We start from the raw sequence: 57,671 nt of genomic DNA, 5'->3' as shown, positions 1-57,671 counted from the left end.
AAGATGTAAATACATTATTCCATCTTTACAATTTTATATTATTTTATGATTCCATCTCATCCAGATACTCACTAATAACTTTAAATGGTGAACCGATACACTTGAAAGTGCCCTTGTGCCACGCAGGCGCAAGGGTAACAGTAGAATAAAGCTTCAGACCTTATGTTTTTCTCATTTGTTTAGGAGGAATTTTTTGGTCAATTATTTATGTCGATTTAATCTCCCCATAAATCTGTTAGCGGGTTTTCTGCAAGTTCAACAATATTATTTCTTTCGTCTACATAAGCTACCTTAGTTTTTAATTCGTCCATTTCATCTTCTTCAAAGATTCCTATACATAGGATGACTACCTGATCTCCTTTTGTAAAAAGATGCGCAGGAGGGCCGTTCAGACAAATGACACCTGAGTTTGCTTCACCGGGAATAGCATAGGTCTTCCATCTGGTTGCATTTCGAAAGCTTGTAATCTGTACCATTTCATATGGTAATATCCCGACAGCCTTCATTAATTCCTTGTCTATCGTTATGCTGCCTGGATAATCTAAATTCGCTTCTGTTACAGTTGCTCTATGAATTTTTCCTTTGCAAATATACCGTTTCAATTTGAACCCTCCAAATTATGCCGTTAATCTCTTCATATTCAAGTCGCTGCAGAAGTGTACGTGATAGATACCTTTATTAAAGAGATTCTTTTGTATGATCTTTAAAAGCTTTTAAAGAAGAGGATATAGAAAAGTCAAAAAGGATAGCGGAAATGGACGATGATTTGTATGAAGAATGGATGAGAAGCTAACCTTCGATGAATCAAACCAATCCAGAGTCGCTTCCGCAAGTCACCCAACTTACCTTGATCTGCCGCTTTTAGAAAGAGGGAACGATTACTGTACCAATGTGGCTGAAAGCATGTATTCTCTTGTGGAAGACAGAAAGTGTAATCTAAACACCTGACAATAAGTTAATGAGGATATGGAGAATCGGACTTAAACATTGTTTTATTTAATTTGGTGAGAAGCGAATGCCCGCATATTTGGATCTTGCTGATTCAAATATGCGGGCAGGTTATTCGTAACGCTTATAAAATCTATATTGTAGATTGATGAAAAAGCTTTTTAAAAAAGGGACTTAAAGCGTTTGACACGTTCTAGTCTGGACTAATCAGTTCATGGCCATATCCAAAACAAACAATGCTCTTTTGAGCTTCTTTCATCTATACACAAATCAGGAAGGAGGTAGGATAAATCCTATATGATATAGCAAAAAAACAAACAGAGATCTCCTAATCAACCAAGATACATTCCACGATTATGAACTTCTATGCATAGCTAAGTTATCGAATTTAGTTAACTCGAAAAATCTTAGAAAAACGAATAAAAGAGTAGGCGATAAGGAAAGGCAACAAAATATCTATTACTCTTCTTGGGTTGCTAAAAGGAGTTCTAGTCACTAATTTGTTGCTAGGGAAAGCTATATGAATCCCACTTGTTGATAATTAAGAGCTTATTGCTAAGACCTCAGAAAGGGGCTGAAAGAAATATACTTAAGCTAAACGGACAATATTTAATAAGCCCGAGTATTGCAATACGAGAAACGAAGAAACAATACTGAACTGTTCCGCTGATAAAAGAAGAGCACCAGGTAAACCTAGTACTCTCTTAAAATCAGTCGTTTTTAATTTAATTTTGTCACGCGTCCTTCGATTTGAGAGTTCACCACGTCGTTGGCCTTAATATAATTAACTAATGCATCAAGATCGACTACGTCGATTGTACGGTTGGTGATACCAGCCAATACTGTGTAACCATCGCCGCCGCCAGCCATATAGTTGTTCACTGTTATCGTGTAATTCTGATCCATTTGAACTGGTGTCCCGTCGTCCTTCACGATGGAAACAATGCGGTCTCCAGCAGCACGGGAATCATCATAGGAAACTTTAAGACCTGAAACTGGCATGATACGAACTTTGCTGCCCCATTGCTGTTCTAATAATGTTTTAATGTCCGCTCCGGTTACCGTCATTTTTACAAGGTCATTTCCAAACGGCTGGACTGTGAAAGCTTCTTTCCAAGTAATTTCACCAGCATCAATGTCTGCGCGAACTCCGCCCGGATTCATAAAAGCAAAATCTGTACCTGTTTGAGCTCTCATCGAATCGGCAATGAGATTTCCCATAGCTGATTCACCAGCTGCATTTGTTGTTCTTGTAATCGCAGTTGGAGTAGTGCCAATCACTTCATTTAACTGGCCCGCAACATCAGTCATATATCTATCCAAAATGGCTCTTATTTCTGCATCAGGAGTGATGCGATCACGGTAAGTTGTGACGATTTCTGATTCTGCTGAAATCACATCCTTAGTGTCAGGATCGATCAATAGGTCCACATCAGAAAAAGCTGTTCCAGAAGCATATGACTGGACAACTACCTTTCCATCTACTGTAGTGTTCGTGTACGAATGATTATGGCCGCCAAATAAAACATCGACCTCATCATCTGCATTACGGGCAATATCAATTAGTTCTTCCGATGCATTTGAGCCGTCTGCTTTTGAATAGGAAGGGTTATGGGCTAAAACAATAATCGTTTCAACGCCTTTTGCTTTTAACTCTGCCGTATATTTATTAATGGCCTTTGTTTCATCTGTAAATTCAATCCCCTCAGTCGCACTTGGGATGACAATGTCCGGTGTATCTGACAAAGCCACACCAATAAAACCAATTGGTACTCCATTTACTTCTTCAATATGATAAGGCTCAAGAATGGTTTTCTTTGTTTTCGCATCAATGACATTGGCTGCGATATAAGGAAAGTTTGCCCCTTCAAATTTACCATATTTCTCGACCGTCTTCGGATGGCTTCCTCCATTGATAAGACGCATCATTTCTTCAATGCCTTCGTCAAATTCATGATTGCCAACGGTACCGACATCAAAGCCAAGTTCATTCAGAATATAGATGGTCGGTTCATCCTGTAATAGGGCAGATACTGGTGAACTGGCACCAACAACATCTCCGGCATGAACGAGTAATGTATTAGAGTTTTCCGCTTCACGCTGTTTTAAATAGGCGGCTAAATATTCGACTCCTCCTGCATTAATGCTGGAGTTATACGTGTCCAGCTGTCCGTGGAAATCATTAATGCCCAAAAGCTGAAGCTCGAAAGGCTCCTGAGATTCTGCAACTGGCAGTTTCATAGAATACTTGCCAAATCCGTCTGCACCGTCACCTGTAAATTCAATCCCGCTTCCAGGTAAAAGGGCCTTTTCCGCGTCTGGCGAAGATTCAAAAGCAACATTTACATCGCCACCCACAGGGGAGAAGGTCCAGTTTCCATCTGCAGACGGATCAATGGTTTTCTGTTCCTCAATATAATCAATAATCGCCTGACGGTTTTCATCTGGATACATTTCTACAGCTGTCTGATTTTTGACGCCAGGGAAATTGCCACCTGCACGATAGTTGTTTGTCACAACAAGGAATTCCTGTTCAAGATCGATGGGCTGGCCGTTGTACTGTAAATTTTTAATTCGGTTTGCGTCAGCATTCACAAGATTGCCATCTTTATCATACTTAGCTGGCTCTGTTACATCAATTTCGTAGGTTACACCGTCAATTACATCGTAGTTATAGGTTGAAAAATTGGTATTAATCAATGGCTGTTCTTCACTTACAGACGGGTCAATTTGATTAAATTGGCCTGCAGACATTTCAAGCCATTCTTTTACATCGCTGCCTGTAATTTTAACAGTGGCTACAGTGTTTGGATAAAGATAAAGGTCTGCCACGTTTTTAATCGCAATGGTTCCTTCTGGAATATATGTATAGTAATTAGCTCCGCTTCTTCCGCCTGCTTTAAATGGCGCTCCTGCTGAAAGAATTGGCAGGTTTTCATCAGGGGTACCCTGTACTTTTTTCTCCACATACCATTTTTGGGCATTGGTCACAATCTGGATGGAAGGGTCGTCCTGAACAAGAGCAAAATAGCTATGAATATCAGCCGTTGTTGTCCCCACCGGCTGGCGGATATAATTAACAGTTTCTTCGTGTGCTTCTTTAACCGCTTTTAATACTTTATCATCAGGTTCAGCCAAGCTTGTTTTGGTTGCTTTGTCATAAATCGTTCTGATTTCTGCTTCAGAACTTTTGATAACCCATTTGCCTTTTTCTTTCGCTATGTTTAAATCGATGACACCAAGGTGACTTCCCCAGCTTCCTGGCATTACGACAGGAACACCGTTAATCGTTCCGTTTTCAGTGTCTACCCCAGGCAGATTTGCATAGTTTCCTGGAAAGGTAGAATGACTATGACCGGAAATGATGGCGTCTATACCTTCCACACTTGTCAGGTCATAAGCGGCATTTTCCTCCATTTTAACTACTTCTTCGTCTCCGATTCCGGAGTGGGCAAGGGCGACGATAAGATCCGCGCCTTCTTTTTTCATTTGAGGAATTTGTGCTTTGACCGATTCAACAATATCTTTTGTGATCACCTTACCATCAAGGTGGGCTTTATCCCACTGGAGAATTTGCGGGGCCACGGCACCGACTACACCGACTTTAATTACCTGCGTTTTTCCGCGTCCATCTACTACTTTTTTCTTTAAAATGGTATAAGGTTTGAAGGCGTTTTTATCATTAGATGGGTCGTTGTCTTGATCATCTATATATACATTCGCGTTAACATAAGGCATCGGTGCATCGTCCAGTACTTCATCAAGGAACTCGAGTCCATAGTTAAACTCGTGATTTCCAACGGTTGCTGCATCATAATCTAATTGCTCCATTGCTTGAAAGACTGGATGAAGTTCGCCATCTTCCAGCTTGTCCACTTTTGCTTTATAATCGCCAAGCGGGTTTCCTTGAATCAGGTCACCATTGTCAAAAAGGAGAGTGTTTTGGGCTTCCTCTCTCGCTTCATTGATAAGAGTAGCTGTTTTAGCAAGACCAAATTCCAACGTTTCGGCATCCTTATAATAATCATAATTATAAAGGTTGGTATGAATATCTGATGTTCCAAGGATTCGCAAGGATACCTCGTGTTTGCCAGTCTGATCTGGCTTGGCAGCCATCACTGAATTATAGGAAATTGGAGCAGCTAAGACAGATAATGCCATCGTCGTTACTGCTAATGTCTTCCCGGCCTTCATTAAAGGTTTTCTCAACGGAAACAGCTCCTTAATAGTTGTGTTTTTTAAACTCTTTTTAATTATAAAAAGAACTGCTTATATATAAATGAGGCTTAAGGTAGTACTATTCTTAAAATTTAGTAAACTTAATGTAAATTAGCAGTTCTAAAGTTTGGTGTTGCGAAGTGGGGAACAGGAAAATGTTTTAAGTATCTTCTGGCTCTATGTTCAGTGTGAATATGTACTAAATATGGAGGACGCCGTGGACTATCAGGATTATAAGACCAACTGTGCAGCCTGTAAACTTTACGATAATATCATTTAGATATAAGAATTAAAAAACTTATTGGTGTGTACTCTGACCCTCATTCACAGGTGTTTGCTTATCCAAATAGTAAAGTAGTCCATTTTATAACAACCTGTTTTCTTGCTGAAATTACTAGTGGAGGACTACGATATGATTCTTCTGAGTCACTAAAAAGTAAGGTTTTTGAACAACAGAACCTACTGCAATACCTATTGAAAATGCATTCTCTAGGGTTAAACGATGCACTTGCTAATAGAGAATTGGCGTTTATTCATTAGTGTAATTCTTATTGAAGTAACGGGGAGCCACCGATGAGGCAATCTTCACCAACAAGGATAAAAATAATCTTTTTTTATGGGAATTACTTGAATAAGGAACCTAAAAAGTCGGTTCCTTAATTTACAGGAAATTGACTTTTTTAGGTTTTGAAATCCGCTAAAAAATAATATAGTTGTTTAAAAACCCTTCTTAAACTAACTGGTGCTTTAGCTGAATAAGAATTAAACAACTTTAAAGAGCATTACTACACAATTAAATGTAGTAATGCTCTTATATCTTTATAACAAAATTAAATAACTTTATTATCTCTCTACAGCTATGCGTATCATTAAAAAGGACAACTTTTTCTATAAGACAAGTCTGTCAAAAGACAAGTGGAGTTCATTCATCAAATATTTGAAATGTATATATAAGATCAGACTTCATTAGGAATCTATATACCTCTTTCAAATAAATGCAGTCTTTGCGCTTGAACCTTAATTTTGATGCTTATTCTGAAAAAGTATAATTTTCTAATTAGACACTAAAGATAGCGCTATCATTTTAAGAGATAGTTTTCTTTTTTTGGTTATCTGATGAATCTTTGTGCTCTTTTGAATATTCTTCCCAGAATTCAGCACCCTCTATCCCTGCTTTTACGGGGTTAAATACAGGATCTATGCCTTGCTTTTTTTGAAGTTCATAATCTTTCAATACTTTTAACGCTGGTTTTGTGAGGAATAATAAGGCAATTAAGTGTACCCAAGCTAACGATCCTATACCTAAGTCTCCCATTGCCCATCCAAGTGACGATGTTTTTACACTGCCAAAATACGTTATAACCAGAAATGTTAAAATTAAAGCATATCTTGGCCATGCCATTTTTCGTTTGCTATTGAGATAGATAAGGCTTGTTTCTGCCTTATAATAAAAAGCTACGATACAGGTGAAGCAAAAGAATAAAATAGCAATGGCGAGAAATGGTGCACCAAAGTTTGAAATTTGTGATTCCACTGCGTATTGCGTGTATAACGACGGTTCGATAGCACTCATATTATTTGCCGTGTCTGGTCCATCAGTGACCTTCACATCATACATTCCCGTTAAAAGAATCATAAAAGCGGTTGCAGAACAAACTACCAACGTATCGATATAAACAGATAGAGATTGCACCAATCCCTGTTTAGCTGGATGGGATACCTCTGCTGCCCCAGATTCAAAAGTCTCAGTACCTGTTCCTGCGCCGTTAGAATAAGCTCCCCTTTGAACGCCCATAGCGATGGCTGTGCCGATCGCTCCACCAAAAGTAGCGTGGATGCCTAAAGCACTGGAAACAATGAGGGAAATAACAGCAGGCAGTTGAGAAGTGTTTAAGACTAGAATAATCGCACACACTATTAGGTAACCGATAGCCATAAAGGGCACGATTATTTCAGCCGTTTTTGCAATTCGTTTAACACCGCCCAAGACAATAGCACCGAGACAAAGTGTTACAAACAAGCCTGAAATAGCCGGTGTTATTCCAAATGCATTCTCCATTGAAATAGCGATTGTATTGGATTGGATGCCAGGATACAAAAGCCCTAAAATAACGATTAGCATTATAGCAAATATGTTCGCAAACTTTTTGGATTTAAGTCCTTTTTCAAAGTAGTAAGGCGGGCCTCCGCGATAATCGGTTCCTACTTTTCTTTTGTATACTTGGGTAAGAGTAGTTTCAATAAAGGCAGTAGCACTGCTAAACAAAGCCATCAACCACATCCAGAAGACTGCACCAGGTCCTCCCAAGGCGATCGCAACCGCAACCCCGGCAATATTGCCTGTCCCAACCCTGCTGCCAATTGACATAGATAGAGCTTGGAATGAGCTTACTCCAACCTCAGAACGTTGACGTTGAAATGTTAGTTTGAACATATCTTTTAGGTACCTCAACTGAACAAATCGAGTAGCAATTGAGAAAAAGATTCCTACCCCTAGGAAAAGGAAAACCAATGCCTTACTCCAGACTATCGCATTCATCCAACTAATTGCAGATTCCATTGAAAAATTCCCCCTTTATTTTTAGCGTCAAACAAAAGAGTAGTAGCACTTTCCGTAAAGATGATGAACAGATCGAATTGTTGTTTAACAATGGGTGTGGTTTTTAATAATTCTCATGAATTATTAAAATATACTGATTTTTCAGAAAAAATTTTGCATAAAGTACACTATATTGCATATTTACTTGCGTATTTCTTGGAAGAACAGCGGGAAGAAGTTGATCACTTCAAAACTCTTCTTTATAAATTTTTCTGGTTCTTCATGAAAATAGTGGCATCGCTCCTTTTTAGGTTAAATGGTAAAAAATACAGATAGTTCAATTTGCCTGAAAATATATTTAGATTATTGACTAATCTTGGATACATGTAAAATGAATATAAATGATAGTAAGAATTAGAATTACTAATGTAAGTAGATTAGTTATATAAAAGTCTACGAAAATTGCTCCACCCATGTTTTTACATGTGCTATAAATTTTTCGGTTGCTGGCGATATAGTAGGGAGTGTTGCAAGGCCTATTAACCGATAACTATTAACTTCTAATTCAAGAATAGAAAAATCTTTAGAGGATTCTTCCCGTGCTACCATTTCTGACAAAATATTAATACCAAGATTATTTTCAACCATTGAGACAATAGCTTTATCTTCGTATAACTCATACTTAATATTCGGTTTAATGTTATGTTTTTTAAAAATCCTCGTTACGTCAGTATCTCCTCCTTCTCTAGGAATAATAAATGGTTCCTGTTCAATCTGACTGAACAAAATTTTCTTTTGTTTATGTAGTGGATTTTGATTCGAAACAATACAAACCATTGGATCTTTTTTTAATGGAATGACATTGAGTGATTTAGAAGAAGCAGGCAAAGCCAAAAACCCACAATCCACTTCATTATTTAACAACCACTGCTCAATCTTTTTATAGTCTCCTTCAAATAACTCAATCTCAATATTAGGATTGCTTTTTTGAAAATAAGTGATTATTTTAGGCAGCCACTGGGATGCTACACTTGCAAAAGTCCCTACTCTAACTGTTCCTATCTCCAACCCCTTTATCGCAGCCACTTCTTGATTGATTTCATCGTTAATTCGTAATAGTTCTCGAATGTGTTTGATAATACGTTCTCCATCACTTGTTAATTGAACGCCCGAACGAGACCTTCTGATTAACGGTATTCCCCATTCTGATTCAAGACTATTAATGGCATGGCTTACGCCAGGCTGTGTTAAATTAAGCGCGATCCCGGCTTTTGTAAGGCTCTTTAATTCTACAACTTTATTGATTACTTCATATCGTGAAATAGTCATTAGCTCACCTCATACATTCGTTTTATTTATACTGAATATTATAAATATTCATTTTACTTATGTAAATAGCATGAGTATAGTTTAAATTAACAACAAATTTTAAAAGAAAGGAACTGATGTAAACCTTTACACTTTTCTGATCAACAGGATTGTTTTAGTGAAAGCGAAGACCTTTTATTTAAAATAATACATTTAAAATCAGGAGGAATGTGCAATGAAACTAGGCTTATTCTTATATGCTTCTCATCCCCCAGAAAGATCTTATTATGAAGCGACACAATGGGATTTGGAAATGATTAAGTATGCAGATGAATTGGGTTATGAGGAAGTGTGGATGGGAGAACACTTTACAGCAGAATGGGAACCAATTCCTGCTCCCGATCTTGTAGTAGCCCAGGCGCTGCTTCAGACAAAACAGATTAAATTAGGAGTGGGTGCGTACTTGTTGCCGTATCATCATCCAGCTGAATTAGCCCACCGTGCAGCTTACTTAGATCATTTATCTCAAGGAAGGTTTTTATTCGGTGCTGGATCTAGTGGTTTAGGGAGTGATTTGGCTCTGTTTAACGTAGATGGGAGCACAGGTGAAAATGTGAAAATGACTGCTGAAGCACTCGAAATTATTCTTAAACTATGGACAGAGACAGAACCATTTGAATATAGAGGCAAGTACTGGAACGTAAATAAAACGGATCGGATGTTTGATGTATTGGGCCCTCATATGACGCCTTATCAAAAGCCGCATCCACCAATTGGGGTGGCCGGTTTGAGCCCTCATTCAGCGACATTGAAAATTGCAGGCCAACGAGGTTTTATTCCTATGAGTTTAGCTTATAGACATAGCGCAGCGTCTAAAAACTGGGAATCAATTGTTGAGGGGGCAAAACAGAGTGGCAGAACACCTAACCGCGAAGAGTGGAGAGTCGGCAAAAATATTTTCGTGGCCGAGACGGATGAAGAAGCCTATGAGCATTCAGTAAATTCGATGATGGGAAGACACTTTAGAGAATACACAATTCCTTTATTTAAGAACTTAGGCAGGCTGGCTATTTTTAAAGAGAATGAGGATATTCCAGATGAAGAGGTGACGGTAGATTATATAGCAGAGAATTGCTGGTTTATTGGCTCACCTGATACTGTAGCAAAGAAACTGGATCATTTCTATGAAATTTCAGGTGGTTTCGGTACTTTACTAACGCCTGGTTATGATTACCTTGACAATCCCGAAGTATGGAAAAAATCGATGAGATTACTAAAAGAAGAGGTTCTGCCAAGATTAAAAAAGAATCGGAAAGTTTACTATTAATAGAGTGATTAACGTTTTTCTAATAAAACTGAATTGTATTCTCATAAATCGTTAAGAGGTGTTGTTAATGGGGCGTTTAAATGGAAAAGTAGCTATAATTACAGGGGCAGCCAGTGGACAAGGCGCGGCTGAAGCTGAAATTTTTGCAAAAGAAGGAGCAAAAGTTGTTGCAGTTGATGTACAAATGGATCTTCTCGAACAAGTAGTCTTAAACATACGCGAATCTAGAGGAGAAGCCTTTTCCATGAAATTGGATGTTTCTTCGGAAGAAGATTGGAAAACAGTGATAGAACAGACGATTGATATTTATGGAAAAGTAGATATTCTTGTGAATAATGCAGGGGTTATTATCTCGAATAATATTGAAAAATGCACTTTAGAAGAGTGGAATAAGATTCAAAATATCAATTCAACAGGGGTTTACCTTGGTATGAAATATGTGATTGCCGAAATGCTTAAAACTGGTGGAGGTTCGATTGTTAATATTTCCTCCATTGACAGTATAGTGGGAGGAAGCAGTTCTGCCGCTTATGTTGCTTCAAAAGGCTCTGTTCGATCTTTATCGAGACATACAGCAATCGATTATGCTAAAAGCAATATTCGTGTCAACACGGTCTTCCCAGGTTATATTATAACCCCTATGACTGCAGAACAGCTTACTGATGAGGAGCGCAGCGAATATATTTACAGCCAGACAGCACTTCCATATTTGGGGAATCCTGAGGATGTTGCATATGGAGTTCTTTATCTTGCTTCAGACGAAGCAAAATTTGTTACTGGAACTGAATTGGTAATAGATGGAGGTTATACAGCCAAATAACTCCATGAATCCTTAGTAAACAATACTACTGTATGTTTGCTCTAAAAAGGGGTGCCTAGAGATGAATTTAATTATTTCTTCTATTCAAGGAAGAGTCATTTCAGGGAAACAAGTTGGTCGCACAATTGGTTTCCCTACGGCGAATTTGCATATATTATCGAAAATTCCCAGCTTAGATTATGGAGTCTATGGAGTAATTGTCGATTGGAAAGGAAGTAAGTTTTCAGGGGTAATGAATATAGGAATAAGGCCAACATTTAATGATAGCTCTCAGATAAGCTACGAAGTACATTTACTGGATTTCAATCAACATCTTTATGGTGAAAAGATAAATGTGTATATTTGTTTTCAAGTAAGAAAAGAAATACTGTTTAAAGATGTTTCTGAACTTATTCAACAGATTCGTAGCGATGTTGATTACGTTAAAGGCAAATTTCTAATTATGGATTATAGGCATCAAAATAAAAAAGACTTTGTAAATGTATAAGGAGAAAATATGAAAAAAGACCTAAACACCCTTATTCATCTACCTGATTTATTATTTGTACAATGGTGTGATGCTGAGTTTGGAATAAACCGCGGTGTATATAATACCATTGATTCTTGGTTTTATCAAAAAGGGATAAAAGAAATTACTCAGCGTAGAAAATACATTCTAAAGTTTTACCTTAGTTTAATTCATCACGGCAGCAAAGGCTCTAAAATTAAGTTTGGGCATGGTGGATTAGCTGCTAGTTTAAATAATTATTGGAAAGCATTCATAGAGAGTGAATGGAAGCGAAACGCTTAATCGTAAGTGGGATTGCTGAAAAGTAATAGGATGTATGGGGAGTTTAAAAAGTTATGCATCCTATTACTATACATGGCAAGCAGATAGAATGATTATTACCAAAATAGCCTGGCCAATACAAATGCATAGCCCTCCCAAAAGTCGAGTTTCTATACTATAGAAAGGGTGAGCGGGCATGACAAAAGCAGTCATAATTTATGGAGGAAATACCCGAAAGTCCAGATTAAAAGGATTACTAGACAGAGCGGAAAAGTTTTTATCTGCAAATCACTTTGAGTTTGAGACAATATATGTTCATGAATTGCCAGCAGAAGATTTAATCAGCGCCAACTTTAATAGTGAGTCTATTATCGAAGCGAATGCAAAGGTGGCAGCGGCAGACGTGATCATTATCGTAACGCCTACTTATAAAGCTTCGTATAGTGGTATCTTGAAGACCTATCTAGACTTACTTCCACAAAAAGGATTTGAGGGGAAAACGGTTCTGCCGCTTGTCCTTGGAGGGTCATTTGGTCACTTGCTGGTCATTGAGTATGCTTTGAAGCCGGTACTATCGGCACTGGGTGCGAGACTAATTTTGAAAGGTGCCTTTGTGCTTGATACTCAGGTTGAATACGCAGAAAGTGGCCAGTTTCTAATTCATCTTCAGGCTGAAGAGCGGCTTGGCCAGGTGCTACAGGTGTTACAGGAAGAAGAAAGCCGGTGTTTACCTTCAATTCACAAATAAAACATAATAACAACACTTATTGGGAAATCATAGGTCCTCATCTATTAATAAGATGGAGACCTAATTGTTTTAGGTAAGGTAAAAAAACTATGACGATTAAATAGAGGGAAAAATAAAAATCTCTTAAATTGATAATTAACGAATTGTCTCTAAAAAAGAGAGCGATTTATTCTCTAAATCGATTGAGTATCTGTTTAAAAGGGATTATGAAGGTGGTGCCAATGTGAAAGAGATTCTTTTAATTTTATTCCTCCAGCTTATTTATGTGCCATTACTCACTCTGCGGACTATTTTCTTAGTCAGAAACCTTACAGCTCTTGCCTCTATTTTTGGAGTCATGGAAATCCTAGTCTATGTATTTGGATTGTCTCTTGTATTTGGAGGTGACCAAAGTGTGGCTGCGATGGTAGTCTATGCCGTGGGGTTCGGAGTTGGAATTATATATGGAATAAAAATTGAGAAAAAACTAGCCATTGGCTATATCCTTGTCATCATCAATACTCAGTCTAAAAACGATGAATTAATTGACACTTTAAAAAACAATGGATTTGGGTTCACTCTATTTGTTGGTGAAGGCCGAGATAGCAAACGTTATAAACTTGATGTATTAACCAAGCGAAACCGTGAAAGTGAATTAATTGCAACTGTTGAAAAGTTTGAGCCTCAAGCTTTTATTATGTCTTACGAACCAACTTACTTTAAAGGTGGTTTTTTGTTAGGTCGTATAAAAAGCGCTAAGAATTAAAACGGACTATTTTTAGGGGGAATTAATAATGGGAAAATTAGCTGGAAAAGTAGCTATTATTACAGGAGCGGCAGGTGGACAGGGGGCATATGAGGCTCAATTGTTTACGAGGGAAGGGGCAAAAGTGATTGCTACTGATGTGCAGACTGAATTACTAGAACAAGTAGTTGCAAGGATTAATGAAAGTGGAGAGCAAGCCATTGCATTAAAGCATGATGTCGCATCTGAGGAAGACTGGCAAGCTGTTGTTAATACTACAGTTGAAACTTATGGAAAGGTAGATATCTTAATTAATAATGCTGGGATTTATATCTCAAATAACGTTAAGGATACGACCTTAGACGAATGGGACAAAACGATGAGTATCAATTCAACTGGAGTTTATCTTGGAATGAAACATGTCATTCCGGAAATGCTTAAGTCTGGTAGTGGTTCTATTGTGAACATTTCTTCAATAGATAGTATTATCGGCAGTGGCAGTTCTGCGGCATATGCAGCATCAAAGGGTGCTGTTAGATCATTAACAAAAAATGCAGCTTTTAACTATGCGAAAGATAAAATCCGAGTTAATTCCGTACATCCAGGTGTTATCATAACACCTATGAATGAACATCAGCTTGCTAGCGAGGAAACTAAAACCTTTGCTCAAAAGAATACACCATTGCCATATCTGGGTGCGCCAGAAGATGTTGCTTATGGTGTTCTTTATCTCGCTTCTGATGAATCCAAATTTGTAACGGGGATTGAACTGGTTATCGATGGAGGGTTGTTAACACTATAAGTAAGAGTAAATTGTTTATGAGAAAAAATAAGGTGAAAAATATGACAAAAATGTACTCTTCATTATTGAAAAAGTCAATGGAGACTCATAAAGAAGAAGAGTGCTCTATGATGAGATAATGCGGATCTTTAGGGCAGTTTTTAATTAAGCAAAATGCAACTAGTGACTGTACTGCATTGTTGACATCTTCATCATCTACTTTTCATTTTAAAATTTCTACAAACCTGATTACCTTCCTTTCTTAATTAACCTTCTTCATTGCTTATCCGTTCGTAAAAGTACACTTTTGCGAACGGTTTTTTCAGCAAAAAGCTGTTTTTCATAATCATTTAAACTCGAAAATCATATGACGAGGGAAAGTAGGTACAGGTTTTCATCATAGTACAAAAGCAGAGAGAAAAAACACGCCATAATTAACATTCTCACAAAGAATGAAACTATCAAGTCAATAATAATTATAACTGGGATTAGACACAAAAGGAATTTTGTTGTATTAGATGGATTATTACAAGGATCTGTGCTATATTCATACCATTTCACTAAACCTTCTTTATCCAAATCAATATAAAGAAGGTTAATTACCCTACACGCTCTAGATGCAGGATAATTGGGTTTATAGATTCGGCAGTACTTTTTTGGCTCCTAGGAAAAGCCATGTGCTAAGAACGAAAGGCATGGTCAACGCTGGAAGTCCGTATGGCAAAAGCCAAGTAGCTATGCTTGCAGCGAATGGCACTGTTAAACAAGCCGCAAAAATACCTGAAAGCAGACCAAAGCGGCGGTGGTCCGTATTAAATGTTGCAGACACGGCGATGATTGCTAGGATAGCATTGTATCCGTATAGACCCCTATAAATCAACGTGTGTTCTCCTCCAAGTAGATAGGAAGTCAGCAAAGCGACGACGTTTCCTAATACAGCATAGAGGCCTAGTTTCCAGCCAGCCACAAATACCGCAATAAAAAGCAGAATTCCGGATAGGATCCCCTCAATGAAAAAGATCTGTCCAATTCCGTCAAATGCCCCTTCTAACCAATTTATTTTTCCAGCTATGTCCAATTGCCAATTAGATAAGTCTTGCGGAACAAATCGGGAAGTTAAACGGAATGCTTCTAAACGGTAAGAAGCAAGAATCGTAAACCAAGTCACGGTGATAAAGGGAAACGTAAGTACAGGGATTCCTGTATTTTTCATAACATGCATCATAGTGGCTGTTAAGAGTGCTGCTAGTGCCGCACCTACGAGAGCAATAATCCAATGATAAGGTCCAGTTAAAAATAAGGTGAGCGCAAGTCCTGTCAAGACGGAGTTATAGCCGAACAATCCTTGGTTGATGCTTTCCTTATTCGCTCCTCCTATTACCCCAACGATAGTACCTATAAAAGCCGACAGCAGAGCAATGATTCCTAAAGAATAAGAAAAGGTGGTGATGGCTAAGAGAATGATAAGTCCAGTAACGGCATTTTCAATGAGCATAACTTGAGATATGCCTTTTAGAGTCGCTATCAGAAAGGAAACCAATTTCCCTTCAGCCCATCGCGTGTGATTAGTATTTTGCACGATAATTCTTCCTTTCCAATTTCTTAGGATTTGCTCCTCTAATATAGAAGCTTTTGCTTTATTGTAAAGTGACAAGTCTATTCTTTCTTGGGTATCTCCTTGTTAGCATTCCTTATTGACAAGAAGATAAAACAAAAAGAAAAGGGTGGTTCCTTTCTGTAGGAGCCCATCCTTTTTTGCTTGATCTATATTTATCCCCTTTTTATTACAGTAAATATATAACCTTAATATATAAGAATTATGATATATGATGGTTTTAAAGGAATCAATATAAGAATGTATGTTATTTGCTGGTTAATTCGACTACATAACTTAAAAAAAGAAAGTTTTTTCCGATAAAAAGTAAATATTTGTAATTAATAACTATTAAAAATTCAGGTTATAAGGTGCAGAGGCCTATTTTTTAATAGAAATGATGGTATGGTTGCCAGCAGTTTCTAAGGAATCATTAAAAACATCATTCCTGCCAAAATAATGGGAAGCATGACGATAAATGTAAGCATAGAAACACTACGTATTTGGATTCTATGTTCATTGGCTTGGTCCATGGACTAGCAGGAAGCGGCGCTATGGTCCTCTTGAAAATGAGCACTTATCGGGGGAGCGGCCATCTATATCCTCATAATTGGTGCAGGAACCGTCATTGGCAACCACTATTGTTAGCATTCCATCCGTGTTAAGCAAGAAATGCAGGACCGTAAGCATGACATTTGAGTTAATAACAGGTAGTATTAGTACTATTTTTAATATGTATTACATGTATAATTCGGGAGCTAGTGGAGGATTATGTAGTATCCATATTTAGGAATGAGATGACTGTCGCAACGTAAAAGGTGACAGACGGACAAATTCCAGCCTCATTTCCTATTTTTTGATAACAATTCGTCTGTAATCTCATTACAAAAACTTTGAAAAGAAAAACTACTCTGAATCAGTAGTTTTTATCCGGACATACCATCTTTACGATTAGAAGCGTAAAAAAAATCCTTAGTCAGCATGCTTCCAGCTTTTTATCATCGTATCGGCCAACTGACGTGCGTTTGGATCATTTTCCTCATACAGCTTGCTAATAACATTTTTTTGGTCCTCTTCATCATGATTTTGACTTAGCTTATATGCAGCTTGAACTTCTTGTACTTTTATTTTGAAACCAGTAATGCCCTTTAATTCCGCCTCTAACAACTCAGGAGAAAGCTTGTGCCATAAAACTGGTTTTTCACGGTGCCCTTCATATTTATATAGCATCTTGCTAAGCGCTTCTATCAACTCTTCCTTTGACAATATTTCTGCTTTTCCATATATATGGACAGCTTGATAATCCCATGTGGGGACGTTTTCGTGATTGTACCAAGAAGATGATATATAAGCATGCGGTCCCTGATACATAACTAAGACTTCTTCTGATTCCTCAAATGTTCTCCATTGAGGATTACCATAAGCCATGTGCCCTGTAAGGTAATAGTTAACCTCATCTACATCCTTTTCTAAATATAAAGGAATATGGGTAGCAATGGGCCTGCCCTGTTTAGTGGTAACAAGGGTGCCAAATGAATGTTTTTGGATAAATTTTTCAATTTCATCCATAGAAGTTACTTTAAAATATTTAGGGATATACATGAATGAACTCCTCCTTAATTGTAATGTGAAGTATTCAACATAACACCTGCTAAAAAAATAGTATTATACAAACTGACATTAAAAAAGGTACAATATTAAACAACTATACATGTCAGAAGGGGCAGTAAATGAAAAATACTATTTTTACTTTTAAAGATAACTCTCCTAAATACAAACAAATCTACGAGCAATTTAAATTATTTATTGAGCAAGGTGACATACAGACTGATGAACAATTGCCTCCTATTCGTCAACTTGCAGACTCCCTTCACGTAAGCCGCAATACCACATTAATGGCTTACGAACAGCTGGTGGCTGAAGGCTATATCCGTGGAGAAGGGCGAAAAGGTTATTTTGCAAATGAGTTGGAGCCTGTTTTGGTTCAGGAAGAGCTGTATTCCCATAATAAAGGGCAAACCGAGCCGGTACCGCCTGTCCTCGTCAATTTCCGGGCCGATGCTGTAGATCAATCTCACTTCCCTCTAAAAGTCTGGAGAAGAATCGCTAACCAAGTATTAACATTACAAGATAGCTTTCAATATGGAGAGCCTTTTGGAGAGATATGCCTGCGAGAACAGATTGCAGCGTATTTGTTTCAATCGAGGGGAGTAAAAGCAGAGGCAAATGCAATTATTATCGGCAGCAGTACCCAGCAGATGCTTATATACCTTGGCCATATACTGAAAGATGATTTCGAAAGTGTTGTAGTAGAGGACCCTGGATATGATGGTGCAAGGGAAGCTTTTCATTTCCATCGCTTTATGCTTGAAACCTTGCCAGTTTATGAAACAGGCGCCGATTTCACCCAATTAGAACAAATGACATCACGATTAATCTATGTAACGCCTTCCCATCAGAGCCCAATGGGGGTAAGTATGTCCATTCAACAGCGGCAAATGCTTATTCATTGGGCTGCCAGAATACAGGGATATATTATCGAAGACGATTACGACAGCGAATTTCGTTACACACAACAGCCATTTCCAGCTCTTGCTTCCCTTGATGCCACAAGGGTTATTTATCTGGGAAACTTTTCGAAGTGCTTCCTTCCAGGAATCCGTTTAAGTTATATGGTGCTGCCACAACCGCTATTAGATCGTTATAAAAATCACTTCCGTCATTTCGAGAGCACCACTTCACTTCTTAGCCAACTCGCAATGGCTAAGTTCATGGAAGAGGGAGAATGGAATCGTCATATTAAGCGTATGCGTCTTGTTTATAAACGAAAGATGCAGCACTTAGTAGCATTATTAAAAAAAGAGTTTAAGCAACATATATCTATTATTGGCGAACAGTCTGGTTTGTACTTATTAGTCAAAGTACACACGAATCGTTCAGAAGAATGGCTCATCAAACAGGCTTCCGCTTATGGTGTTAAAGTGTATCCTATCTCACCGTACGTCGTTAACAATCATTCTGATCAACCAGTTATTAAGCTTGGTTTCAGTAATCTTTCTGATGAGGAAATCCAACTTGGCGTCAATCTCTTAAAAAAAGCTTGGTTTTAAAAGTCTCCACCTTATCACAGCTGCTGGCATTTGTGAAGACGGCTCGAAAGAAGTGATGGCTTACACGATGGCCTCCAGAGAATCAGCGTTTGTCTAGAGAGGACTGCTGGAAGACATCAAAGAGAGAGGGGGAGGAAGACGTAATATTGCCCGCAAAGTTCATGTAGCTGACCAGGCAGAGATCTGCGAAGACTGACTTCAAATCGGTTTTATATAAGCAAGCTGGAGGTTCTTTTTCTTTTTGTAAAACATATTATTTAGTTTTATGTCGGAGGGGGATATTATGATTCAGGGTTCTTGGAGAGCGTTGATGTGGATTGGATTATCAGAATTGTGTGCTTTAAGCTTGTGGTTTAGTGCATCAGTGATTGCCCCCGAACTAATTGAAGTTTGGAGCCTTAGTTCCAATTCAGAAGCTTGGCTTTCTGCTTCTGTTCCTATCGGATTTGTGATAGGAGCATTATTCAGTTCATATTTTGGGGTGGCTGACCGTTTTAATCCCCGAAAAGTTTTTGCAACTTCAGCATTTCTAGGTGCAATATTGAATGCTTCACTCATTCTAGTTGATTCCGCTTTTTTCGGTGTTCTACTTAGGATTTTAACCGGAATAACACTCGCTGGTGTATACCCAGTAGCTGTGAAAATTTTATCCCAATGGTTTCCGAAAAATCGCGGATTTGCAATTGGGATCTTAATAGCAGCCTTAACATTAGGATCATCATTGCCTCATTTTGTTGTCATATTTTTTTCTTCATTAAATTGGAAATTCGTGATCATTTGTAGTTCAGTATTGGCTTTATTGTCGGCATTAGTTGTCACGTTTATTTTAGAAGATACTCCAGTAAAATCGAAAAGATTGCCTTTCTCGTTAAAATTAATAAAAAAAGTAGTAGTGAATAAACCGGTAATGCTCGCGAATTACGGTTACTTTGGTCATATGTGGGAATTGTATGCGATGTGGACATGGCTTCCTGCCTTTTTGGCTGCTAGTTTCTCAACCTATTCACCAGCAACGCCTCATTGGTTCATTGCGTTATCCTCTTTTATTTCAATAGGAATTGCAGGAGGGATTGGATGTATAGCAGGTGGACTAATCTCAGATAAAATAGGAAGAGCCAATTTAACGATTATGTCTATGCTTATCAGCGCTATTTGTTCAATATTAATAGGTTTTACATTTGGGCAATTTATTTGGTTAACTCTAATAATCGCCATTATTTGGGGGATGTCTGTCATATCTGATTCCGCCCAATTTTCTGCAGCAGTTTCAGAAATAGCCGAAGTTGATTATGTAGGTACAGCCCTTACTTTTCAAATGTGTATTGGTTTCCTGCTTACTATATTTTCTATTAATCTTATCCCTATTATTCAGAGAATCGTTGGTTGGGAGTGGGTCTTTTCGGTATTAGCGATTGGACCTGTTCTTGGAATAGTATTTATGATCAAATATAGACGTTACGAATAGCTTTTTTGCGGAACGCTGTTTGCATTTTTTGTTTAAGAAAGTTTGACATAAAACAACCTCTTTTGTTATTTTATAATACTTTTGATGGTTGACTAGAATAAAAATTTTCAGTAACGTTTATACTTTTAAGCCCTAATATAACCTTCCATCCGTTAGTCAAAAATATCCATAAAAATTTTGTTGATAAAGGAATAAAAATCTTGTAGTCTTTTATTTACTGTGACAAATGAATAAGATATTTTCTTCTTATCAAGAGAGATGGAGGGACTGGCCCGATGAGATCTCGGCAGCGGAACTTAGTGATTAAGTTGCTGTGCCAAATCCAGCAAGCAAAGGCTTGCTAGATAAGAGGAGTGTTTTATAGATATAAGGCCTCTTCTTGTTGTTTCAAGATGAGGCCTTTTTTCGGAGCAAAGAATGGGCAAAAGACGTGACCCATTTTATTTTTTGGAGGTGGAACAATGAAGAAAGGAAATCCATGGGCACTGATCCCATTTGTTGTTTTTTTGATTTTATTTATTGGTTCAGGGGTTATGACAGGTGATTTTTATGCTTTTCCTGTCATTGTAGCCATTGCCATTTCGGGTGCTGTGGCTCTGGCGATGAATCGAAAAGAATCGTTTTCGAGAAAGGTTGATATTTTTTGCCAAGGAGCAGGAAATTTAAATGTCATGCTGATGGTTGTTATTTTTCTCTTGGCCGGAGCCTTTTCAGAGGTAGCAAAAGGCATGGGGGCAGTGGATTCCACTGTTAACTTTGCTTTATCGGTCGTTCCGCAAAACCTGCTTGTCGTAGGTTTGTTCATCATTGCCTGCTTTATCTCCTTGTCAATGGGAACATCGATGGGAACGATTGTTGCACTGGCGCCAATTGGCGTTGGGATAAGCGGGCATACTGATCTTTCCATGACTTTAGTAATCGCGGCGATTACTGGCGGTTCGATGTTTGGCGATAATTTATCCTTTATTTCAGATACAACAATTACTGCCGTTCGTTCACAAGGCGCACAAATGAAGGATAAATTTAAAGTGAATTTTTGGATTGTGTTGCCGGCAGCTATTATTACAGGCATTATTTTAGGGGCTATCACAATGGGTGAAACGGCACAAGTAGAACATTTAAGCTATAGCTGGGTAAAAATTGTTCCCTATGTTTTAGTTATTATTTTTGCGTTAGCTGGAATGAATGTTTTCCTTGTTCTAGCACTAGGAATTGTTCTCGCCGGGGCTGTTGGCTTAGCGGATGGCAGCTATCATGTAATGGGCCTTTTTCAAAAGATTGGCGAAGGAATGGCAGGCATGTATGAAATCGCCTTTCTTGCGATATTAATAGCTGGGATGGTGGAGGTTATTAAATTTAACGGCGGAATTGACTTTCTGCTTCATCTTGCGACACGAAGGATTAAATCGAAAAAGGGGGCCGAATTTGGGATTGCTGGGCTTGTAAGTCTGACTGATTTATCGACGGCCAATAATACGATTGCTATTTTAATTGCCGGACCGCTTGCGAAAAATATTGCTGATCAGTATGGAATTGAGCCGAGAAAGTCCGCAAGTATATTAGATCTTTTCTCTTGTTCGATTCAAGGCCTTCTGCCATACGGGGCCCAATTATTAGCAGCTGCAAGCGTAGCCGGAATATCGCCGGTGAGTATTCTTCCATACTCTTTCTATCCAATCCTCGTAGGAATCTGCGGAATCATCGCTATCCTCATCGGATACCCGACAAAAAAGAAAGCCTGAACTTCACTACTTTAAAGCAACGGGGGCCTGTCCCCCAGTTGTTAAAAAGGTAAAGTGTTAGGGCATCAGTGATTGCCTCTGAACGAATTGAAATTTGGAACCTTAGCTCCAATTCAGAAGCTTGGCTTTCTGATTCTGTTCCTATTGAATTTATCATAAGACCTTTATTTAGTTCATATTTTGGGCTGCTGACCGCTTTTAATCCTGAAAGGCTTTTGTAACTTCATCCTTTCTAGGCGTAATATTGAGCGGCTAACAAATTTTGAGCGATTGGACCTTTTTCGATATTCTGCTTAGGATTTTAACCGAAATAACATTCGTTTGTGGAAAGCTTTGGCATGATGGTTTTTGAAAATACGCGGGTTTGCACTTAGAGTCTTAAAAGCAGCTTTAACATTAAGGTCATCACTACCTCGTTTGTTCAGCAATCAGGCGCTTTCCTGTAGCAGGGATTAGCGCTTATTTCCATTTTAGGGCCAGATTGTTGTAGACTATCTAGACGAGGCAGTTGAGGTGAAGATGATATAATTAAATAATCTGATGTATATGAAGGAGACATAATGTTGGATGCAAAATGTATTAAATTCTATGAATTCGGTAGCCCTAGAGATGTAGTAAAAGTGGAGTCTAAAAGTATTCAACCACCAAAAGGTAATGAAGTCCTCGTTCGAATGTTAGCCCGCCCTATCAATCCATCTGACTTAATACCGATTAGAGGGTCATATTCTCATCGGGTTTCTTTTCCAAATATTCCAGGATATGAGGGAGTTGGCATAGTAGAAGACGTCGGTCCTTTAGTTTCCCATCATTTTATTGGTCAACGTGTTCTGCCTTTGCGAGGGGAAGGGACATGGCAAGAGTTTGTTAAAACGTCATCAGAATTTGCGGTTCCTATACCTGATTCGATTGATGATTTTACAGCAGCACAGATGTATATTAATCCAATTACAGCCTTGGTAGTATGTACCGAAGTTTTAAAATTAAAATCGGATGATGTTTTATTGGTTAACGCATGCGGTTCTTCTATTGGACATGTTTTTGCTCAATTATCGAAAGTTTTAGGTTTTCGGTTGATTGCAGTGACTAGAAATGATAAGTATATGGAGGAACTGCTTCATCTTGGTGCTTCTTATGTGATTGATACATCTCAAAATGACTTAAATGAAGTCGTTATGGAATTAACTAATGGGATGGGCACTGATGCTGCTATTGACTCTGTTGGGGGTTCAGATGGAAATGAATTGGCTTATTGTGTAAAGACTAACGGAAATTTTTTAACCATCGGTCTTTTATCAGGGATACAAGTGAATTGGGCAGAAATTATAAAAAAAGCTAAAGTGAATGCTAATATGTTTCATTTACGAAATTGGAATAAAAATGTTTCATCAGCTAAATGGCAAGAAACCTTCCGTCACTTAATAAATCTACTAAGTGATGGAAAATTACGTTTGATGACGGTAGATTCTCAGTATGATTTATTAAATGTAAAAAGGGCTATTGAAGTTGTTGAATCTTCTAAAAAGACAAAAGGGAAAGTGTTTTTAACTAGCTATTGAGTTATTAATTTTCAATTAAAATTAATAACTGAGGTCAATTTTGGAGCACTAATAGATAGGAAATGATCAAACTTTTTTATAAAAGCATAATCCGGTTGAAAATATTTAAGAGCCTGTTTTGATCTATCTTTTTTCAAAACAGGCTCTTTTCTATGACTATTTATCAAGATTATTAGTATCAATGTAATCAAACTTTATTTTAAAACACCACCTGACTTTTTGCACTTTTCTTTTTTCTTATGAATAAACTGACGCATAGTCAAAGGAACGCCGCTTTCACTTAACTAAGATACGGCCGTTGATAAGCTGGACAAATGTCTAGCCTTTTTTATGGGCTGTTCATCTAAATGGCTTTATAAGGCACTGAAGGTAGAGAGTCTTTGAATCCATTCCATATTCATTGAAGCCTTAAAAGTCGCCGTACTTTTTGCATGTTGCACTTTCCCAGCTTGTGATTAAAGACGCAGCCAGCGAATGTATAAGAGTCCTACGCAATAGGGGGAGAACTCAGTAGTAGATAGTTCACCTTGCAATTCAAGAGAACTCTTGGTCTCTTGTGCTTTTGAGATGTTTAATGAAAAAATATTTGTCTATATTTTTTCATTATCAAAATCGCCAGGGTCCTTTATTTGAAGTAGGTCCCGTCAAACGTTGCCGTTGCCCCATGCCAATATAGACAAGCAGATGATTCCTTTACCCGGATAGACTTTCCTTGATGGGTAAAGGTTATGCGGCAGTATGGATCCTTAGAGAAGGAGGATTTTGTATAGCCAGAATAGGTGGCTTTCCCGTCTTTTATCTTGGCAGTTCCTTGAAGATCTCCGACATGCTCGCCCATGACAACATGAATATCAAACTTGAAGCTAGAGGCGGTTTCATGGGTAATCAATAATTTTCCAAATTCAGTCTGCCATTTCCCGTTCCACTTTTTTGTGGAAGGGGAAGTGGGTGTTATCGCTTTTAAATACCTTGAAGCGACATACCCCGCTTTGTTTTTATATTTAATTTTTGACCAGCCGCCAGGCTCTGTACTATATACATACACGATAGTCCCATTTTTCAGAGAGCCCACGATTTTGGCTCTTGGACTTGGCTTCTCTCGTACATTCAACGTAGTTTTTACCTTCACAGTATGGTTTCCGGTGCTGGCTGCTGTTGGCTTGGCAGAGAACAATGTGATGGATAAAAAGAAAACCACCATCAATAGGAATATTTTTTTCACAGGGAACTCCTCCTTTTACAAAAAAATCCATCCTATTGTATTGTACTACGGGGGTGTTGTCGTCTTTTGGTATTTTGAACGACATTTTCCGCCATCATAAACCAGTAGTCTATTGAACTTGCCTTTCATACAATTGCGCCATTAGCCGCCGAAACAACATAGATGAGAAATGAAAGGGAAAAGGCTTCTGGGACAAGTGACAAGCGGAAGAAAATGTAGAAAAGAAGAGAGTGATCGTTATAGTAGAGTCATAGATGATAGCTTACAAAAATATGTTATTTATTAAAAAAGAAGTTGATGCTTCATTCTACATATTCCAACATCCTAAGTTGGATCCTATTAAAAGAGTACATGAGGGCTTTCTTGTTGACAAATTTTAAAAAATGTCCTATCTTATACTTACTTAATAATCGAAAGATGTTTATTTTCTCCTTTTTAAACAATTTGGGCTTTAGCATTCTTTTAATATTTAATATTGACTGGATGAAAAAGCGTCCTAATATAAAAAAGGAAGAGTAGCGTAAATCGATTTATTTCACAACCAACAGATTAAATTTAAGTTATACCGATATTTTCTTTAGAAGGAAGTTAAAACATAAAGTAAAATAACCTATAAAAAGGTAGCTCTTCAAAAAACTTTTTGGAAGTTAGTTGAAGTGAAGCCGACAACTTTAATAATTCAATGATTGAAAATAATCATTGAATTATCGAAGCTGTCGGTTTTTTTATTGAAAAAATAACATTTAATTAGTAAGAATAAACAAAATTGTATGAAATTACAAAAATATTGCCTGAATTAAAAGGACTTCTTGTACGTTAACGTTACTTAAAAAAGGGAGAATTTGAAATGTTAGTTTCGCTGAGTTTGCCATCATTGTTAATATTATTTTTTGTTATGCTTATTGCTTCTGCGTTAAGTGGACTATTGTTTTTGCATCCGCGAGTCCCTTTGGGCTTTGTTCGCATTCATATTGGTCTCACGGCTTTACCGCCTTTGATTTCCTTAGTGGCTCTTGCTAATAGTAGTGTAAATGGAAATGTTGGTCCTTGGCACTTGGATTCTTTGGCTTGGTTAATGGCTTTCTTTGTTCTTGCAATCGGTTTAATCATTCAGCGTTTTTCTGTGCGTTACTTAATGGGAGACCGCTATTATCGTAAGTATTTTGCTCTTTTCACATTTACTACGGGTTTTGCTTCAATTGCATGGTTAAGTGGCGATTTGCGCTTGATGGTTATATTTTGGGGAGCTACTCTTGCTGGATTAACCTTGCTGATCAGGTTAAATAGTGGGTGGAAAGTAGCTGTTGAAGCAGCCAAGGTTTCTGGTCGATTATTTATATTAAGTTGGTTTTCTTTGTTACTTGCAATGATTTGGCTTTTTCAAGTCACAGGTCAATGGCAGTTATCATTAGCGTTAACAAATGAAAGTTTAGCTCAACTTGGAGCATGGGAGAAAACAGGGATTAATTTATTGATCGTATTAGCAGTGATAATTCCTGCAGCTCAGTGGCCTTTTCAGAGATGGTTAATTGAGTCTATTGTTGCTCCGACTCCTGTTTCTGCGATTATGCACGCAGGATTAGTAAATGCAGGCGGGATTATGCTAACTCGATTTTCACCTCTTTTTAATGGTGACATAGCATCGATAATTTTACTTATCTTTGCCAGTATTTCTGTATTGATTGGAGCTGGAATTAGTTTAGTCCAGGTTGACTATAAACGCCAGTTAGTAGGCTCGACGATCGGACAAATGGGATTTATGCTTATTCAGTGTGCATTAGGTGCGCATATTGCAGCTATCCTTCACCTTATCCTACATGGACTGTTCAAAGCTACGCTGTTTTTACAGGCTGGTTCGGCAGTACGCCGTTTCGAAGTATCACCTCGCGTTAATGAAAGATCATCCTACTTGTGGGTCGTTGCTGGTCGAGTTTTAGGCTTAGTTATAGGGCTTGCTTTTTGGCTCATGGCTCCTGGAGAGGGATATCGATTGATTAGTGCGTTAATCTTAGGATGGTCATTGTCCGTTTCTTGGACACAGCTCGTAGCTTTTGGGGAGGGGAGAATTGGTCGAATTACTGGCTTATCACTTTTAGGAGGAACTGCCCTCATTTATTTTATCATTCATAACCTCTTCTATGAGTGGCTGCATGCAGCCGTTTCTCGAAGTACTCAACCTCCAATGCCAGTTGTCATCATTGTCGTATGTCTCTTACTAGTTGGTAGTGCGATAGGTACGTGGGTTGCTCGTAATCGTTCTTCAGTTTCCTTCGCAGTACTCTATCTTTGGTTAGTGCGGTTAGGTGAAGCGAAACCAAAGTCAGTAGAGAGTCATCCAAACTACCTTAAACAATATTAATCATAAGGAGGGAATCAATGATGGGCGTAACATCCGCGTTGATGGAAAGAAGTATAAGAAATAAAGATATAAATATTGATTTTCAAGAAAGCGATATTAACGTTTTAATTGAATCTGCTAGCCGAGTGATTGCACCCCTTGGACCCATTTCTACATTTGCAGCACGTAGTCCGTGGATGGGACTTGAAAAGCAATCTTTTGATCAGGTTGCAGGTTGGTTAAAAAATACTCGTGATGTTGATATATACCCTAGTGCTTCGATGATCCTTTCGGCAAAGAGCAAGGGAGAGATTGATGAAGCTTATGTGGAAATGGGGCTGCAGCGTTGGCTTGATTCACATTCCTTTAACATCCCACGGGACGTAGCGGAGCAGTTTTGCCGGGCTGCATTAAAATTAGATCCACTGCCTTCTACCCTTTTGTCATCACCTAAACTGGAGAAGTTAGCAGATGAGTTTAATGGATTAAATATGGATAGCCTTGAGAATTCTTCAATGCAACCAATAAGTTCGCAGTTAGAGAATCAAGATGGTGAAAGATTAGGCGATATTCTCGATCAACATGTCATCAAATGGTGTAAGTTATTTCTTGATGACTCCCAGGCGGGCTGGGCAATGCCAAATCGCGAGGAGGGTTTCTATCGTGCTTGGAAGCGTCTCATTCAATATGATCCAGCTCTTAGTAAAAAGCAGCGTGAAATCTTAAAAGGCTGGCCACAAGAGGCCCATTTGGCTTTACAAGAAGCATTATTCGCATTGGAAATTCCCGAATCAGAAATACAGGCTTATCTTGAAGGTCATTTACTTTCCTTGCCTGGATGGGCAGGAATGATGCTTTGGCGTTCTCAACAATCGAGCCACGAGCATGCACTCCTAACAGACTATTTAGCAGTTCGAATTTCTATGGAGTGGGCTCTCATAAAGCCTTGCTTAACTTTGAATAATTATCGATCTAAGAAAAAAGTTTCAATTGCTTCCCTTTTAGCATCCTGGCTCTATTGGGGGGGGCTTACAATCGATGAATGGTCACAAATGTCAGCGGCTGAACAAAAAGAATATTTATCCTTTGCCTACCGTTTTGATGAGAAGCTTCGCAGGAAACTTTGGTTAGAAGCTTGGGAACAAACATACACAGATCAATTAAGTCAGAAGATTGCCTCTAAGCAATATGAGAGTGACAATAAAAAATCTGTATTAGCTCAATTGGCATTTTGCATTGATGTACGATCAGAACCTTTTCGTCGTCAACTTGAAAAAGAAGGTCCGTTTGAAACGATTGGAATTGCCGGTTTCTTTGGCTTACCGATTGAAACTAGTGAACTTGGGAGTGATCACAGTCATTCTTCCTTGCCGGTTATACTAAAGCCTCAACACAAAATAAAAGAAGCTGCAGATGAAAATGAACTCAAATCATATCAACAACGTAAACAAGCAATTAATTCCTTAAGCTCTACATTTAAAATGATGAAACAAAATGTACTTTCAAACTTACTTTTACCTGAGCTAAGCGGACCTTGGCTTAGTCTCCAAACGGTAGCACGTAGTTTTATGCCGAGGGGAGCGGATCGTTTTATTCATAACCTTCATAAGACTTGGTTACGCAAACCTAATACAACGCTCTCACTTAATCATGCTCATAATAGAGAAGCAGAGATACCTGTTGGTTTTTCTGAAGAAGAAAAAGTGACGTATGCACGCCAAGCTCTGAAAATGATGGGGCTAACAAAGGATTTTGCGCCATTAGTCGTCATATGTGGACATGGCAGTAAAAGTACCAACAATCCCTATGCTGCTGCTCTTGACTGTGGTGCCTGCGGGGGAGCGGCAGGTGGATTCAATGCTAGAGTTCTAGCTGCTTTATGTAACCTTCCTGAGGTAAGAGAGGAGCTTTCTTTTGAGGGAATTAAAATTCCTGAGGATACTGTTTTCGCAGCCGCTGAGCATAAAACAACAGTGGATGAATTACACTGGATTTATGTTCCAGAGCTTTCCGAAGCTGCACAAGAAGCATTTGATTGTATTGAAGCTATTATGCCGAAAGTTAGTCATAATGCAAATGCAGAACGTCTAGCTCAATTACCGAATTTCCAATCGAAATTCAAAAATCCGAAGGCTGAGGCACACCGTTTTGCGGAAGATTGGAGTGAGATACGCCCGGAATGGGGATTAGCTCGCAATGCCGCTTTTATTATTGGTCAACGTAAACTAACTCAGGATTGTGACTTGGAAGGGAGGGTCTTCCTTCATAATTATGATTGGAATCAGGATGAACATGGTGATATCCTAGCTAACATCATTGCTGGACCAGGAACGGTGGCCCAATGGATTAATCTCCAATATTACGCTTCAACGGTAGCACCTCATTATTATGGCAGCGGAAATAAAGCAACTCAAACCGTTACAGCAGGTCTCGGTGTTATGCAGGGAAATGCAAGTGACTTGTTAGCTGGACTGCCTTGGCAATCCGTCATGCAATCCGATCACGAGGCTTATCATTCTCCTCTTCGTTTGCTGATTGTCATCCAAGCACCTAACGAATATGTAAAACGGTTATTAAATAATAATTCAGCATTTCGGGGAAAAGTTCAAAATGGATGGGTTCGACTGGCTAGTATTGATTCGAAAGGACGTTGGGAAAACTGGTAACTACTAAAATAAACAGTTATCAAATGATTTGTTAGGTGATCAAAACATGTATGACAATAAAGAAAGGATGTACTTTATGAATGTAGATAAAAATAAAAAAGCACTATTTTTAATGGACATTGAAAACGAGTTAGAGCCTATCTTGCAAGAAATGACTCATATTCGATCAGAAAATGTGCTGGCTATACAAAACTACGATACCGATATTCTGCATCCTTATGGAGATATAATGAGGTCTGTTATCCTTGCTATTTATCGGGAGAGTGTTGAAGAGGTTTTTGTGATCGGAACAAAAGAGAAGAGGACTTTCACAGTCAATATACCAACTCAACTTGAATCAATGAAAGACAAAACCCAAACGCTGGACTATCTTTTTCAAAATTGTATGCCAGAATTTTCGGGTGGCACGGTTAATGAATGGCTAAATGGAAAAGGAAATAGTAGTGATAATATCGAAAAAAGTGTTGAGATCATTCGTCATCATCCATTAGTGCCATCGCATGTTAAAGTCCAAGGTTTAATCGTTGACAAGCGGGATGAAAAATCCTTAATTGTGGAGGTTCCTGAGACTAAAACAAACCTTGGCTGATCATCATTTGCCATTTTGAAATAGCAGGGAGGGGTAACTTCTGTACACCCATACATGGAGAAAAGTCAGTGCTGCCTACCATGTATGGGGAAACAGCAGGTAATGGCTCAACCTTTTGAAACTTACTAAGTGTTTACATACAAGTCCCCGATAAGACCCATAAGATGTAGTAAGAACTTTTTTGGAGAGGTAGAACGAGAGCTTATATCCTTAAAAACTCTTCGAAAAAACTAAGAATGGGAATAGAGGTACTTGACCTACCTCTTGGAGTAGCTAGTGAAGACCGTTTTGGTTTACATTGTTATCTTCCTTGGGACGCAGAGGGTCATGAGATTCTTTTATGGATTAATGAAGAGTAAAGAGTAAAGCTTATAGAGCATGAGGGAGGCGTTGAAACCAATTTTGATCTAAAAATAATCTTTTCATTTAATGATCTTAAGGATTATTGATTGTTAAGCTGAAAGAATCTGCTTTGTATATCTAGCACGTATACGGGGGTTTTTCGAATGTAAGATTGACGATGGGCACTTACAATAAGGATAAAAATCGTGTGAGAGACTAAAAATAAAAAATAAGTGAAATAGACCAACTTTTTGTTCGGGAGATGCATAATACATGAAAGTATCGAAAGGTTCTTTTGAATCAGCGATAAGCAAGTCAATTACTCAATGGGAGAAGGACTATCTTGGGCGTGGGTCTGTATCTGTAAAGACAGATATAGTACGGAATATGATAATTGTTAATTTAAAAGGTATTTTAACACCAGCCGAATATACAGTTTGTGAAACAAAAGAGGGAATGCTAACCATAAAAAAAAATCGTTCCGAGTTAGTTGAATCAGGTGTAGAAGATCTTAAGGATATTATATTAACTATCACTGGAGAAAAAGTGAAAAGTTTTCATACTGATTTAAGCTCTCGTACGGGCGAACGAGTGATGATATTTAAATTGTTTAACGATCTTGAGAAAAATCTTTTAACGTAGGGGAATAAAGGAATGTCACCTAGAGAGATGTAATATTTTAGTAAACAGTACATATCATAATGCCCGCCATAACGATTCGAGCAAAGGTAAGGGCTGAAAGACATTGGTTACTCTCATGTTCATAACATAAATAATATAAATGATTTTTTTGGACGATAGGGCAACAGCCTTCTAAGCTGACGGTCAGAGGTTCGAATCCTTTAAAGCGAGTAAATTGTAAAAATGCATCTGGCCAGTTTTATAAAGACTGGCCAGATGCATTTTTTGGTATTTATTAAGGAGCTTTTTTAATTCACACGAAATCCGCTATCAGCCACGAAAGAGGGTTTTCAAATCGGAAGATCCTTTTAGCTGCTTAATAAACTAAAGCACCCGTCTCTGGATTATCGTAGATCGAGGGCGTAAAACATTTTGTCGTATCGATCAGTACCGATGGCCACAAAACGGGGCAATCGACCGTATTCTGTGAATCCCAGGGATTTATACAGCTTGGCGGCTCTTTCATTGTCACTACGGAAGTCAATGGTCAGCACTTCAATCCCAGCCTTAACTGCAGTGGAAATTAACTGATTCATAAGTTGGCGCCCTAAGCCACGACCTTGAAACCTTGGGTCGATTGCCAATTTTTCTATGTCGGCGTGAGGGTAGTGGGTGGGGCGATTATAGCGCCTCCAGTATCCAATCCCTGCCAGATCTTGACCGACCCAAGCTGCGATTAGGCATGCATTACTATTTTCACTTGCAATGGTCAACTCCAAGAGTAAATCAGCCACTTCTTCTGTTAAAGGCGGATCAACCCATCCAATTGCCGCTCCGTTTGAAACAAGTTTCTGTAATAATTTTGCTGCCTTTTTCACAAACTTTAAGTCTTGCATGTTTTCGATATCTACCACACACAACTCAACAGAATCCTTCATCAAGATCCCTCCAACCTTAATTCTTCTAAAAGAACATCACCTAACACTACTTTTATCATAACAATATATTCCGCCATATCGCTCTCAAGTTAAAAGAGGGTTCTAAGGTACATATAAATACTCTATACAGCTCCAGTTCATGTAACACTACCTGACTAGGAATCATTAATGAAATGGCTGCTAGGACAATCGCAGCATCTGAGCTTTTTGTTAACGATGGAATATCATTCAGTGCAAAACTAGATACCAAACAATTGGCTGTAATGGTTGAGAACTTGAATGACAGTGATGATCTAGAGTTAACAACCTTTCAACAGCTTCGCATTGAAAATTTCCCTCACTAAAAAAGGGGGCGCCTCATTTTATGTTTCTTACGCATTAATTTTCACCTTTAGATTTTTATAAAGTATTCATATAATGCTTTGGGGTTTTGTACAATCCTCTTAATTTAGGTATTTGTTGGCAGGCAAATTAATATTATTTTTATAGATAAAAAACTATAATGATTTTTTGTGAAAGGGGGGACAAATATGTTTATTCATACGGTTCAACCTGGAGATACTTTGTTTTCAATAAGTAATCGATATGATTCCTCTGTTGATCAGCTTCGGAGTGTTAATGGTTTGGCGGAGACGAATATTGTTCCGGGTCAATCCCTGCTTATCCCTCTCTATGTATATACTGTTCAGCCAGGAGACACGCTTACTAGCATTGCCGGGAGAGCTTACGTTTCCTTAGAGCAATTAAGAACGGCCAATCCATCCCTTAATCTCAATGTTTTACAACCTGGAATGAAAATTAGGATTCCTGATATATCGAACTATCTTGCAGGCACATTGGGGTATTATGTTGTTCGAACAGCAGAATTGGATCGAACGTTAATCAATCAGTTCGCCCCTTATCAATCTTATATTTCCATTTTTGAATATCACTTTGCCGCTAATGGAGATATAGTGAACAATCTAAATGACTTAGTTGCAATTGAAACCACTTGGAGGAACCGAGTTACACCACTAGTCACTATCACTAATCTTACTCCTGAGGGATTTAGCCCTGAGCTTGCTCATGAAGTCCTAAATAATCCTGCAGCAAGGACAAATCTTGTAAATAATATCTTGTATTTAGTATCCAGAAAAGGGTATGGCGGAGTAAACATTGATTTTGAGCGTGTAATGGGTGAGGATAGGGACCTTTTTACAGGATTTTTACGCCAATTGCGGGACCGTTTGAGGACAGCAGGCTACGTTTTGACAATTGCAGTTCCAGCAAAAACAAGTGATGATATCCCATGGTTAAAGGGATACGATTATGGGGGGATTGGAGCTGTCGTTGATTATATGTTTATTATGGCATATGATTGGCATCATTCTGGTAGTGAACCAGGGCCTGTTGCACCAATTACTGAGGTAAGAAGTACGATACAATTTGCCATAAGGAGTGTTCCGCGAAGAAAAGTTATACTTGGAGTTCCTTTATACGGATATAATTGGTTAATCCCGTACAGGCCGGGAACAGTTGCGCCCGCTATATCAAATCAGAGAGCGATTGAAACAGCAATGAGGTACCAGTCACCTATCCAATATTCAGAGGAATATGAATCACCATTCTTTCAGTATAAAGATGAACAGGGACAAACACACGAGGTATGGTTTGAAGATGTAAGAAGCATGAGTGCAAAAATGATATTAATTCGTGAGTATGGTTTACAAGCGATAGGTGCTTGGCAATTAGCACTTGGATTTACACCGGGACCTTGGCTCTTAAGAAAATTTTTCACCATTAAAAAGATATAAATAGCGATATCCCCCAATGCCTATACCACTAAGACGGAGTATGATACTCCGCACTAATCAATTGTATTTTGTTATTTAGAAAGGAAGGGGAGAGTATGAATGGTTCGCAGGCGTTGGACAACGTTAAGGAGACTTGAAAAATTGTCGGCGCAGGCGCTGCTTACTTTTGCTGCCATGATTCTCAAGAGAATGGCCAGCTGGACTCGGCAAGGTCCGAAGATGGTCTAAATAATTGACTCGGAGAGGTCTATCTTTCTCTCGACTGGAAAATCAACTAAAAAAGAAAGGGGTTCGGAATGAGACCGTTCCGAACTCCTTTTGTCACAAGCCTCTTTGTGTTTTCAGAACCGTTGCAAAGCGATATAAGGGCTTGTGAAAGTAACCGGTCACTTTCTATTAAATATTAATCTTCAGAACTTTTCCCATCTTACCTAATTCAGACTCAATATATTCCTTACTATAATCATAGCCAATTAAGGCAATGACATTGCCTGTGTCGTCTATTACTGGTGCAAGGCTTGTTTTCCATTCTCCATAAATGTCTTTATATATCGGAGTTACTTCAACTCTTCCTTTCACTGCATTAGTAGCTACTTTAATGAATTCAGGAGAGGATTCATATGATTCTCCAGGATTCATAATAAAGTCTTTGTCTGCAACCAGAGTCCTGAACTTTTTATTTTCAAGCATATCAAAGATAAAGGCCCATTTAATGCCACCTTCCTGTTTTCTGATCATGGTAAGCTGGCTTTGAAGCTTTTGAAAAATAGGATTTGAAAATGATGGATCTCTTTTTAATTCACTGACTTCTTCGGGCTGTATGATGGCCGCTGTCGCTATAGCTACGGAACGCAATCGGTTATTTAGCTGGTTTTCAAGAATGTCTCTTTTAGCAGATGGTACTATATTCTGTTCCGACAATTTTGTTAAAATTTTTCTATACTTTCTGCTCATCGTGGGCTGGCTGACATCTAGCACCTTGGATGCTAGTTTAATAGATTTATACTTTTCCATAGCCATAGTAATTAACTGCTCTTCTACAAGATCGATGGCTTCTTGAAGGGGCATAAGATGATTAAACAGGGGTGGAGATTTAATAACTTCTTGTTCAAATGGGACAAATGCTTGAACTGAGGAAGCATCTACTATTGGATTTTTACTCGTAACAACAATTCTCTCAATCGTATTTTCAAGCTGTCTAATGTTACCTGGCCATTCATAGATCGACATGAAGTCGATTGCATCTTGATTAATTTCGATGGTCCGATCATACATAGTATTATACTTATGCAAAAAGAAACTAATTAAGTAAGGAAGCTCTTCAATCCTTTCCCTTAATGAAGGGATGTTGATAGGAATAACATTTAAACGATAGTAAAGATCTTCCCTGAATGTCCCTTTATTCACTAAGCTTTTAATATCTTTATTCGTCGCTGCGATGATTTGGATATCAAGTTTAACGGCATTCGAACTCCCTAACCGAGTAACTTCTCTTTCCTGCAGAACTCTTAGTAATTTAACCTGAAGGCTAAGCGGCATCTCCCCAATTTCATCGAGAAAAATGATTCCCTTATTTGCAAGTTCAAATTTGCCAGGTGCACCATCCTTCTTGGCGCCGCTAAAGGCCCCTTCCTCATAACCAAATAGTTCGCTTTCCAATAGATTTTCAGGAATGGCCCCGCAGTTTACTGCAATAAATGGCTTGCTTTTTCTAGTACCTAGATCATGAATGGCCCGCGCTATTACCTCTTTACCTACGCCGGACTCTCCCAATAAAAGAACGGATGATGAAACCTTTGCAGCCATTTCAACAGTACTTAAAACGTCCATCATTTTTTGACTTTTCACAATAAATAACCTGGAAATATCTTTTGTAAGCGCTTTAGAAAAATCAATTTCATCCTCTAAAGTATTTTCCATCAAAATATTATCGCTTCTTGAAAGAGCTTTAAGTCCCCATGTGTAATACTCCTTATTATGATCTGGGTAACAAGTAATAAGGATTCTTTGGTTATTCCAAGCCGTATGAATAACAGATCTTTTATCTCCATTAAGTAAATCTTCTAGAGATGATTCATCATAAAAGACTTTTTTTTCAATGTTAAATAAATTCATGCCGACCAAATCAGGTTTATCTTTCCGCACTATTTCAATGTTTCCGAAATTTTCGATTATTTTTCCCTGAGTATCAGTAATAATAAGTTCATCGTATATATTCAAAAGAGCTGACTGTAAAACGTCCACCATCGTGCTATAAATGTTAATCACTCCCTTTTCGATGTTTCTCTGAAGTTATTTCAATTTTAAATGAAAATCTAACAAATGCAAATTAATTATTTTCTGAAATTTGTGTTTGTAATGAGATTCAATTGAGCATGATACAAAGTTCGATTGTCCTTTTTACTCTTTCTTTTCAAATCATTTTCAACTTTGAATGAAAAATTCATAAATGAAATTCCCTGTTTGCTCAATTCTAGATTTATAAAGGATTGTCAATTGGCATACAAATTGCAATAATCTAAATAGATTAAATATTCAAATGAGTGAAGAGGGGATATTTTGAAAAGAGAAAGCATGATTGAAAAAAACATGATGTCTACAGATGCATTTGTCAGGAACTTGTATACCGACCTTCATGAAAGGATTGAGCATTATGAGAAAGAAGAATCTGATACTAAAAAAATGGGGATCGTTGATGTCGTTCCTGAGCTTGCAATAATAGGAGTCATTTCCGCATTTTTGTTATTTGTTATTTTCTAGATGACATTTTATTGGAAATTTTGTATACGCTTTCAATGATCGATAACCAGGTTAGGTACTTGCAACCTGCTAAATGAAAATATCTGGAGGTTAAAATGAGTAAAGAAAATTCCGCTATTTCAAAAGATGTGGCTTTTGGATTTCTGCCTGCACAAAAAAGTGATCGTGTGTTTGGTTTTTGGGATTTGGTTCTTATTCAAGTGGGAATCGGTATTTCTTGTATCTGTATACTTGTAGGCGGATATACCGGGATGCTGCTTAGCGCTAAAGAAGCTATTGCATCGATTTTATTTGGGAATGCATTGCCTTTCCTATTAATTGCACCTATCATCCTTCTTTTTGCTAGGTATGGAGTGGATACATTTATTGGTTTTCGCAGCGCGTTAGGATACTTAGGATCAAATATCTTTTATTTCATCTTCATGTTCCTTACGATCGGTTATATGTCAATTGCTTTCTTTATGGCAGGGCAGGCATTAGTGAAGATTGCTTCTGTAGCTGGCCTTCCAGAGTTTTTTACTTCGAGAACAACTGGAGCCCCTTTCTTTGCCATCATTATCTTTGCGATTGTATTTTTTATTACTTTTCAGGGACCTCTGGTCATGCGTAAGTTTAACTTATTAGGCGTACCAGCTATTTTACTGATGACTTTAGGGCTCATAGCTCTTTTAATGTTTGGACAGGGATTAGATAAAATATTCTCTTTATCTCCAGCTGAATCCTATGAGGATCACGCTCGTTCAATGATCACCGCTTTAGAAATAAACATTGGACTTGGATTTTCTTGGCTTCCTTATCTAGGTCAATACAGCAGACTTGCCAAAAGTGAGAAATCTGCATTTAAAGCCGGCTTTTTCAGCTATGGCATCATTGTCAACGTCGCTGTCATACTAGGAGCCCTGGCTGCATTAGTAGTTGCTTCACTAGATCCAACAGATTGGATGTTCGCGATCGGAGGCACATGGATCGGAATTATTGGTCTTTTATTGCTTACTCTTGGAAATATCACGGCCGGAACTTTTCTTATGTATTCACAAGCTATTAGTTTTAAAACGGTTTTTCCAAAGAAATCTTGGTCTGTTGCCATGGCAACAGCTATCCCAACAGTCTTACTATTACTAAGTGCATCTTTTTACGATGCTTTCGGATCTTTTATTACAGTAATTTCATATATCATGGCGATATTTGGAGGAATCGTCATTTCTGATTTCTTCTTTGTGAAAAAGCAGAAAGTTTCCATTAGAGACCTCTATGATACAAACGGAAGTTATTATTACTGGAAGGGAGTAAACCCATCTGCCATTGTAAGCTTTATAGTTGGTACAGCTGTATACTGGAGCCTATACAATCCTGTACTAGATACTTCAAGCAGCTTGTTCTATTATATTTCCGCCGGTATTCCAGCATACTTTGCTGCAGGGATCTGCTATTACATTTCGGCTAAATACTTTTTTTCTTATAGTGTAGATCGGGACACTAGTAAAAGTTCTTTACCCTCCAAAAGCAACAATGCTGTTTAACTCAGAAATTTTATTTTTGAAATAAAATTTAAAAATTGAAATTGACTATAGCCATTTAAAAATTATAAAACCTGATTTATCACGGTTTTCTTCACAAAAAACGTTTGGCACAAATATTGCAAATACTAGACTAAGAGTAGAGAAAATGTAGTAAACAATTTTGCTGCTCATTTACTCAGCACATGAAATTTATTGAAAGGGGGGATACATTGACTATCTTGGTAATCGGACTAAATCATGAGAATGCTCCTCTAACTATAAGGGAACAGATTCACTTTGATGCGCTTGAGAAAAAAGATATCGAACGCAAATTAATATCTAATCCTATCATCAAAGAATGTTTAGTGCTCAGTACATGTAACAGAACTGAAATTTACGCGGCTACAGATAATCTGTATTTGGCAGAAAGATTATTAAAAGAGAAATTGCTGAAAAAAGTAACCAAATATCATCACATAGCCGAAAGTGTTGTTTATGTCAAAGTAAATGATGAAGCTGTTACTCATTTGTTTACAGTGGTTTGCGGCTTAGATTCCTTAGTTATAGGGGAAACTCAAATCCTTGGGCAAGTGAAACGAGCGTTTCTGGATAGCCTGAACTCTGGAAGCACTGGTGAACTTTTCAATCGTCTTTTCCAACAAGCCATAACGCTTGGGAAAAGAGCACATACTCAAACGGACATTGGAAAACAAGCGGTTTCCATCAGTTATGCAGCCATCCAAATGTTAAAAAGGAAAATTCCTCAGTTAAAACAGAAAAAAGTCTTATTGATTGGTGCAGGAACGATGAACAAGTTAGCTGCCCAGCATTTGAAGGAAGCAGGATGCAACCAACTGATTTTCGTGAATCGAACATTAGATAAAGCAGAGAAGTTAGCTGCACCTTATAATGGAAACGTTTACCCTCTAGATGAGTATTTACAATTGTTAGAAGAAGTCGATTTAGTTATTTGCTCCATCGATAAGAACAATTACTTACTGGATGTAACAGATGTAATGAATCTTACACGAAGAAGAGAACGTCCGCTTACTATTATCGATCTTGGAGTTCCAAGAAACATAGACCCAAGAATTGGCGAACTAGAAAATACCTATGTATACGATGTGGATCACTTACATGGTGTTATTGAATCAAACACACAGCAAAGATTAACAGAAGCCAATAAGATAAAACGGATGATAACAAAGGAATTGTTTGAATTTAATGATTGGAAAAAAACATTAGCCGTTGTACCTCTTATCGAAGAACTGCAAGAAAAAGCTTCGAATATCCAAGCAGAGGCCATGAAACATATTCAAAATAAATCACCTAACCTATCTGAAAAAGAAAAGCAGGTTATTTTGAAATATACAAAAATGATTTCCAATCAATTCATTCGCCAGCCGATTCTTATGATGAAAGAGATCGCTTTGCAAGAGGAAAACTACGAAAAAAGGGATGAATATCTAAAGTTAATTTCCAGAATATTTGAATTAGAGAGTGAATTGAACTTTGACTTTGATAGGAATCATTCCTTTTCGCATCAGTTGCTGCAAAACACAGGAAGCTAATAACAAGAAAATTCTTTTCATTAAAAAGGAGGAAATCTAGATGTTTAAATCAACAAATCTTGATATGTTTACATTCCCATTTACCAATTACAAAAACAAGACATATCGTTATTCCAACGATTTAGTGGCGTTAGGTGAAGATAAAGTAAACTTTATGAAAATTACTCCTGAGTATCAGGCTCAAATAAAACGTAAACGCGAATTGCTGGAAGAGCAGCCAGAAGTTCGCTATCAATCATTCCCACACACGATGGAAATGCAATGGGAATTCGTTGAGTTAATAATTGATCTGGCAGTAGATAAATATCCTGAACACTTCAGTATTGAAAAAAATGGAGATCAATGGACTTTTTCTAACCATATTCTTGGAGAAAAAGAAACCTTCATTTTTGGCGATGAATCAAGCATTTCACTAGAGCCTTATGATATGATTGGCCGTCATTTTCACCATGACTATATGTTGATGGTGAATAGAGACGATAATTTCTATCTAGAAGTCGCTCAAGAGTCCTTTGCGGCATTATTTTCACCACACTGGAATCTTGGAATGTCATTTAATGAAATACATGGGCCAGTACCATTTGTTAGTCGAGATGGCGTAGAACTGACGGACAGAATCAGAAAGTTCTTATTAACGATTGAACCAGGAGCACCAAGAACAAGAGTAAACTGGAACCTTATGGCAGATCGTTGGGATGTTAACTATGAAACAATGGATATTTGGGGACCTGAAAGAGAGAAGGTCACAGCAGAAAATGCAGGAGAGCTTGTTCACCTTCGGGTAGAAGAGCAATGGTTCGTCCGTATGCCGCGAAGTAATGCTATCTTATTTGTCCTTGACACTCAGTTTCTCCCATTGGAAGACCTGGTGCTGAGACCAGAATGGCTAGAGATCACTTATTTTAATCTTGCAGATATTCCAGATTATATGGCGGAGTATAAAGGGATGGCACCATTTTTACCTCAGTCGGTTGAGTATCTTAAAAACTTGATTGATAGTTTAAAAGTGAAATAAAAACCAAGAAGAAAGGGAGGAGTACTTTGTATAGTAGCCCGGTATTATATGATCAATCAGAAACCATTAAAGAAAAACTTGCCTTTAATGATAAAAGGAAAAAGCATCTTATTATTTACGATCAAAAGGCTGTAAGCGATGTCAAACAAGTTTTAGCTAAAGATACACAAGAAGAGCTTGAATATGAGCACTTTGAAATTGGAGATTCCATCGACCTTCAAGCCCTGCGCACTCTGCTTTATAGTCAAAAAATGGGGACTCATCTATACATTGCTTCGGACTGGGATCATGCTGCCGCTGTTTTTGCTGAAGCGATAGAAGCCGGTTTCACAGAAGATGAAATTCAGACAATTATCTATGGCCCTAAAAGACGTTACATTTATTGTATGAAATGTTATCAAAAGAGTGAAATCAACTATGATGATGAGGTCCAGTGTACACATTGCAATGCTTATATGGAGGTTGGCCCGTTTTTCTCCAAAGTTCGCAAAGGTTATATAGGATATCCATTCATCCCTAATTAACACAATTTTTATACACAATGAAGAAAGGACTGAGGTGAAGGTTATGAGAGTATATGGAAATATAGAAATGAATGTGGGGAAGATAGAGCAAATAACGGAAAGCGTTAAACGTTTTTATCTTTACCCTTCCGATCAGAAATTATTACCAGCGTTTACCGGCGGTGCGCATATTACTACATATGTGAACCAGGGAGATAAAACCCTTGAAAGGGACTATTCTCTTGTCAGCGATCCAACCGATCGTACTCACTACTCTATCTCTATTAATCGTGATCCAAATTCAAGAGGAGGGTCCGTTTACTGGCACGATCACGTAAAGGTGGGTGATACCGTTAAAACGAGTTTTCCAAAAAACCACTTTACGTTAGGTTTTCATGCTAAACATCATGTGTTTTACGCCGCTGGAATCGGGATTACTCCATTCTTAACCATGATGACGGAACTAGAAGCTCAAGGGAAAACATTTGAACTTCATTATGCAGCTCGAACAAAGGAACAGTGTGCTTTTTATGATTACTTAAATGAAAAGTATCCAGGCAAATGTACTTTCTACTTCTCAAGAAGTGATGAGCCTGTACGCATGACTCCTGAAACGATGAAGAATCAAAGAATTGGCAGCCATGTTTACTTCTGTGGCCCTGTTTCTATGGTTACTGAATATAAGGAAGCAGCCCTATCCTATGGATATCCTGAAAAATCTGTTCACTTTGAGCTATTTGCAGCTGCAGGTGGAGAAAACAATCCATTTTTAGTAGAAATAGTGAATAGCAACACAGTAATAGAAGTAAGTCCTGAGCAAACCCTATTAGAAGCATTGCTTGATGCAGGCATCGAAGCTCCATATTCTTGCAAAGCTGGAGGGTGCGGACAATGTGAAGTTGATGTCGTTGCGGGGGAAGTTGATCATCGAGATATCTTTTTCAGCGATGAAGAAAGAAAACAAAAAAATATGATATTGACATGCTGTTCAAGAGCCAAGGAAGAAAAATTAGTTTTAAAAATATAACTTATGAGGTGGAAACATGACAGTACAAACACAAGCAATCGAATTGAAAATGTATATTAATGGTGAGTGGAGAGATTCTCAAAACTCAGATTTAAATAAAGTTATCAATCCTGCAAATCAAGAAATTATCGCTACAGCTCCTAGAGCAACAAAAGAAGAAACAGAAGAAGCGATTGCTGTTGCAAAGGCTGCATTTGAAAGCGGTGTATGGTCTGAACTAACTACTCACGAGCGAGCTAAATATCTAAATAAAATTGCAGACAAGATTGAAGAGAATTTTGATGAGTTGGTTAAATTAGAAGTAATGGACAATGGTAAGTTGAAAGCTGAAGCTGAATTCGATATTAGTGATGCTGCAACATGCTTCCGTTATTACGCTGGTTTGATTATGACACCTGATGGCGAAACATACCATGTACCTGAAGATGTACAGGCAATGGTTGTGAAAGAGCCTGTTGGGGTTACTGGCCTTATCGTTCCTTGGAATTTTCCATTGTTAATGAGTGTGTGGAAAATAGCTCCGGCATTAGCTGCAGGAAATACAATTGTTTATAAACCAGCGGAATCTACGCCGATTACTGCAATGAAATTAGTAGAAATCATCGAAGAAGTTGGTGTTCCAAAAGGTGTTGTAAACCTTGTGATGGGTAGAGGCTCCGTCGTTGGCCAGACGATAGCGGAAAGCCATGACGTTGATCTTGTTTCCTTTACAGGAAGCACAGACGTTGGGCGTGAAATTATGAGAGCTGCTGCAGGAAATTTAAAGAAAATTTCTCTAGAATTGGGCGGCAAATCTCCAAACATTATTTTTGCTGATGCAGACTTTGAAACAGCCGTGGATTATGCGTTATTTGGAATTTTCTTTGGCGCTGGTCAAGTATGCTCATCCGGCAGCCGTATTTTAGTAGAAGAAAGCATCTATGATAAATTCGTAGAACGCTATGTTGAACGTGCGAAACAAATTAAAGTCGGTCCTGGTCTAGATGAGACTTCCCAAGTGGGCGCAATTAACAGTGAACATCAAATGAATGCTATCTTAAACTACATCGAAATCGGCAAAGAGGAAGGGGCTACGCTGGCATGCGGCGGCCGTCGTTTAACAGAAAACGGATTAGATAAAGGATTCTTTATCGAGCCAACAGTTTTCACAAACGTTACATCTGACATGCGCATCGTTCAAGAAGAGATTTTTGGACCAGTTGTTACAATTCAAAAGTTCAAAGATGAAGAAGAGGCAATTAAGTTAGCAAATGACACTGTTTATGGACTTGCCGGCGGTGTGTTCTCAGGTGACGGTGCAAAAGCTATGCGAGTCATCAAAAAGGTTCGGGCTGGAATCACTTGGGTGAACTCATACCATCCTACTTATGTAGAAGCTCCATGGGGCGGATATAAACAAAGTGGAATTGGCCGCAGCCTTGGAACTTACGGTTTAGAGGATTTCCAAGAAGTCAAGCAGATCAATGTTAACCTTGCAGTAGAACCTGTAGGTTGGTTTCCAAACTGATAAGTTTTATAAAGGGAGATGAAGAGAAGTGGGCACCTCACTTCTCTTTTTTCAATCAAGTATGAGGTTTTATATTATATAAGAAAAAAATCTTGTCTGTTTTAGTACTAGTAGTTCCTATTTTAATCACCAATGCTGCAACTTTTCTAAGTCATTAACCGGAGCTCATCATTAACGAACCTTTGCGCCTACTAAAAGAAAGGAGAGAAGCAATGGAGAGTTCGAGAGCAACAAGTCGGGTAGAAAATTACCCTGTTACTTCTTCGCCTATATCCAAAATGAAAGGAGATGGTGTAACGCCTTTAAAAGTAAATATAAAAGATGCCATGACAGGATTACTCGGTGGCTTTTTAACCATTTCTGTTTTATCCATATTGACTAGCGTCACGTCAACTGAATGGCTAATAGCTCCATTTGGTGCCAGTTGTGTTCTTGCATTTGGTGTTTGGAACGCACCCTATTCACAGCCAAGAAATATTATTGGCGGCCATCTAATATCAACCTTCGTTGGTTTGTCAATCTACCACATATTCGGGAATGGCCCCTGGGCGATTGGGTTAGCCGTGGGGTTGGCTATTGCTGCGTTAATGTTAACCAAAACAACACACCCGCCAGCCGGTGCCACTCCTCTTGTTGTGATGATGGGACATTATAATTGGAGCTTTTTATTTTTACCTGTTTTAATCGGCTCCATGTTAATCGTTTTATTTGCCTTGCTTATCAATAATTTACGAAGTGATCGGAATTACCCTACATTTTGGATATAGGAGACACGTTGTAGAACAAGATCAGCATTTGATGAAAAAGCGAGTTCATTATCAACGGTTTGGACTCAAAGATCCTGCATGCTTCTGATATTTCGGTGGAGAGCAGCAGCCCCCTATATGGGAATTAATGTAGACTTTGAACGGTAACAATAGGGTGAAGTTTTCCATCCAATGCAAAGGAGACTCTGCCTGTCTCTTCTGACACAACTAGCACAAGAGCATCACTTCGCTCGCTTAAACCCAATGCGGCACGATGACGGGTACCGAGCTTTTTGTCACCTATAACGGCAGTGGTTAAGGGCAGCACATTGGCTGCTGAAACAATTTGATTCCCATAAATAATTACTGCACCGTCATGAAGGGGGTTTCCAGGGTAAAAGATAGCCTCTAATAACGCGGGAGTTAAAGCTGCTTCTACCACTGTTCCTTTTTGGATGAAGGACTCAAGAGGATCACGCCGTTGTATAACGATCAACGCACCATGATGTCGATCAGACAGCCGCTGAAGACAAATGGATAGATCTGCATATTTATCTGTAAAAGCGGACAAATAACAGTTTAAATAAAAGGAAGCAGCAACTGATTCCATTTGGATAAATTTATTTTTGATTTCCTCCAGTTGGCTTAAGAGGCAATAGTTTTCATTGTCTAGCACCTCTAAGCTATATTGGAGCTCATTAGTTATGTGCTGTATTCCTTTTGACAATTGCTGCTTCATTGGTGAGAAATCGCAATTAGTAGTCTTCACATTTAAACAACTCCAACTAATTATGTTTTTAAACATCATTCTTCTATTGAGTATCTTTCAGATAGTATTAACCAGTTTTTTTCCTTGCAAAGCAGGTATTTTTATGAAATGTTTTAGGACTCACAAATTCTTTTCCCGAAATGGACGATTGAGGAAAGTGCAATCCTAATTGCTAGGCGCCCATCCCTCTTAAGCGATAATCAACAAGTAACCTTGAGCACGAGCTTTCGCATCTTCGAACCGCACAATATGTCTCTTATCTGTTTCGTCCTGGTATTGAAAGAGGTGGTGTTGCTACAATTTATACATGGATTCTTTCTATAGCAAGCGAGGCATCCATACTTGCTTAGGTGAGTATGACAGCTTCCCATTATTTTTCCCGTAAACGTTATATAACCTAATGGGAAAGGTAAGTGAATTGGACTTTCGCGCACCGCTTAGACCGGCCAATGGGACAGATGGAAAAGTCAAAGGGGGATGGCTGTACCTGTATCGCGCCGTTGAATTTTTATTTCATCTTTGCACGGGAACCTGAGTAGGCATGTATGGTTTCACTGATTTAATGGACTGTAGGCTGTCATATCTTCCATAATGTGAATGATCTTATATAACTGTTCATTAATTGGAGTTGGTACCCCGTATTTTTTACCCAACTCGATTACCGTTCCACCTAAATAGTCAACTTCAGTTTTTCTTCCTGCTTCTATATCTTGCAGCATAGATGTTTTTCCATTGGGTGAAAGATTATGTAAGATTGGCCGGAAACTTTTGACATCTTCCTCTGTTAAATTAGCTCCTACTTTTTGTGAAAGGGCAACGACTTCGCGCATCGTCGATTCTGCCCATTCATAAGCACTTGGCACAGATTGAAAGATTTTATAGGGTGCCTTTAAAACGGCAGATGTCTGATTAATACCGACATTCACCATGAATTTCCACCACATTGAATGCAAAATATCCTCAGAAATTTTATATGGGATGCCAGCTCTTTCAAATAATTCTTGAACTGCTAATACATTCTCCGATTTAGAGTTATCCTTTTCACCATATTCAATCCACCCAAGCGTACTAAAACTTGTTTCATTCTGTCGTCTAACCGCATCAATTTCCACACATACGCTATAAAGAATAGGATGATTCTCACAAGCGGATTCTATTTCACCTTCACTAGAAATACCGTTCAATAAAGATAAAATAATGGTATCAGGTCCAATATGATGTTGGACATCTTGGATTGCTTGAGATAGATCAGCATTTTTTACGGCAAAAATCACTAGATCTACTGGTTCTCTTTTTGTTTCTGGGGTAATGTAATGAAAGCGATAATCTTGTCCATTTACGATGATTCCTGTATTCTCATACCTTTGTATTCGTTCTTTACTTGCCACGACTTGGAACGAATCTTTCAACATATCATGCAGCTTACTTCCATAAGCAGCTCCTACAGCACCTAGCCCAATTAATGAAACGGTTTCAATTTTTTTCACTAATTTCCCTTCTTTCATATGAGTTTTTACGTATAGCTGAGAAATGGATTGCTCTTGTTAGCTCCTTGATTAATGAATAGTTGAAGTAATGACACACTAGCTAATGTGGTTTTTATTTATTAATTTCCCCTAAAACTTCACAAAGGAAGATTTAATTGCCACGAAACTCCGAATCGGTCAGTTAGCCAACCAAACTTCTTGCTGAAACCATAATCGCCAATTGGCATCAAGGCTTGTCCGCCAACAATCAGCTGTTGATAAAGGCTGGTCATCTCCTCTTCAGTATCACAAGTAACATAGATGGAGAATGATGGGGTAAAGGAGAATTGATGCTTCACGTTACTGTCAATGCACATAAACTCTTGCCCTTTCAAGGAAAAAACCGCCTGCATTACTGTTCCTTCATCGCCAGCTTCATTGGCTCCATATCGAACGATGCTTTTAATTTCTGAATCCTTTATTAATGATGTATAAAAATTCATTGCTTCTTCTGCTTTTCCATCTTGAAACATTAAAAATGGTGTAACGATTGGCACTTTGTCTACCTCCTCATGTATGTACTAAATTCATTATAGTAAATCTTAAGGACTTAAGGTAGTTACCTTAAGTCCTTAAATGATTTATTCTGAGCTCAGAAGCTTTATCACTCTTTAGAAATCTAAAAAATCATTTCTTTGAACTATAGAAGGAAATAGATATAATAGTTAACATTACACTGGTTAGGGAGTTTAACAGAATGAAGGTTATTATTGCAGAAAAGCCATCTGTAGCTAAGAACATTGCGGAGGCTTTGAAAATAAGAACGAAAAAAGATGGTTATTTTGAGGGCAATGGCTATATTATCACTTGGGCTTTTGGACATTTATTACAGTTGTACGATGCAAAAGATTACGATGAAAAGATGAAAAGATGGAACATGGAAAACTTTCCTTTTATTCCGTCTCATTTTCGCTACAAAGTAAAGAGTGATCCGCGTAATAGGGATAAAGAAGACTTGGGAGCGAAAAAACAGTTAAAAATTATCTATTCTTTGATTAAGAGAAATGATGTGGAGACCATTGTTTCGGCCTGTGATTATGATCGGGAGGGCCAAATTATTGGTGATACGATTATTTATAATTTGAAGGCCCAGAAGAAAGTATACAGATTGTTACTAAACGAGTGGACACCTGAAGAAGTGTTAAAGGGCCTTCAGAATATTAAACCAAATGTTGAAATGAAGCCTCTTCAAGATGCGGGTCTAAGCCGGCAGTGGGCAGACTGGCTGATAGGCATCAATTTAACTTCCGTTGCTACCTTAAAGTACCAAAAGGGAAGAGGCCAAGCTTTAAATATCGGCAGGGTATTGCTGCCAACCTTAAAAATTATTTATGACCGCGATAAGGAAATCGAGAATTTCGTGCCAGAGGATTATTATAAATTAACGGCTACCTTTAAGACAAAAAATGAAGAGGAATATGAGGGGACTTATTTCGAAGAGGGGCAGGAAAAGTTCAAAAGCAAGGAGCCTCTTGAATTAATTGAAAAAGTTCTAGCTAATCAAAAGGCAACGATTATTGACAAGAAGGTAGAACGAAAAAAGGAGTTTCCACCTTATTTGTTTAACCTTTCAAATTTACAAGGATACATCACAAGTAAATATAAAGGCTGGACGTCCGACAAAGTGTTAAAAGTGGCCCAGTCTCTCTATGAGAAAAAATTGATCACGTACCCAAGAACAGCAAGTGTGGCTTTAGAAGAAAGCCTTGTCGGCAAGGCAGCTAAAGTGCTGGAGGTCTTGAAAAAGGGGCTGCCTTTTGAAGAAGAAATTAAATTTCAAAAAACGAAACGGATATTTAATAACGCGAAGGTGGAGAGCCATAGCGCCATTATCCCGACTTATGTAGTGCCTAAATCGTTAACGAAGGATGAAGAGACGGTTTATACGGCCATCAAAAATCGCTTTATCATTCAATTTATGCCGATAGCGGAATATGAAGAAACGAAAATCACGACAAAAGCGAATGTTAGCGAGATAAAAGGTGTGTTCATTTCGAAGGGAAAAGTCCAAACGATTGTCGGCTGGAAAAAGCTCGAAAGAATTGAATCTAAAGATACGCTGTTACCGGCTGTCGATACCAATGAGCTTGTGGATATAACAAAGCAAAATGTATCGTCTCATGTGACGAAGCCTCCTAAGCCTCATATAGAGAAAACATTACTCCGAGTCATGGAAACCTGCGGGAAAGGCAGCGGGAGTAAAGAGAGCGATGAGGAAGAGGAAATGCTTGCTTCCATCCTAAGTGGTTATAGCATTGGGACTCCAGCAACAAGAGCTGAAACGATCAAGAAATTAAAAGACATTGGTTATATTGCGACGCAAAATAAAAATTTAGTATGCACCGAACTCGGTAGAAAGCTAGTAGAAACGTTCCCGGTGAAGGAATTATTTGATTTGGAATTTACCGGGCGATTAGAGAAAACATTAGCAGATATTGAGAAACAGAAATTTACGAAAGAATCCTTCCTGAATGTGATTTCTGAATTTACTTCGAAGGCCGTTGAAAAAATAAAAAGTGATCAGGAAGTCGTCATTAGTGAAGTTTCTAAAGAGAAGAAGGAAGCTGAAATACTTGGAAAGTGTCCTCTATGCGGGCATGGGATCATTGAAGGGCAAAAGGGTTTTGGCTGTAGCAATTGGAAAAGCGGCTGTAAATTTGTTATTTGGAAAAATGATAAATTCCTAGCTTCCATGAAGAAGAAACCGACTAAAACGATGGTAAAAACACTTTTGAAAAATGGAGTGGTGACAGTAAAGGGGCTAACGAGCAAAAAAGGCAACAAATTTGATGCTAATTTACGTTATGAAAAAAATCCCGATAATGAATACTTTAGCTGGAAGATGGAATTCAGCTAATAATTAATGAAATAAAGTATTTTAATGAATCATATGAACTGATAGACGCAGGGGCCAGAAACCATTTAAATAATTAATTCGGAGAGAGCTATTATTCTTTCAAACGGCTTAAACTCCATCTAAAAATAGAAAAGGGTTCGGAATGGTCTCATTCCGAACCCTTTTGTCAATAGTCTAAGACTTCACCTGAATCATGAACGAGGATCAATTGGTGTCTTTACTGTTGAATGTGCTTCAATGACTTCAGCCGCGTCAAATAAAGTGTCTTCTCGGAAACGCATGCCTAGAATTTGAACACCAACCGGCAGGCCGTCTACAACGGATGTTGGTATAGAAACGGAAGGGAACCCAAGTAATGCGATGGACATCATTGACCATTGTGCGGATATGATGCGTCTCATACTTTCTCTGCTTTTAATATCTGCGTCTTGTTCAAAGGCTTGTTCTGTGGATACAGGCATTAGCAATAGAGGATAGGATTGTAAAAATTCTTGAAGTTTATAAATTAGGGTGCCACGGCGAGAGTATCCTTTAATGTAATCAGAAAGGGTAGGGGTTTCTCCCCAAAATTCTTTTGTTACATCAAAGAAATAAGATACAGCTTTATTAATGCCGACATCGCCCATTTGTTCGATGGTTGGTACAGCACCAGCTACATCCATCATACATAACAGATACCATAGTTCATATGCTTCTTTAAATAAGGGAACATCGATTTCCTCAACAGCATATCCGGCATTTGTTAAGTACTGTGCAGTTTCATCCAACGCTTTGTTAACAGCGGCCGTTGGTTTTTGCACACCTACATCACGAAGTAGCCCCACACGTATTGGGCGTTGAAGAGCTTTTCCCAGCAAGGGAGCAGGTGCATAGATGGGATCCCGGGGATCGAATTGACTCATGCTCTCAAAGCCTAACCGCAGGTCGGAAACGGAACGAGCCAAAGGACCTTCTACAGACATAAACTGAACGGAAGGAGCTTGATCGCCCTTTGGATCCCCGTACCATCCTGGCAATCTTCCCGGTGTAGGACGCAATCCCATAATCCCGCAAGCATAGGCAGGATAACGAATGGAACCGCCAATATCATTTCCATGAGCAATGGGGGTCATTCCAGCTGCGACAGAGGAAGCAGCGCCTCCGCTAGATCCGCCAGGTGTGCGAGTAAGGTCCCAAGGATTCAAGGTTCTGCCATGAAGATCGTTGCTCGTAACCCATCTATAGGAAAAAGCAGGCGTATTACTGCGGCCAAGGATGACGGCTCCTGATTTACGCAGGTTTGTCGCTACTGGACCATCCTTCTCAGGAATATTCTTTTCGAGCGCGACTACTCCATCCGTCGTAGCATGTCCGGCTTGATCGCTATTCACTTTAAGTGAGACGGGTACACCATGTAAGACACCAAGTTTCTCTCCTTTTGACACTGCTTTATCCGCTTCATCTGCGGCAGCAAGTGCTTCTTCCGGAAACACCTTCACAAGAGAGTTTAACGTTGGATTGACTTCCTCAATCCGATTTAGGCAGCTCATCACCGCTTCACGGGAAGAAATAGCTCCTGTTTTAATGGCGTGGGCAAGTTCTGTTGCACTCCAGCGCCAAAGTTCATCTTTTTTAGTGTTATTTACTGTTTGGGAGGTTTGCATAGCGTTTACCACCTTTCTGACCGTTTTATTTTTAGGAAAACTAGCTTCGTAAATCTTTGGTTGTGGGTTTTACTTTAACAAGTAAGAATGGTATAAACAATTACCCAAAAGAGTTATTTTCAGAAAAAACAAACAATTTGTATTATAATAGGTGGAAAGGATATTAGGGGGTTCAATATGTTTGCTCTTTCTACAGGTCACTTTGAAAAAGTTCTTGCCTTTCTGGATGAAACGATTGATCTTGACCAAGAGTTCCGGAAAAACGTTTTATCGTCCATTGAACGGTTGTTCGGGTATCATTTAGCTAACTTTTGGTTGTTAGATGAAAATATAAAGTTAATCGATCCAGTAACCTTGAATATATCTAAGCTGGCTATGCAAGAATATAACGACTACGGTTATAAGGTTGATATTTTGAACCCTCGAAATATCATGCCTAGAATGTCTAGGCAAAACGTTTTGCGAATTGTTGATATTGTTTCTGAAAATGCATACCAACAAAGTGTTTTCTATAATGGCCTTATGGTGAAATATAGATATTATGATGAAATGGTTGTTTGTTTAAAGCATGAACATCGACTTCTTGGAAGTCTAGCGTTTCTTAGATATAAAGATGAGGAATTGTTTAACCTTCAGGACATGATGGGGATGGAGATTGTGGCTAGGCATTTATCGCAGAAACTAGCGAGCTATCTTAATATGGAAGGGTATAAAGAGGCACAAGAGGATCAGCGGTTAACTAGAAGGGAAAGAGAGATTTTAAAGTTAGTTCAAAAAGGTTATACAAATGCAGATATAGCCAACAGTCTATTTATTAGTACGAACACTGTAAAAAAGCATTTGCAAAATCTTTATAGAAAACTGGATGTTCCAAATCGAACTAGCCTAATCTATAAGATGAATCTCTAGTAATCAAACAAAAAATGACAACGGTTACATAGTTATCTCTACTTTTGCTTAACTTGCTTGTATCCATCTTTGAAAATAGTTAATAGTCATAATTTGACGGGATAAATATTTGTTATTTCACGATTCATTAGCATGATTAAATAATGTATAGGGAAAGCAAAGGTCTAAATGCAGGTAATATTTTATAACAACTTATCATTTACCATATAGCTTTATTTCTCGAGCAGCCCCATAAGCTTTATGGGGCTGCTCTTTTTTATTTCATTCAGTCCCTTTAAAATGAAATATCAATTAGCCCCTTCTGTAGGTAACCTTTCGAGAACGAACAGGATGTAAACCAAAGTGGAATTTTTGGTTTTTAAGGCAACATAATATGTTAGAAATTAATGAGTATAATCATATATATTTTTCATTAACAGTAGACAGGTGACGGCAATAAACAGCGCACGCACGTAGCTGCTTCCTCTTTTAATCGCAAATTTTGAGCCACATATAGCCCCAGCAAGCTGTGCTATTCCCATAATTAATCCATACGTGTAATGCACTTGGCCTAAAAACATAAACATCAACAATCCGGCAATATTACTGCCAAAGTTTAAAAACTTTGCATTTCCCGCAGCTTTTAAAAAATCAAATCCGATCAGTAAAAAAGAGAAAATTAAAAATGAACCTGTTCCAGGGCCGAGAAATCCATCATAAAAACCAATCGCAAAAATGGCAGCCATAAACATTATAAAGTGACGGATGGACAATTTTTTAGGGGCTGAGATGCTGCCCCAATCTTTTTTGAAAACAGTATAAATGGCAACGGCTGCAAGCATGAGCAGCATCAAGGGCTTTAGCACTTCAGGATCTATCAAATGAACAGTCCACGCACCAAGCATAGAGCCAATGAAAGAGAGTGGAAATAATTTAAGCACTGATTTGATATCGATTTTACCGGAACGATAAAACATATATGTACTTGTTAAAGAACCTATCGTGGATGCCAATTTATTGGTCGCTACTGCCCCAGCTGGATTAAGCCCCGTGAATAATAAGGCAGGTAATGTGATGAGGCCGCCGCCTCCAACGACAGAATCAATAAATGAAGCTAAAAATCCAAAAACAATCAAAATAATAAATACGGATGGGTCTAGGTGGAAATCCATATAATCAACCTTTCTGATAGTGACTACTAGAATAGTATCTAATTATTTGCGCTCTGTAAATAGTTATTGTAACTTGATACTATAGGAAAAGAATGAGTGGAGGAGGAAAAGTGGAAGACATCGTACAAAAGCTCAAAAAATTAGGGTTTAATGAATATGAAGCTAAATCCTATGTTTCTTTAGTCAAACAAGGCCCTGTCAACGCCTACCAAGTTAGTAAGGAGTCAGGTATCCCAAGAGCACGAATTTATGATGTGTTAAGCAATCTTGTTGAAAAAGGAATGGTGATGAAGGAAGAAATGAATGATACCACCCGATATTCTCCTCTGCCTGTCGAAATCTTTTTACAGAAGGCTCAATCAGAGTGGCAATCGACTTATACGGTAATAAGTGACACGTTAAAAAGCTTAGAGACCTCTGAAGAAAAAGTGGACAATCGGGTGATGACTTTAAAGGACTATGAAACGATCATAAGCTATTGCCAAACATTATTGAAAAAGGCAGAAAGGCGTATTGTCATTTCAATGTGGGACGATATGTATGAGGAATTGAAGGAAGAGCTAGTGCAGGCAGCTGAAAAAGTAACCGTACAAGGCATTACACTACATGTTGACAATCCGATTGGAAACCTGGAAACCCACCGTATCACCCCTTTTACTGAAACGCCGTCTACAGAACGCTGGTTTATTTTATCCATAGATTCTAAAGAGATGATTTATGGACCATCCATTGAGGAGCGCAGTGTTGCTTTTTATACAGATGATCCTGTTCATATTTACCTATTAGAGGATTATGTGTGGCACGATGTGTTAGTGAACCGGCTTGTTCGACGCAGTCAAGATGATTTGGAGAAGTGGATTACTAAAGAGCGAAGGGCCTTTTTTATGAAAAAATAAGAAGCTTATTTAATAGAAGAAAGACGATAAAAAAGACGGTGCAATCAATCAGCACCGTCTTTTATTCATTTATTGTTGTTCTTTCTCGTTGTAGTATTTCACACCAAATTGCGATCCTTCAGATACCATTTTATTATCAGCAATATCATCGGGATGAGGGTGTCCGGCTTTTAAAACAGGGAATTCTTCTTTTGAAGGCTGGACGTCCATATTCATTTTTTCTTTCGCCATATTCATGAGGTTATCGAGCTTGCTTCGGTTTTCTTCTTTAGAGAGCCACCAAGCTGCAGCTCCTGCTCCGAGAAGCATATAACCTAGACCTGAACTAACGCCGCCTTGATTTCTTTCCATGTTTCTTCCAAACATAACAGAATTCCTCCTTAAAACTTCAAGCTCTTCAGCTTTTATTATTACTTCTTGCATTATGTTTACCCAAACATGGAAAGATTAAAACTAGAAGGTTGTTCACTAAATTTCTTGGAATGAATGAAAGGTTGTTTTTTCTCCTGCACACTGGGGTATTGAAAAGTGCGGGCAAACAGTTATAGGAGGCGTCAAGATGGAGCACACCTTTAATAAAGGGCGATGGTCCTGGCATGAGCTCAAAAAGTTTCAAATGGATGAGGTGGCACAATATGCCGATCAATACCATTCATATAGAAAATGGGCAGAAGAAACGAAAAAAAATGTATCTAGTATTTTGCGAGTAGATACGAGTGAAAGAGGAAAGGAAGCATTATGGGGTTCACTCGTTTATTTTCAGGACGTTGAAAAAAAGGAAGGAAAACGAATTTTCCACTTTTATTTAACGAAGAAGCATCTAATTACTGATAATTTGGATTTATCCGTTCTTGGAAGTGTTGATGAAGAAATTATGAAGAAGAAGATGGATGAAGCCGATTGTCCGGTAGAAGGTTTTATGATTATGATTGGAGAAATTATTCATCATTTTCTCGAAAAAATTGATGAATACGAAATTCGCTTAAGAGATTTGCTTTGGCTCATTAAAGAAAAAAATAATATCGAAATTCTCGACGAAACAGCGAAAAGTCGTCATGAGCTTCTTGTCTGGCAAAACTTAATTATCCCGATTATAGAGATCAAGCATGGAATCGAGGAAACGTTTGGTGATGATGTAGCTAAAGGGATTCACTTTAAAAGAGCGTATAAGCGAGTTGAACGGGCGTACATGTTGGTAAATGAATATGATAAAGAATTAAAAGCAATGGTAGAATTAGAAAACACCGTTTCCACACATCGGGGAAATGAAATTATGAAAACCTTGACGGTATTAACGACACTTTTTACACCTGTTGCTGCGTGGGGCGCTATCTGGGGGATGAACTTTAAGAATATGCCGGAGCTTGATTGGAAGCTTGGCTATGTTTTCTCTTGGGGAGTGATCGCAGTAACAACGTTAGCTCTCTATATATATTTATTGAAAAAAGGTTGGATGGGCGATATTTTAAGAGGGAAAAAGAAAAATTCTTTTTTTAAATAAAAAGACGATTGATAAGGAATTCTTATTGAACTTGATTCGATTATCGTTATTTACTTATGTTAACGGTTGTATTATGATGAAATAGTATGAAAAGCAGAGAGTAAGCTTTTTGAAACTTTCAGCTATGCTTACATATTTATGAAAAGAGGGGGAATCGGGATGGCAAACAATGACGTATTCAATGCCCGTTCAAGTTTTGAGCTTGATGGTAAGCGCTATAACTATTACCGTTTAGCAGCTCTAGAAGAAGCGGGTGTGGCGAAAGTATCTCGCCTGCCATATTCGATCAAAGTATTATTAGAATCTGTACTGCGCCAGCATGATGGCTATGTTATTAAACAGGACCATGTAGAAAACCTGGCTAAATGGGGAGCGGCAGATATAAAAGATGCCGAGGTGCCATTTAAGCCTTCACGCGTTATTTTACAAGACTTTACTGGTGTTCCAGTTGTCGTTGACCTTGCTTCCTTGCGTAAAGCGATGGCAGATATGGGCGGCAACCCAGATGTAATCAATCCTGAAATTCCAGTAGATCTTGTTATTGACCACTCTGTGCAGGTTGACACATACGGCACACCTGAAGCATTAGAAAGAAACATGGAGCTTGAATTCGAACGCAATGCTGAGCGTTATGAGTTCTTAAGCTGGGCACAAAAAGCATTTGATAACTATCGTGCTGTTCCACCGGCTACTGGTATCGTTCACCAAGTAAACTTAGAATACTTAGCAAGTGTTGTTCATGCTGTAGAAACAGCAAGCGGTGAATTTGAAGCTTATCCGGATACACTCGTTGGTACAGACTCTCATACAACGATGATTAACGGTATCGGTGTTCTTGGCTGGGGTGTTGGCGGTATTGAGGCAGAAGCAGGTATGCTTGGTCAACCGTCTTATTTCCCTGTACCTGAAGTAATCGGGGTGAAATTAGTTGGAGAACTTCCGAACGGTGCGACAGCAACTGACTTAGCACTTAAAGTGACACAGGTGTTACGTACAAAAGGCGTAGTTGGCAAATTCGTTGAATTCTTCGGTCCCGGAGTAGCTCAGCTTCCACTTGCAGACCGTGCAACAATTGCGAACATGGCACCTGAATATGGAGCCACTTGCGGATTCTTCCCGGTTGATACAGAATCCCTTGATTATATGCGCTTAACAGGCCGTGAAGAAGGGCATATCAGAGTAGTAGAGCAATATTTAAAAGAAAATGATATGTTCTTCACTCCTGATAAGGAAGATCCTGTTTATACAGATGTAGTTGAATTGGATCTTGCCGAAATTGAGCCAAACTTATCTGGTCCAAAACGTCCGCAAGATTTAATTCCGCTTTCTAGCATGCAGAAATCTTTCCAAGGAGCGATTAGTGCTCCGGAAGGCAACCAAGGCTTCGGATTGACTCCTGAAGAGCTAGACAAAACAACAACAGTTAAGTTTGCTGATGGCGAAACAGCTGAAATGAAAACAGGTGCTGTTGCGATCGCTGCGATTACATCTTGTACAAATACATCTAACCCATATGTATTGCTTGCTGCGGGATTAGTGGCGAAAAAAGCGGTCGAACTTGGTCTCGAAGTGCCGAAGTATGTGAAAACATCTTTAGCGCCAGGGTCAAAGGTCGTTACTGGCTACCTGCGTG

The 57,671-nt window shown here is 38.4% G+C and carries 46 protein-coding genes, 1 pseudogene and 1 riboswitch (1 of these 48 only partly in view); of the genes and pseudogenes, 32 read left to right on the top strand and 15 right to left on the bottom strand.

Annotated elements, in window-relative coordinates; all coding sequences use genetic code 11:
- Nucleotides 1-215 precede the first annotated feature (215 nt).
- The gene (gene panD, locus A8F95_RS05720) at nt 216-602 is read right to left on the bottom strand and encodes an aspartate 1-decarboxylase (RefSeq protein ID WP_049661872.1); all 387 of its coding nucleotides are present in this window, start codon (nt 600-602) and stop codon (nt 216-218) included.
- 1,066 nt (nt 603-1,668) lie between these two features.
- Nucleotides 1,669-5,157, bottom strand: a complete 3,489-nt coding sequence (locus tag A8F95_RS05715; RefSeq protein ID WP_065409665.1) for a bifunctional 2',3'-cyclic-nucleotide 2'-phosphodiesterase/3'-nucleotidase — start codon at nt 5,155-5,157, stop codon at nt 1,669-1,671.
- A gap of 282 nt (nt 5,158-5,439) precedes the next feature.
- On the opposite strand from A8F95_RS05715, the pseudogene A8F95_RS22950 reads away from it, so the two are divergent.
- Nucleotides 5,440-5,706, top strand: a pseudogene (locus A8F95_RS22950) (NUDIX hydrolase); the annotation flags it as partial.
- A 544-nt stretch (nt 5,707-6,250) separates the two neighbouring features.
- On the opposite strand, the gene A8F95_RS05710 reads toward A8F95_RS22950, so the two are convergent.
- Both A8F95_RS05710 and A8F95_RS05705 read right to left on the bottom strand, forming a co-directional pair.
- Complete coding sequence (locus A8F95_RS05710; RefSeq protein WP_065409664.1) at nt 6,251-7,726, bottom strand: alanine/glycine:cation symporter family protein; 1,476 nt, start codon at nt 7,724-7,726, stop codon at nt 6,251-6,253.
- Nucleotides 7,727-8,158: 432 nt separating this feature from the next.
- Nucleotides 8,159-9,034 carry a LysR family transcriptional regulator gene (locus tag A8F95_RS05705; RefSeq protein WP_065409663.1) on the bottom strand — a complete coding sequence of 292 codons (876 nt, stop codon included), beginning with the start codon at nt 9,032-9,034 and terminating at the stop codon, nt 8,159-8,161.
- Nucleotides 9,035-9,248: 214 nt separating this feature from the next.
- On the opposite strand from A8F95_RS05705, the gene A8F95_RS05700 reads away from it, so the two are divergent.
- The 7 genes from A8F95_RS05700 (at nt 9,249) to A8F95_RS05670 (ending at nt 14,203) form a co-directional block, all read left to right on the top strand.
- Nucleotides 9,249-10,340, top strand: coding sequence for an LLM class flavin-dependent oxidoreductase (locus tag A8F95_RS05700; protein WP_065409662.1), 1,092 nt, complete (start codon nt 9,249-9,251; stop codon nt 10,338-10,340).
- Nucleotides 10,341-10,407: 67 nt separating this feature from the next.
- Nucleotides 10,408-11,160, top strand: a complete 753-nt coding sequence (locus tag A8F95_RS05695; protein ID WP_065409661.1) for an SDR family NAD(P)-dependent oxidoreductase — start codon at nt 10,408-10,410, stop codon at nt 11,158-11,160.
- A gap of 61 nt (nt 11,161-11,221) precedes the next feature.
- Nucleotides 11,222-11,647 carry a riboflavin kinase gene (locus A8F95_RS05690; RefSeq protein WP_065409660.1) on the top strand — a complete coding sequence of 142 codons (426 nt, stop codon included), beginning with the start codon at nt 11,222-11,224 and terminating at the stop codon, nt 11,645-11,647.
- A gap of 9 nt (nt 11,648-11,656) precedes the next feature.
- Nucleotides 11,657-11,950: a hypothetical protein gene (locus A8F95_RS05685; RefSeq protein WP_065409659.1), complete on the top strand. Its 294-nt coding sequence runs from the start codon at nt 11,657-11,659 to the stop codon at nt 11,948-11,950.
- A gap of 175 nt (nt 11,951-12,125) precedes the next feature.
- Nucleotides 12,126-12,677, top strand: a complete 552-nt coding sequence (ssuE, locus tag A8F95_RS05680; protein ID WP_065409658.1) for an NADPH-dependent FMN reductase — start codon at nt 12,126-12,128, stop codon at nt 12,675-12,677.
- A 223-nt stretch (nt 12,678-12,900) separates the two neighbouring features.
- Nucleotides 12,901-13,422, top strand: coding sequence for a DUF2179 domain-containing protein (locus A8F95_RS05675; RefSeq protein WP_065409657.1), 522 nt, complete (start codon nt 12,901-12,903; stop codon nt 13,420-13,422).
- Nucleotides 13,423-13,450: 28 nt separating this feature from the next.
- Nucleotides 13,451-14,203, top strand: coding sequence for a glucose 1-dehydrogenase (locus A8F95_RS05670; RefSeq protein WP_065409656.1), 753 nt, complete (start codon nt 13,451-13,453; stop codon nt 14,201-14,203).
- A gap of 613 nt (nt 14,204-14,816) precedes the next feature.
- On the opposite strand, the gene A8F95_RS05665 is transcribed toward A8F95_RS05670, so the two are convergent.
- Nucleotides 14,817-15,761 (bottom strand): urea transporter, encoded by a 945-nt coding sequence (locus A8F95_RS05665; protein ID WP_245671142.1) that lies wholly within the window; start codon nt 15,759-15,761, stop codon nt 14,817-14,819.
- 987 nt (nt 15,762-16,748) lie between these two features.
- Complete coding sequence (locus tag A8F95_RS05660) at nt 16,749-17,378, bottom strand: FMN-binding negative transcriptional regulator (RefSeq protein WP_065409655.1); 630 nt, start codon at nt 17,376-17,378, stop codon at nt 16,749-16,751.
- A 128-nt stretch (nt 17,379-17,506) separates the two neighbouring features.
- On the opposite strand from A8F95_RS05660, the gene pdxR reads away from it, so the two are divergent.
- The 4 genes from pdxR to A8F95_RS05640 all read left to right on the top strand — a co-directional run bounded on the left by pdxR (nt 17,507) and on the right by A8F95_RS05640 (nt 23,649).
- Entirely contained in the window at nt 17,507-18,886 is a 1,380-nt protein-coding gene (pdxR, locus tag A8F95_RS05655) for a MocR-like pyridoxine biosynthesis transcription factor PdxR (protein WP_065409654.1), read from the top strand.
- Between the two features lie 283 nt (nt 18,887-19,169).
- Nucleotides 19,170-20,351 carry an MFS transporter gene (locus tag A8F95_RS05650; protein WP_065409653.1) on the top strand — a complete coding sequence of 394 codons (1,182 nt, stop codon included), beginning with the start codon at nt 19,170-19,172 and terminating at the stop codon, nt 20,349-20,351.
- A gap of 243 nt (nt 20,352-20,594) precedes the next feature.
- Nucleotides 20,595-20,702: riboswitch (SAM riboswitch) on the top strand.
- A 110-nt stretch (nt 20,703-20,812) separates the two neighbouring features.
- Nucleotides 20,813-22,093, top strand: a complete 1,281-nt coding sequence (locus A8F95_RS05645) for a Na+/H+ antiporter NhaC family protein (protein WP_065409652.1) — start codon at nt 20,813-20,815, stop codon at nt 22,091-22,093.
- Between the two features lie 560 nt (nt 22,094-22,653).
- Nucleotides 22,654-23,649, top strand: a complete 996-nt coding sequence (locus A8F95_RS05640) for a zinc-dependent alcohol dehydrogenase family protein (RefSeq protein WP_065409651.1) — start codon at nt 22,654-22,656, stop codon at nt 23,647-23,649.
- A 625-nt stretch (nt 23,650-24,274) separates the two neighbouring features.
- Here A8F95_RS05640 and A8F95_RS05635 read toward each other — a convergent pair.
- A complete protein-coding gene (locus A8F95_RS05635) occupies nt 24,275-24,871 on the bottom strand; it encodes an SH3 domain-containing protein (protein ID WP_065409650.1) in 597 nt (198 codons plus the stop codon).
- Between the two features lie 847 nt (nt 24,872-25,718).
- Here A8F95_RS05635 and A8F95_RS05630 point away from each other — a divergent pair.
- The 4 genes from A8F95_RS05630 (at nt 25,719) to A8F95_RS05615 (ending at nt 31,448) form a co-directional block, all read left to right on the top strand.
- Entirely contained in the window at nt 25,719-27,230 is a 1,512-nt protein-coding gene (locus A8F95_RS05630) for an NADH dehydrogenase subunit 5 (protein ID WP_065409649.1), read from the top strand.
- 20 nt (nt 27,231-27,250) lie between these two features.
- Nucleotides 27,251-29,875, top strand: a complete 2,625-nt coding sequence (locus A8F95_RS05625) for a DUF2309 domain-containing protein (protein WP_065409648.1) — start codon at nt 27,251-27,253, stop codon at nt 29,873-29,875.
- A 76-nt stretch (nt 29,876-29,951) separates the two neighbouring features.
- Entirely contained in the window at nt 29,952-30,464 is a 513-nt protein-coding gene (locus tag A8F95_RS05620) for a carbonic anhydrase (RefSeq protein ID WP_065409674.1), read from the top strand.
- Between the two features lie 615 nt (nt 30,465-31,079).
- Entirely contained in the window at nt 31,080-31,448 is a 369-nt protein-coding gene (locus A8F95_RS05615) for a Na-translocating system protein MpsC family protein (RefSeq protein ID WP_065409647.1), read from the top strand.
- Between the two features lie 383 nt (nt 31,449-31,831).
- On the opposite strand, the gene A8F95_RS05610 is transcribed toward A8F95_RS05615, so the two are convergent.
- Complete coding sequence (locus A8F95_RS05610) at nt 31,832-32,365, bottom strand: GNAT family N-acetyltransferase (RefSeq protein WP_065409646.1); 534 nt, start codon at nt 32,363-32,365, stop codon at nt 31,832-31,834.
- Between the two features lie 173 nt (nt 32,366-32,538).
- On the opposite strand from A8F95_RS05610, the gene A8F95_RS22345 reads away from it, so the two are divergent.
- The 3 genes from A8F95_RS22345 (at nt 32,539) to A8F95_RS23175 (ending at nt 34,386) form a co-directional block, all read left to right on the top strand.
- Nucleotides 32,539-32,709, top strand: coding sequence for a hypothetical protein (locus tag A8F95_RS22345; protein WP_176713633.1), 171 nt, complete (start codon nt 32,539-32,541; stop codon nt 32,707-32,709).
- A 186-nt stretch (nt 32,710-32,895) separates the two neighbouring features.
- Entirely contained in the window at nt 32,896-34,158 is a 1,263-nt protein-coding gene (locus A8F95_RS05605) for a glycoside hydrolase family 18 protein (RefSeq protein ID WP_065409645.1), read from the top strand.
- Nucleotides 34,159-34,257: 99 nt separating this feature from the next.
- Entirely contained in the window at nt 34,258-34,386 is a 129-nt protein-coding gene (locus A8F95_RS23175; protein ID WP_281181743.1) for a hypothetical protein, read from the top strand.
- Nucleotides 34,387-34,554: 168 nt separating this feature from the next.
- Here the strand turns inward: A8F95_RS23175 and A8F95_RS05600 are convergent, their stop codons facing one another.
- On the bottom strand, nt 34,555-36,405 hold the full coding sequence (locus A8F95_RS05600) for a sigma 54-interacting transcriptional regulator (RefSeq protein WP_065409644.1): 1,851 nt from the start codon (nt 36,403-36,405) through the stop codon (nt 34,555-34,557).
- A 312-nt stretch (nt 36,406-36,717) separates the two neighbouring features.
- Between A8F95_RS05600 and A8F95_RS05595 the strand changes: the two genes are divergently transcribed.
- From A8F95_RS05595 to A8F95_RS05560, 8 genes are all read left to right on the top strand, one after another.
- Complete coding sequence (locus A8F95_RS05595) at nt 36,718-36,918, top strand: hypothetical protein (RefSeq protein WP_065409643.1); 201 nt, start codon at nt 36,718-36,720, stop codon at nt 36,916-36,918.
- Nucleotides 36,919-37,013: 95 nt separating this feature from the next.
- On the top strand, nt 37,014-38,438 hold the full coding sequence (locus A8F95_RS05590) for a purine-cytosine permease family protein (protein ID WP_065409642.1): 1,425 nt from the start codon (nt 37,014-37,016) through the stop codon (nt 38,436-38,438).
- A 182-nt stretch (nt 38,439-38,620) separates the two neighbouring features.
- Nucleotides 38,621-39,988 (top strand): glutamyl-tRNA reductase, encoded by a 1,368-nt coding sequence (gene hemA, locus A8F95_RS05585; protein ID WP_077247231.1) that lies wholly within the window; start codon nt 38,621-38,623, stop codon nt 39,986-39,988.
- A gap of 40 nt (nt 39,989-40,028) precedes the next feature.
- Nucleotides 40,029-41,003 carry a heme-dependent oxidative N-demethylase family protein gene (locus A8F95_RS05580; RefSeq protein ID WP_065409640.1) on the top strand — a complete coding sequence of 325 codons (975 nt, stop codon included), beginning with the start codon at nt 40,029-40,031 and terminating at the stop codon, nt 41,001-41,003.
- Between the two features lie 26 nt (nt 41,004-41,029).
- The gene (locus A8F95_RS05575) at nt 41,030-41,527 is read left to right on the top strand and encodes a hypothetical protein (protein ID WP_065409639.1); all 498 of its coding nucleotides are present in this window, start codon (nt 41,030-41,032) and stop codon (nt 41,525-41,527) included.
- Nucleotides 41,528-41,570: 43 nt separating this feature from the next.
- Nucleotides 41,571-42,533 carry a PDR/VanB family oxidoreductase gene (locus A8F95_RS05570; RefSeq protein ID WP_245671146.1) on the top strand — a complete coding sequence of 321 codons (963 nt, stop codon included), beginning with the start codon at nt 41,571-41,573 and terminating at the stop codon, nt 42,531-42,533.
- Between the two features lie 16 nt (nt 42,534-42,549).
- Nucleotides 42,550-44,040: an aldehyde dehydrogenase family protein gene (locus A8F95_RS05565; RefSeq protein WP_065409638.1), complete on the top strand. Its 1,491-nt coding sequence runs from the start codon at nt 42,550-42,552 to the stop codon at nt 44,038-44,040.
- Nucleotides 44,041-44,252: 212 nt separating this feature from the next.
- Nucleotides 44,253-44,807: an HPP family protein gene (locus A8F95_RS05560; RefSeq protein WP_065409637.1), complete on the top strand. Its 555-nt coding sequence runs from the start codon at nt 44,253-44,255 to the stop codon at nt 44,805-44,807.
- Between the two features lie 124 nt (nt 44,808-44,931).
- Here the strand turns inward: A8F95_RS05560 and cdaS are convergent, their stop codons facing one another.
- The 3 genes from cdaS to A8F95_RS05545 form a co-directional block, all read right to left on the bottom strand.
- Nucleotides 44,932-45,555: a sporulation-specific diadenylate cyclase CdaS gene (gene cdaS, locus A8F95_RS05555; RefSeq protein ID WP_095407442.1), complete on the bottom strand. Its 624-nt coding sequence runs from the start codon at nt 45,553-45,555 to the stop codon at nt 44,932-44,934.
- Between the two features lie 551 nt (nt 45,556-46,106).
- Nucleotides 46,107-47,042: a ketopantoate reductase family protein gene (locus A8F95_RS05550; protein WP_065409635.1), complete on the bottom strand. Its 936-nt coding sequence runs from the start codon at nt 47,040-47,042 to the stop codon at nt 46,107-46,109.
- A gap of 137 nt (nt 47,043-47,179) precedes the next feature.
- Nucleotides 47,180-47,578: a VOC family protein gene (locus A8F95_RS05545; protein WP_095407441.1), complete on the bottom strand. Its 399-nt coding sequence runs from the start codon at nt 47,576-47,578 to the stop codon at nt 47,180-47,182.
- A gap of 200 nt (nt 47,579-47,778) precedes the next feature.
- Between A8F95_RS05545 and A8F95_RS05540 the strand changes: the two genes are divergently transcribed.
- On the top strand, nt 47,779-49,938 hold the full coding sequence (locus A8F95_RS05540) for a type IA DNA topoisomerase (RefSeq protein WP_065409634.1): 2,160 nt from the start codon (nt 47,779-47,781) through the stop codon (nt 49,936-49,938).
- A gap of 191 nt (nt 49,939-50,129) precedes the next feature.
- On the opposite strand, the gene A8F95_RS05535 is transcribed toward A8F95_RS05540, so the two are convergent.
- Entirely contained in the window at nt 50,130-51,581 is a 1,452-nt protein-coding gene (locus A8F95_RS05535) for an amidase family protein (protein WP_095407440.1), read from the bottom strand.
- Between the two features lie 177 nt (nt 51,582-51,758).
- Between A8F95_RS05535 and A8F95_RS05530 the strand changes: the two genes are divergently transcribed.
- Nucleotides 51,759-52,490 (top strand): helix-turn-helix transcriptional regulator, encoded by a 732-nt coding sequence (locus A8F95_RS05530; RefSeq protein ID WP_065409632.1) that lies wholly within the window; start codon nt 51,759-51,761, stop codon nt 52,488-52,490.
- Nucleotides 52,491-52,873: 383 nt separating this feature from the next.
- On the opposite strand, the gene A8F95_RS05525 is transcribed toward A8F95_RS05530, so the two are convergent.
- A complete protein-coding gene (locus A8F95_RS05525; protein ID WP_065409631.1) occupies nt 52,874-53,641 on the bottom strand; it encodes a TSUP family transporter in 768 nt (255 codons plus the stop codon).
- A gap of 110 nt (nt 53,642-53,751) precedes the next feature.
- On the opposite strand from A8F95_RS05525, the gene A8F95_RS05520 reads away from it, so the two are divergent.
- Nucleotides 53,752-54,537, top strand: a complete 786-nt coding sequence (locus A8F95_RS05520; protein ID WP_065409630.1) for a TrmB family transcriptional regulator — start codon at nt 53,752-53,754, stop codon at nt 54,535-54,537.
- Nucleotides 54,538-54,606: 69 nt separating this feature from the next.
- On the opposite strand, the gene A8F95_RS22025 is transcribed toward A8F95_RS05520, so the two are convergent.
- Entirely contained in the window at nt 54,607-54,903 is a 297-nt protein-coding gene (locus tag A8F95_RS22025) for a hypothetical protein (protein ID WP_077247230.1), read from the bottom strand.
- Nucleotides 54,904-55,096: 193 nt separating this feature from the next.
- Here A8F95_RS22025 and A8F95_RS05510 point away from each other — a divergent pair, with 193 nt between their 5' ends.
- On the top strand, nt 55,097-56,038 hold the full coding sequence (locus A8F95_RS05510) for a magnesium transporter CorA family protein (protein ID WP_065409629.1): 942 nt from the start codon (nt 55,097-55,099) through the stop codon (nt 56,036-56,038).
- A 159-nt stretch (nt 56,039-56,197) separates the two neighbouring features.
- On the top strand, nt 56,198-57,671 hold the 5' portion of the coding sequence (acnA, locus tag A8F95_RS05505) for an aconitate hydratase AcnA (protein WP_065409628.1). The gene runs 1,247 nt beyond the window's last position; 1,474 of the gene's 2,721 nt are visible here — the first part of the coding sequence; the start codon lies at nt 56,198-56,200; the stop codon falls past the right edge of the window.

It is taken from the genome of Pseudobacillus wudalianchiensis (genome assembly GCF_001685015.1).
Taxonomy (GTDB): Bacteria; Bacillota; Bacilli; order Bacillales; family Domibacillaceae; genus Pseudobacillus; species Pseudobacillus wudalianchiensis.
This window is presented reverse-complemented; position numbering and strand designations above follow the sequence as displayed.

Bases quoted from the DNA above. Each gene is read 5' to 3' on its own strand.
- A8F95_RS05710 (WP_065409664.1), bottom strand. From the start codon at position 7,726: ATGGAATCTGCAATTAGTTGGATGAATGCGATAGTCTGGAGTAAGGCA.
- A8F95_RS05705 (WP_065409663.1), bottom strand. From the start codon at position 9,034: ATGACTATTTCACGATATGAAGTAATCAATAAAGTTGTAGAATTAAAG.
- A8F95_RS05700 (WP_065409662.1), top strand. From the start codon at position 9,249: ATGAAACTAGGCTTATTCTTATATGCTTCTCATCCCCCAGAAAGATCT.
- A8F95_RS05695 (WP_065409661.1), top strand. From the start codon at position 10,408: ATGGGGCGTTTAAATGGAAAAGTAGCTATAATTACAGGGGCAGCCAGT.
- A8F95_RS05690 (WP_065409660.1), top strand. From the start codon at position 11,222: ATGAATTTAATTATTTCTTCTATTCAAGGAAGAGTCATTTCAGGGAAA.
- A8F95_RS05685 (WP_065409659.1), top strand. From the start codon at position 11,657: ATGAAAAAAGACCTAAACACCCTTATTCATCTACCTGATTTATTATTT.
- ssuE (WP_065409658.1), top strand. From the start codon at position 12,126: ATGACAAAAGCAGTCATAATTTATGGAGGAAATACCCGAAAGTCCAGA.
- A8F95_RS05670 (WP_065409656.1), top strand. From the start codon at position 13,451: ATGGGAAAATTAGCTGGAAAAGTAGCTATTATTACAGGAGCGGCAGGT.
- A8F95_RS05660 (WP_065409655.1), bottom strand. From the start codon at position 17,378: ATGTATATCCCTAAATATTTTAAAGTAACTTCTATGGATGAAATTGAA.
- pdxR (WP_065409654.1), top strand. From the start codon at position 17,507: ATGAAAAATACTATTTTTACTTTTAAAGATAACTCTCCTAAATACAAA.
- A8F95_RS05650 (WP_065409653.1), top strand. From the start codon at position 19,170: ATGATTCAGGGTTCTTGGAGAGCGTTGATGTGGATTGGATTATCAGAA.
- A8F95_RS05645 (WP_065409652.1), top strand. From the start codon at position 20,813: ATGAAGAAAGGAAATCCATGGGCACTGATCCCATTTGTTGTTTTTTTG.
- A8F95_RS05640 (WP_065409651.1), top strand. From the start codon at position 22,654: ATGTTGGATGCAAAATGTATTAAATTCTATGAATTCGGTAGCCCTAGA.
- A8F95_RS05630 (WP_065409649.1), top strand. From the start codon at position 25,719: ATGTTAGTTTCGCTGAGTTTGCCATCATTGTTAATATTATTTTTTGTT.
- A8F95_RS05625 (WP_065409648.1), top strand. From the start codon at position 27,251: ATGGGCGTAACATCCGCGTTGATGGAAAGAAGTATAAGAAATAAAGAT.
- A8F95_RS05620 (WP_065409674.1), top strand. From the start codon at position 29,952: ATGAATGTAGATAAAAATAAAAAAGCACTATTTTTAATGGACATTGAA.
- A8F95_RS05615 (WP_065409647.1), top strand. From the start codon at position 31,080: ATGAAAGTATCGAAAGGTTCTTTTGAATCAGCGATAAGCAAGTCAATT.
- A8F95_RS05610 (WP_065409646.1), bottom strand. From the start codon at position 32,365: ATGAAGGATTCTGTTGAGTTGTGTGTGGTAGATATCGAAAACATGCAA.
- A8F95_RS22345 (WP_176713633.1), top strand. From the start codon at position 32,539: ATGGCTGCTAGGACAATCGCAGCATCTGAGCTTTTTGTTAACGATGGA.
- A8F95_RS05605 (WP_065409645.1), top strand. From the start codon at position 32,896: ATGTTTATTCATACGGTTCAACCTGGAGATACTTTGTTTTCAATAAGT.
- A8F95_RS23175 (WP_281181743.1), top strand. From the start codon at position 34,258: ATGGTTCGCAGGCGTTGGACAACGTTAAGGAGACTTGAAAAATTGTCG.
- A8F95_RS05600 (WP_065409644.1), bottom strand. From the start codon at position 36,405: ATGGTGGACGTTTTACAGTCAGCTCTTTTGAATATATACGATGAACTT.
- A8F95_RS05590 (WP_065409642.1), top strand. From the start codon at position 37,014: ATGAGTAAAGAAAATTCCGCTATTTCAAAAGATGTGGCTTTTGGATTT.
- hemA (WP_077247231.1), top strand. From the start codon at position 38,621: ATGAAATTTATTGAAAGGGGGGATACATTGACTATCTTGGTAATCGGA.
- A8F95_RS05580 (WP_065409640.1), top strand. From the start codon at position 40,029: ATGTTTAAATCAACAAATCTTGATATGTTTACATTCCCATTTACCAAT.
- A8F95_RS05570 (WP_245671146.1), top strand. From the start codon at position 41,571: ATGAGAGTATATGGAAATATAGAAATGAATGTGGGGAAGATAGAGCAA.
- A8F95_RS05565 (WP_065409638.1), top strand. From the start codon at position 42,550: ATGACAGTACAAACACAAGCAATCGAATTGAAAATGTATATTAATGGT.
- A8F95_RS05560 (WP_065409637.1), top strand. From the start codon at position 44,253: ATGGAGAGTTCGAGAGCAACAAGTCGGGTAGAAAATTACCCTGTTACT.
- A8F95_RS05540 (WP_065409634.1), top strand. From the start codon at position 47,779: ATGAAGGTTATTATTGCAGAAAAGCCATCTGTAGCTAAGAACATTGCG.
- A8F95_RS05535 (WP_095407440.1), bottom strand. From the start codon at position 51,581: ATGCAAACCTCCCAAACAGTAAATAACACTAAAAAAGATGAACTTTGG.
- A8F95_RS05530 (WP_065409632.1), top strand. From the start codon at position 51,759: ATGTTTGCTCTTTCTACAGGTCACTTTGAAAAAGTTCTTGCCTTTCTG.
- A8F95_RS05525 (WP_065409631.1), bottom strand. From the start codon at position 53,641: ATGGATTTCCACCTAGACCCATCCGTATTTATTATTTTGATTGTTTTT.
- A8F95_RS22025 (WP_077247230.1), bottom strand. From the start codon at position 54,903: ATGTTTGGAAGAAACATGGAAAGAAATCAAGGCGGCGTTAGTTCAGGT.
- A8F95_RS05510 (WP_065409629.1), top strand. From the start codon at position 55,097: ATGGAGCACACCTTTAATAAAGGGCGATGGTCCTGGCATGAGCTCAAA.